The organism is Tenacibaculum amylolyticum (genome assembly GCF_964511145.1).
GTDB classification, from domain to species: Bacteria; Bacteroidota; Bacteroidia; order Flavobacteriales; family Flavobacteriaceae; genus Polaribacter; species Polaribacter amylolyticum.
In genome coordinates, this window is record NZ_CAZEFZ010000076.1 from 57,672 (window position 1) to 115,342 (window position 57,671).

Consider the following 57,671-nt stretch of genomic DNA (forward strand, 5'->3'; position numbering starts at 1 on the left):
AATTAAGTTATTAGCTAAAAGACAAGCAAATGGTGTTTGTATTGATTTTGAAGGCGTTTCTTCGAATGAGAAAACAGAATACACAAACTTCCTACTCGTCTTATCTAATAGACTAAAAAGTGCTAATAAAGATTACCAAATATACATTACCGTTCCAAATGTAAACTGGAGTGATGCTATTGATTTTAAAGCAATAGAACAAGCTATAGATCGGTTTGTGATTATGGGCTACGATTATTATGGTAAAGGAAGTAAAGTGGCTGGGCCAATAGCACCTATAGAAAGTGGAAAAACTTGGGAACCCTTTAACCTTTCTAGCTCTGTAAAATATTATACTAGTAATATTCCGAGTGACAAAATAATTCTTGCCTTACCAACATACGGTACCATTTGGGAAACTAAAGATTTAAACATAGCTTCTAAAGTGAAAAAATATATTGGTAGTAGAACCTTTAGTTATATTAAAACCAATATTGAAAACAACACATCTGTATACATAGACCCCGTAAGTAAAAGTGCATATAGCGCATACAAAATAAAAGGAAACGATGGAAAATATCGACAATGTTGGTATGAAAACGATTCTAGTTTTACCGTTAAAGTAAAGCTTGTAAAGAAAAACAAACTCAAAGGACTAGGTTTATGGGCCTTGGGTTACGACAAAGGATACAATGATTATTGGGATGTAATTAGTAAAGAAATGGCTCAACCATCTTCTTCCAATAGTACTACTGCTAATGGAGGAAATACAGCCACGGCAACCGACTCTACAAAAACTTCATCTCCTTCTTTAGTATCTCAAATTGTAAACGGTTTAGGACTTACAAATCCTAATAGTAAAATAAATAAAGTTGAAAAGAAACTAGTAACCATAACCAATTATAAAACCATCTTATTATACATTATGGCCTTTGTGCTATTTTTTGCATGCATAGGGTTTATCATTGCAATACTTGCTCCCAATACAAGAGGCATCTTTTTTAGCAATAGCACAACTAGAAAAGTATACTTCGCTGTTATGTTACTACTTGCTGTAGTAGTCTTTAGAATGTTGCATTGGATTAATGATGGAAGCGTTTTATTAATCATTGGTTTTTTACTAGGAGGATATAGTTTTTATATCATAAATAAACAAATGGAGGAAAAGCAGAAAGATTTACCGTAAAAGACAAAGATAGAAATGGATCAAAAAGAGGCTAAACAAGATTTCGGTAAAGTAGAGAAAATAGCGAAAACTATAAAAAAAGCAATTTCTAAAGAGTTTTTATGGGTTTTATTTTCCGTTATCGTAAGTATTCCATTAGCAATGATATGTTCTTATATAATAAGCTCAGATGCACATATTATAAACGAACAAGTATCTAAAGATATTGAAGAAGTTGCTGGCATTATTACAACAGAAGAACACCCTTTATTTAGGGTAATATTCGGTATTACAATGTTAGGAATTTACTTTTCAAGAATGGTAGCAACGGCCATAAAAACGTTGTTAGAGGATAAAAAGTAATAAGAAAGAAAAGAAATGTTAGATCAAGTATTGGTATTTATTAGCAATTTGCTTAATAAAGAGCTAAAAATGTCTTTTGGCCTTACAGAAGATATTGTTTTAATAAGTAGCCTTATTAATTTAGATGGTAGCATTACCAAAAATATTGAAAACAAAATTATCTTATCTGTTATCAACCTTGAGCAAGAAAGGAACATTAAAAACAGAGGAGAGTATCTTCAAACCAGTAAAGGTTCTTTTAATAAGGTAAATCCGCCAATATACCTTAACTTGTATTTATTGGTATCTGCAAATTACAATTCAGAAAATTATATCGAAGCTTTAAAAATGCTTTCAGAAGTTATTGGTGTCTTACAATCTTCAAAAGTATTCACACCGCAAAGTAATCCTGAATTAGACACTTCTATTGAGCGATTAATCTTTGAAACATACAACGTTCCTATACAAGAATTAAGTCATGTTTGGAGCGGAATTGGCGCAAAATACGTTCCTTCAATGGTATATAAAGTTCGTATGATTGGTATTCAAAAAGGATTGGTACGAGAAGAAATTACAGGTGTTGGCAGCTTAGGTACAAAAACTAAAAAAGGGTAACGAATGATGATGAAAAAACACGAACATTGGTTTACCTTAGAAATTAAACATCCTTATTTTTATAATAAGGAATGTCCAGTTTTCGATTTGTTACCTACCCCAGAAACACTTCGAATTATGAAGAATTATGATATTCGTTTTCAAAAACTCAACAATCAATATCATTTTTATGCAGAAGTAGCTCCATCAAAAAAGATATGGGAAGAACTAAACACTGCTGAAGATTTGTTTTTCCAACTTATCAATTCAGATACTAGTTTTGATACTTATACCGATATCGTTTTACCTAAAAAAGAAGACAGCATAACCTATATTACAAATACTAAAATTGTAAATCGTTTTAGTAATGAAATGACTATTACTCCTACGACAAATTTGTCCGTACGCCCATTAATTTTCAACCAGTCTGTTTCTAAAGACGAAGCGACTAACATTGCTCTCAAAAAAGACAGTCAAGAAGTTTTTTCAAGTCAATCTCAGGAAAAGCAATCTGTAATTCCTATAGACATTCGTGCTTTTGGAAGTGGTATATATGAACTATGGATAAATGGTAGTTTAACTACGAACTTTTTTGGTTCAGCCAGTTCTTTAACTACGAACTGCTACGGTATTCTACATATAAATATGAGAAATGTGTTAGAATCTTTAAAAGAAAACACACTTCCTGTATTAACCGCAAATTTTGATGTAAGAGACACCTATAAAGAATACTTGATAATTGTTCCTAGCAACAAAAAAATTAATATTAAAAGCATGCATATAGAATCCCCTGAAAACGAAGAATATGCAGCTCCAGAAAAAAGGATGGTTTTCGACAATAAAGAAGAAGCTACAGTATTTACCTCAATAAATCCGATAGCTCTTCAACAAAAAGTTACAAATCACCCAGTATTGAAAATTCAATACACCCATCAGTTTTCAGATGTATTATTAGAATTGGATATTAAAATGCCAACTCCAAAAGTTACATCCGTGATTACTAAAACGAAAAACAATGAGAATGCATACTATTCTCAAACTATAATTTATGTCTAACCTTTTAAAAAAAGAAGAATGTCAGTAACAGAAATGAAAACACCTGGAGTGTACATCCAAGAACTCGATGCTTTTGGAAATGCTGTTGTTCCTGTACCTACCGCAGTCCCAGCTTTTATTGGGTATACTGGAGAAATCAGTTATAACGGTAAACATCTGGTAAACAAAGCAGTTAAAATTACATCGCTAGCCGAGTTTTATGCAATTTTTGGAAGTACTCCTCCACAAATCCAATTTACGTTAGCAGCAGTACCAGCTGCACCTGCTCCAAAACCTGCTAATCCAGCAGACAATTCTAAAAAGAAAACTACAGACCCAGCAAACAATGCTGATGCTGCAGCAACTGTTGAGCCAGATTTTTATATTGGAGAAACAGGGTACACCTTAACAACAAGTACTGTAAACTATAGATTATTTAGTGCCGTAAAATTCTTCTATGAAAATGGAGGAGGTACTTGTTATGTTGTTTCTACTGGAAAATACGATCCAGCTGCTACAAGTTTATCAGCTACAAAACCTTTTGAAGATGCTTTAACGGTATTAGAAAAAGAAACGGAACCTACTATGATTGTAGTTCCAGATGCTATAGAGCTTAGAGACGATACAGCTACTGATTTTAAAGACAAGTATGCTCTATGTTATACCTTACAAGGAGAGTTAATTAATCACTGTGGACAATTAGCTACTCGTGTTGCTTTATTAGATATTCCTGGTGGATATACAGAGCCTAAAGTTGGTACTACTAGTGTAGAAGCATTTAGAAATGCAGTAGAGCCTACTTTGCCTAAATTTAATAGTTATGCTGCTGCATATTATCCATGGTTACATACTACGGTAAATCAATTAACAGATATTTCTTACGGTAACATAGCAGCTGCTAGTGTTAATGCTGTTAAAACTGTATTGAATGCTGAGTTTCCTGGAACTACAGATCCAAAAACAAAGAAGGCCGTACAAAACCCTATGACAAAATACATCAATGCACTGTTTGCAAAAACTCCTGCTGCTGATGGAATTACACAAGATAAAGCAGATTCTGTTCTTAAAAACTTAAGTGCTTCGTACAAGTTAATCTTGAAGCACATGTTGGAAAAACTAAACTTAATGACTCCTAGTGCTGCTATGGCTGGTATTTATACAGTAGTAGATAATAACGAAGGTGTTTGGGTTGCTCCAGCAAATGTAGGTGTACAAGGTGTAATTGCTCCTGCTATTAAAGTAGATCATAAAAAGCAAGAAGACTTAAACATGCCATTAGATGGTAAATCTGTATGTGCTATTAGATCATTCCCAGGAAAAGGAGTATTAGTTTGGGGAGCTAGAACATTAGATGGAAACTCAAACGATTGGAGATATATTAACGTACGTAGAACTTTAATCTACTTAGAGCAATCTGTAAAAGAAGCTGCTAGTGCTTATGTTTTTGCACCAAACGATGCAAAAACTTGGGTTTCTGTAAAAAGTATGATTAGCAATTTCTTATTAGGCGTTTGGAACCAAGGTGGATTAGTAGGACCTAAACCTGCAGATGCATTTTCTGTAAGCGTAGGATTAGGAAGTACTATGACTGGAGATGATATTTTAAACGGACGTATGATTGTAGCTGTTAAAGTTGCTGTTTCACATCCTGCTGAATTCATTGAAATTACCTTCCAACAAGAAATGCAAAAAGGATAAAAACAAGATTAAAAATATTAACCAATTTTAAAAATATATCATTATGGCAGATGATGGATCAAAACAAGGCTCAGTATGGCCATTAACTAAATTTTATTTTACCGTTAGTTTAGGCTCTCAAGATAATACCGCTTCTTTTCAAGAAGTATCTGGTTTAGATACAGAAACCCAAGTAGTAGAATACAGACATGGAGATAGTAAAACATTTAGTACTATTAAAATGCCTGGTTTAGCTAAATTTAGTAATGTAACTTTAAAGAAAGGAGTTTTTGTAAAAGACAATAACTTCTGGAAATGGTACGATGCTATAAAAATGAACACCATTAAAAGAGAAACTGTAGTTATCAAATTATTAGATGAGTCAGGTTCTCCAACAATGACATGGACATTAACCAATGCATGGCCTACTAAAATTACTGCTACCGATTTAAAATCTGATGCAAACGAAGTTGCAGTAGAAACTTTAGAATTAGCACATGAAGGTTTAACTATTGCAAATAGTTAACATATATGAGTGATTATCCATTACCGGGTTTTTATTTCAGACTCACATTTCCATTAGAACTAGGACTCGCCGATACCTCTTTTAAAGAAGTATCGGGGATGTCCATGGAAATGGGTATAGAAGAAATTGCAGAAGGTGGAGAAAACCGATTTAAACATCGGGTTCCTACTGGAGCAAAATATCAAAACCTTGTATTAAAACGCGGAGTTACTTCAAGTATCTCTGCATTATCTCTATGGTGTGAAGCAACTATTGGAGGAGGATTATCATCAACCATCATTACGCAAACTGTCATTTTAAGTCTTTTAGATGAAGATAGTTTTCCGATAAAGAATTGGAGTTTTGTGAATGCTTGGCCAGTAAAATGGGAGTTTTCACCTTTAAACTCTATGAATAATGAAATTTTGATAGAAACCTTAGAATTATCCTACGATTATTCGCTAGTAATTTAAAACATGCCCATAGAAATAAGAGAATTAGTTATTAAGGTAAAAGTAGAAGAATCAATGGCACCTTCATCACAATCTTTAGACATGAATATGCTTAAAGAAACGGTGGCCAACTTATGTAAGAAAGAAGTAAAAAAACAATTACAAAAACTAAAAGAGCGTTAGTTAAATGTCAAAAGATTTAATGACAATTACGGCTTATTCAGATAATGAATATTCTAGTGAAACAGGAGACAGTTGTACTGTACAAATAAATCCTGCTTCTTATACACACGAACATAGTATCGAATACAATAAATTTCAACCAGTAGGTTCACCAGGCACTTCTGTTTGGTATAAAGGAACTGCACCTGAAAAAGTTTCTTTCGATATTTTTTTCGATGCAACTGGTGCTATTAGTACAAGTAGTTTGAGTAGTTTATTATCTTCTTCTACTTCGGTTTCAGACCAAATAGATACCTTTAAAAGTACCTGTTTTACCTATAATGGAAGTATTCATGAACCGAATTATTTAATTCTTTCTTGGGGTACACTTGTTTTTAAATGTAAACTAGTTTCTCTCAATATTTCATATACGCTGTTTCAAAGTGATGGTACTCCATTACGTGCTAAATTAAGTGTGGCTTTTGAAAGTGCAATTTCTGCAGATGATATTGCTGCAGAGGCAGATAATCAGTCACCAGATCTTACGCACTTTATAGAAATAAAAGAAGGAGATACTTTACCGCTAATTTGTTATAAAATCTATGGAGATAGCAGTTATTATACAGAAGTAGCTAGTTATAATAACATTCTAAATTTTAGAGATATTGCTCCTGGTACAAAATTATATTTACCACCCTTAAAGTAAGTTGATATATGGCAAGTTCTCCAATTATAAGTGGCAATAATTTAGTATCCTTTACCATTACTTCTGAAGGAAGTGCAATTCCTGATTCGTATGGAGTAATGAGTGTAAACATTACACAAGCTATAGATACTATTGCACAAGCACAAATTACTATAAGAGATGGAAATCCGTCTACTCAAATGTTTGAAATTGCAGATGCAACTACATTTCAAACAGGGAATACGATTGAATTATCTTTAGGGTATGCCAATGATACTACAACCGTATTTTCTGGAGAAGTTACAAAGCAATCTGTAAAAATAGACGATTCTGGAACTACATTTCAAGTAACGTGTAAAGACACTTTGGTAAAATTAGTGACCAGTAAAAGTAAAACCGTATTATCTGATTCGTTAGACAGTGATGCTATTCAGCAAATTGTTGAAAATGCTGGTTTTTCGGCAGAAATTACAGACACAACTGTAACCAAAGAGAAAATCATTCAATACCAAGCAACAGACTGGGATTTTATTGTAAGTAGAGCACAACGAAATGGAATGGCCGTTGTAACAGACAATGGAACTTTAAATGTAAGTGCTATTTCTGTAGATAGTGATCCTGTACTCGAATTAGAATATGGTAGAGATATTATGGAAATGGACATTGAATTGGAAGCTGTAGAACAACTCAATTCAATCACATATAATTCTTGGTCGCTTTCAGATCAAGAAACAGTGAGTTCAGAAGCTAGTGAACCTACTACAAACGACCAAGGAGATGTTTCGGAATCTGATTTAGAAGAAGCAACAGATAATGATGATACCATTTTCACATCTGTTCCTTTTACTCAAGATGAAACACAAGAAGTTTCAGATGCAATGTTGTTACGACTGCGAATGTCTAAATTCCGTGGAAGCATTTCATTTCCAGGATCAGCAGACGTAAAACCTAACACCTTAATTTCTTTAACTGGATTAGGAACTCTTTTCGATGGAGATGCTTATGTATCTAGTGTACAGCATAGTATTTCTAGTGGAAAATGGACTACTGAAGTACAAATTGGAGTGCCACCAGAATTTCATGATCAAAAGGTAAAATCAGCACCTTCTGAACCAGAAATAAAAGAAACGTTAATCGATGTAAAAGGACTACAAGTTGGTATTGTTCAAGATGTATATGATGAAGATGGTGGTGAATTTAGAGTACAAGTAGAAATCCCAATGTTAAACGATACCACCGAATTTGTTTGGGCTCGTTTAGCTTCTTTTTACGCAAGCAGTTCTTTTGGTGCTTATTTCTATCCAGAAGTAAACGACGAGGTTATTTTAGGTTTTGTAGATGGAAATCCTGCTTATCCTGTAGTTTTAGGAAGTATGTATAGTAGTTCTTTAACTCCTGCAGATTCTGTAATTCCTTCCGATAGTGACAATAATCTCAAATCGTTAATTACTAGAAGTCAATTACAAATGCAATTTGATGATGAAAATATTGTAATGACGTTAGTTACTCCAAATGGTAATACAATTGTATTAAGCGATCAAGATGAAAGCATTACAGTTACCGATCAAAATAGCAATCAAATACAAATGAATAGCGATGGTATTACCATACAAAGTAGCGCTGCTATGACTTTAAAAGCTAGTGATGGTGTTACGATAGAAGGATCATCTGTAGAAATTAAATCGGATTCAGATGATATAACGATTACCAGTAGCGGATCTTTATCTGGTTCGGCTTCTCAATCGTTAAAACTAAGTGGAAGTAGTGATGCAACTGTGAGTAGTAGTGGTACAACAAGTGTAAGTGGTTCAACTGTTAATTTGAATTAACCTATGAAATTAAAAAAACAAGACTTTCAAAAACACAACCTCTTCTTAGGAACAGGATGGAGCTTCCCTCCTACATTTCATAAAGAAAGTTCTTTAGGAGTAGAAATGGTTTCTAATGAGCAAGATATACGACAGTCGTTACAAATATTATTCAACACAAAAGTTGGAGAACGTTTAATGAACCCAAGATATGGTTGCGATATTTATGCTTATTTATTTGAATCTATCTCAAACTCTAGGGTGCATTTAATTACTGAAACTATTAAAACAGCCATTTTAAGATACGAACCTAGAATTAAACTTATTAAAGTATATGTAGATGAATCGCAATATTTAGATGGCGTTATTAAAATTAATTTAGACTATCGAATTCCATTAACAAACACCCGATTTAACTTAGTATTCCCTTACTATAAAATTGAAGGAACTGATATTCCAGATTTATACAAAAGAGCTGCAAAACAGCCAACAAGTATTGCTGAATTAGTAGCAATGCACAAAAACAAGAATCAACAATAACAATACAACAGTTAAGCCGCCTTGTGGATGATGCAAAGAAGGAAAGGAACCATACAACGTAATAGAATAAATAACAAACTCTTAGATCCAGAGTTTCAAATAGACGAACGTACATTCGACGATTTATTGGCTTACATTGTATCGTATGTAGAGCATATTAACTATTATACTACTGAAAATGTAATTGATGGCAATTGGAGGAGTTTAGTAGAGCAAGATCCTGTTATTTATATTATAGGAATTATTAAAGAACCTATAGAGAGTTTACATCAGGACGATAAACTTCCCATAGAAATAATTCAAATCTTATTAGATTGGTATACCAAAATAGAAGCTTGGTATCATACTTTATTACATTTTAAAGAATTAGTACTTGCAGATAAAATAAGAAATGTACTCTTAGATGTACTGCACGAAAAAAAAGAAGTACTACAAAATATCGTTAGTTTTTACTCAAATGAAACTACGACTAACGATACCTCAAATGTGGTGAATTCTTATATAGATGCACATGAGAATGATGAAGAATTTGATTTAGCAGAAACAGCACATACATTTCGAAAAATGGTCTTGTATATACAGAATTTCACAAGACAACATTTAAGCACCAACCTTTTCAACAAGAAAAATCATATGCCTAATAATGCAATGTATATTGCATTTTCTATTCTATTTCAAAAAATACAGGCAGAAATAAATAATTTATCACAAAGACATTTAGACTTTTATTATAATGACGTTTTACAACAAACACTTTCCAAAGGAATACCTACAAAAACAGTAGTTTGTTTTGAGTTAACACAAAAATCGCAAGGAACTTTAATTCCTGAAAACACTCCATTAATTGCAGGTAAGTTATTCGAAAGTAAGAAGAACATTCTTTTCGAAACTAACAAACCATTATTAGCCGTTTCTCTTGAAATAGCAACCTTGCAAACCTTTTATTTAAATAGAAGTCCGTTTATAAAAGTAGGTACCAATACACCTACCATAGCCAATATCATTAAAAACACACTTATTTCCAATGCAAAAGCAAATGAAATAGGAAACAATTCGTTGTTTGGTGCCAATGAAAACACTATTATAGACTCTGAAATAGCTTCAGAAACAATTACAGATATTGGTTTTATGATTGGTTCTCAAGTATTATTTCTTGAGGAAGGAGAACGAGAAATAATCATTACGTTTAAACTCGACAAAGAATCTTCTGATAATACATTGTGGAAGCTACTTCATGAGATGAAAACCAATCAAAACCTTCCTTTAGATGTTATTTTTAATATGGTTTTTGAAGAAGCCTTTATTATATCTTATACAACAACTAAACAATGGGAAGAAGTTTCATCATATTATGTTCAATTTGATGAAATAGCAAATACACTTAAGATCTCTTTTAAAGTTCACAATACGCTGCCAGCTATAGCACCTTTAGCCACAGAAAAGAATTATACATGGCCAATGGTAAAAGTGCTATTATCTGAATACGCGCCAATTTATGCATATTCATTCTTTAAAGGGTTACAAATTGAATTAATTACAATTAATGTAAACGTTACTGGAATAAAAGATTTAGCAGCATACAACAATTTAGGAAAAGTAGCTTTAAACAAACCTTTCCATTTATTTGGCAATTCTCCAGAAGTAGGAAATTACTTATTAATTGGAAAAAGTGAATTATATAAAAAAGAACTCTCCGAAATTGATATACATATAGAATGGGATACAATTCCAACCAATAGCGGTGGATTTGACACCTATTACAAAGAATATTCAAAAGAATTTACCAATAGTTCTTTCCTTATAGAAACCTCAGCATTATCTAATGGATATTGGTTTCCTAGAAAACAAATAGAAAAAGAACAAACAACGCTTTTTAGCACAATTCCTTTTATTACACCAGAAGGTTATGATAGCGTACAGTTAGCTGAAGAAAGAACAATTACCTTAAAAAATTTAGATAAATATCAATTAGATAGAAATTTCTCATTGAAAGATCCTTTAACTTATACGGTAAATACAAATAGTGGTTTTTTAAAGCTTACGTTCTCTGCTCCAGAAGCTGGTTTTGGTAAAGAAATATATAGAAAAGATTACGCAACTATTGCTTCTGATAATGCAAAGAACAATACTTCTAATCCATTACCAAACAAACCTTTTGTACCTAAAGTAAAACAACTTTCGTTAAACTATAGCGCCAGAGATTATATCTATTTTAACAATGCATTCGATGCTACTTCCTATGATGTCCTTGGCGATTTTATTCACATTACACCTTTTGGGTTAGAACGTGTAGTAAGAGATAATAAAGTGTATAAAGACACCATAGTTTCTAATTTTGAAGGAGAAGGTTATTTATATATAAAACTTACTAAAATACAAGGAGATAGTACCATTTCCTTATTTTTCGATTTAAACAATACCAATCCAGAATATTGTGAGTATACCGACAATGTTGTTTTAGAATACAAAAAAATAGACCGTTGGATTCAACTACCCAAAAAGAATATCATTTCTGATGGTACAGACCAATTAAGTAAATCTGGAATTATAGAACTATTATTACCTAGTTACAGAACAGAAATTATAAATGAAACATTTGAATTACGTTTTGTTGCTAAAAACGAGGCTTATAAATACCCTACTATTAACGGAATTTATCCTAATGCAGTAGAAGCAAGTTGCACAAGTGATGATGTTACTGTTATTGGGAAAAAAGTCCCTGCAGGTAGTATTGTAAAAACCGCTAAAAAAATTCCTGAGCTTAAAAAAATAAATCAACCTCAAGATTCCTATAATGGGAAGCTTCCAACGCCAGAAACGTTATTTTATACAGAAGTAAGTGAACGTTTACGTCATAAAGACAGAGCTTTAACTATTTGGGATTATGAACATTTAGTATTGCAATATTTTCATGAAGTAGTTGCTGTAAAGTGTACCAACTTAGATCAGAATTTTAAACCCAAGGCAGGTAGAATTACTCTTGTTGTATTGTCTAATTTATGGAAACACGATAACCATCATTATTTCAATACAAATGAATTAAGTGCCATTCATCAATTTATAAAAAGTAAAGCCAACTCTTTTATTAAAATCAAAGTTCAAAACCCAACCATAGAATCACTTTTAGTAACTGCCATTGTTACTTTTGAAACAAACGATCAAGGTGGTTATTACATCAACGCTTTAAACGATGAATTTAATAAATACCTCTGCCCTATTTCTCATGAAAACTCAACCACTGTAGCTGGGATTGGAGGAACTGTTGTACCTAGAATGTTACGAAGTCATATCGAAAACCTACCATATATTCAATCTGTTCAAAAATTAGAAATTGAGCATATTGTTAAAAAAGGACTCGATAATTTTTCTTTAAATATTTATGAAGAAAATGCGGAAATAAAACCTACCAAACCATGGTCTATGTTAGTTCCGAAAACAAAGCATAATATTTATTCATCATTAATATTACAAGACGAAACTATTGAAGAAATAGAACGTCAAAATTTTAGAATTGGCGTAGATTACATTATTGCAGGAGACAATGATAATATTCAAGAAATTTCTGAAGCAGATTTAACAGCTTCAGAAGAAGAAAATACTGAGCTAAAAAGCTCAACTGAACATACATCACAGGTAGCAACTCCTGATGACGATAAACCAAAATCGAATACGATTTTGAATTTTAGAATAAAATAAAGACCACTCTAAATATAAAAACATTGAAAATAAAGTTATTAAACAGGCAAAGTCTTAAAGTATTATTTACCGCTGGAGCAAGACCCAAAGAAAGCAATTTCTTTAGTTTGATAGACTCTATGGTAAACAAAGTAGACGATGGTATTTCTAAAACTGAAGAAGATGGATTAATCCTTTCTCCAGAAGGAAAAGAATCTGATAAAGTAATTAGTGTTTACCAAAACGTAGAAGATGAATTAGCACAATGGAGTGTTTCTTTAAATCAAGAAGACGATAAATCACTTTCTGTAATTACTCCAATTACAAAAACAGAACATACCAATGTACTTACCTTTCAAAAATCTGGAAATGTTGGTATTGGAACTCAAAAACCTAAAACTACTTTAGAAGTAGCAGGTACTTTAGGAGTAGATACACGTATTGGTACTTATAAAATAGGAACAGTTCCTGCTGATGGACAATGGCATAATATTGTCACTGGTTTAGATGGTTGTGTTGCTTTTGAAATTATGGCACAAGTTGGTAAAAAGAAAAAAGGACGTTATGCTTTATTACATGCTCATGCCTTGAGTACTTTTGGAAGGTCGCGTCATAAAATTAGAAAAACACAAGCGTATTATGGTTGGTGTTGGAACAAAATAGCTATCCGATTTACAGGTTCTACTTATAATTATTCACTACAATTAAAAACTCGCTCTAATTATGGACCAGGGTTAAAAATCAAGTACCATATTTCCAAATTATGGGATACTAATATGGAAACTTTATTTAATGATTAATGACAGTTTATTTGTAGATGGAGAATAAAGGATATATTTCTAAAAAGAAAAAAGGAGATAGTTTATATGAAGAACTACATCAAGAGGTATTAGAACTACTTCAAAGATTAAGTGGCGATGTATGGACAGATTATAATGAGCACGATCCTGGAGTTACATTACTTGAAAATATATCGTATGCTATTACAGAATTAGCATATAAAACAAAATTGCCTGTAGCAGATATTTTACAATCTTCAAAGCAATCAACTTTAGATTCTGGAGATAACGGACTCTTTATTGCTTCAGATATTTTAACAACCAATCCTGTTACTTTTAAAGACTATAGAAAAATCTGGATAGACCAAATACAAAATATTAAGAACGTTTGGATTTATCCTGTAGATAATTATGAAAAAGAATTAAATAACATTAAAGGATTATTACATGTATATGTAGAAAAGTACCAATATCATGTTCATCCTGAGCTAGAGCAAAAAGAAAATGATGAAATTAAAACACAAATTAAACAGATATACGAACAACACAGAAATCTATGCGAAGGGCTATACGATATAGAAGTATACAAACCTTTAGCATTGGTTATTGAGTTACGAATTGTATTATCTGATACTGTAGATGGTGAAGAAGTACTTGCTAATATTTTACATCAAGTAAATGATTACTTAGCTCCAGAAGTAAGTTATTACTCTTTAAGTCAATTACAAGAAGAAGAAATTAGTGTTAACGATATTTTTAACGGTCCGTATTTAGCAAATGGTTTTATCCGTGAGGAAAACTTAAAAGATCCTCTGGAAATTATTGAGATTTCAGAAATCATTAAAATCATTTCAAAAATCTCAGGTGTTATTAACATTAATAGTTTCTCTTTAAGTTATATCAACCCAAAAACACAGCAGTCACATGTAATTAGAGATCGTTTCAGAATTCCTAAAAACATGACAGCCAGAGTACTTTTCCCCACTTCTAATGAAAAGTTGGTATTTCAAAACTCCGATGTTACTTTTTATCCAGATTTAGCACAAACCAAAAAACAACTCTCATTTATTCAAGCATTAGTTGCCAGTAAATTTAAAGCGGCCTCTAATTCTTCCAATACTATTTTAATTCCGAAAGGAGTTTTGCAAGACATTAATTACTACTTTCCTATTCGAAAACAATTACCAGAAATTTATGGTGTAGGAGATCGTGGAATTAGTGGAAACGCAGCACCATTAAGACAAGCACAGGTAAAGCAATTACAAGCGTATTTATTACCATTTGATCAGTTAATAATTAACTTTTTAGCACAACTTTCTAATATTTATACGCTATTTGATATTCATGGAAATCAACATGCAACTTATTTTACCAATAGCATTCCAGATGTAAAAGAATTATTACACTTAGTACAGCCACCTGATACGAATTTAAGTATTGAAGAAACAGAACGGTATTGGGAAATGGTGACGAATGATTTGAATACATTCTTTGACAATAATGCTTCAGAACGTTTGAACCAAGTAGCAGATCAATTATTAGCGCGATATGCAGAAGCTTTTCAAACGTATTCTTTAATAAAAATTAATAATACCAGTTATGGAAATCTGGTACCTGAAGAACGTTTTAAAAAACATTTATTAGCTTCAAAACAACAATTAATTCGAGATTATGGAGCCATTAGTTATCATCGATCTAAAGCTGCAGATTACGATAATTTTCCGTCAGAAAATGAAATTCTTTTAAAACAACCTCTAACAGGCGTCTTTAAAAAAATAGCTATTCTTACAGGAATTCAAGATCTACAAATTGGAACATTTACCAAAGCCATAGAAGCTTCAGGTATAACGATTCATTCACAAAATGAAGAAATTAATATTATTGTTCAAGAGATTGAGATAGACACTCCTGAAGAACACATAGAAATTGATGAAATAAATTATACAATTAAAAACGAAACTACTGAAGATCGTTTGTATGAAACCATGCATTATGCAGGAGATGAAGATAGCTTATTAAACGATGTATTAAAATACGGTATTCAAGAAAATCGTTATTCAATTGTAAAAGCAACAAATCCAAAAGAGGCTTATGAAAATCAAAATGAAGAACCACAGGAAGAAGGCGAAGAAACTTCAGAACACGAAATAGCTGCTGAGGATACAAAAAGTGATGTCACGGCTTTAAATGAAGACCAAACGCAAACTGATGAAAGTTCACAAAAAAGTGTAACAGACGAAATTTTAGAGGACGAGCAAGCTTTTGAAGAAATCCTTGAGGAATTAAAAGAAGAATTAGATGAAGATGATGTAGAAACAGAGAAAGACGTAATAGATGAAATTTTAGAAGACGAAGAAACTTTCGACGAAATTCTTGAGGAACTAAAAGAAGAATTACAAGAAGAAGATGATTCCATAGAACAATACTATGTACTTCATAAAAAAGGCACAAAAAAATCGAACATTGTACATATTGCAGATACTAGAGAAGATGCTCAAAAAGCGATAGATAAGTCTATAAATTATTTACTTACTATTAATCAACAAAGCGAAGGTTTTTTAGTTTTAGAACACGTTTTACTTTTACCTGATTATTTAGATAGTGCTTTTGGTTTTGAAATTGATTTTTCTTTATTAGATGATTCTTTATCTGTAGTACTTACGCATTATCATAAAATTCATTTTGCAAGGCGAGATGAAATTTTAGACACACTAGCCTTAGATTTAGCTACAGATGAATTACGCTACGATACGCTCACAGAAGCTACAGGTTTTCGTTTGGCAATACGTGCTGCAGATGGCGATGTTCTAGCTGTTTCAAAAGATACATACAAGACTGCGAACAAAGTTCAAGCTGTAATTACTTCTTTGCAACAAATTGCTTCACATACAACAAAGGAAGCAATTGAAGAAATTGCAAAATGTTATGTTTACTACGGAACGCATCCTGTAGATGAACAATTTTTCTCTTTTCAAATGAGTATTGTACTTCCATCTTGGCCAGTTCGTTTCCAAAATGAAAACTTTAAACGAGTTTTTGAGAATACCGTATACGAAGAAATCCCAGTTCATATTGTATCAAACTTACACTGGTTGCATTTTAGAGAAATGCAAAATTTCGAGTTACTTTACTTTAAATGGTTAGAGTTATTTCAATTAGAAACTCCTGATTATTCAGAGAAAGAACGACTTCATTTCTATGCTTACGAATTAGTTTTATTATTACAACGCTTACAACGTGAGTAAAGAACAAACACATATCATAAAAAGTCAACAATATGAAATTGAATTAGACGATTCAACAAAAAGTTATGCATATCAATCAAAAATAAGTCAACTACAAGAACATAGTATCCAAGGAATTTTACAAAAAGTAATGGACTCTTTCCATTCTCCTGAATATTTAGATACTTATGATGAAATTGTACTAGATTTAGGAACCATTGCACCTGGAAATTTCGACAGAGAATTAGGATATAAAATAGAAGAAGCTTTCACACAATTTTTTCAAAGTAATAAGTATAACGGAACTTTACTTAAAGGAAATAGGAAACTTATTCATAAAACACAAATAGATAAACTGCTGTTTTTCCTTAAAAATGGTTACTTACAATGGGATGTACCTTCTAGTGAAAATCCAGCTACTTTATTAATTGAAGCCTTACAACATGATAAAGAGCAAGTCATAAAAATCTTAAAACAAGAAGGACGAAAAGAAACTATTCGAAAACGACTTATAACACAATTACAAGATACATCTCTAGAACAAATTGTGATTGCTTTAAAAAGTGATGAAGCTCCATATATCAACCAATCTCGAAAAGATATTATTGTACATCAGAAACAGCATAAACTGGTAGCTACAACTCAAAGTTATTTTAGAGATGCTATTTGGGATATTATTCTAGCATATGTTTTCACGCAAGTTACGAGCTATACCAATCAAAAAAACTTTTTAAAATACATTATTCAAAAAGTAGCAGCTAAGTATAATGTAACCTATAAAAACTTATTAAAAAGAATTGCTGAGGGATCTAAAAAAACATCGCTGCAAAATGCACCCAATTTCAGTAAAATAGTAACGCAGTTAGAAGAAGAATTGAATGCTAAAACTAAGACAATAACACAACAAGAAACGAGTGATTTTGCAAGCATATTTCAATATTATCTGCAATATAATGCACTTCCATCTTCAAGTAAACTTTCTTCTATCTATCTTTTTTCTAGTCAGTTAAAAACATTTATAAAACGTGAGCCTGTCAAGTTTCATGCAATCTTACGAGAACACATTCGAAACAAAAACACGCACGATATTGTTTTTATAGATCGTTTACCATTATCTCTGTTAACATATATTGTAGAACAAACAAACGATCCTACTCTACAGATTTTTAGCAACTTTTTTTCAAAACTGAAAACAATTGCTGTTCAAAACTCTATTAATTCTAAAGTATTACAAATACTAGAAACCAAACTGGGGTATATTTCTTTAAAGACTTATATAGCACTTCAAAAAACAAAAGAAACACCTCTTAAGGCATTACTTTTTGAAATTATAGAATCGCAAGTTTTAGATCTTGAGTTTATTCAAATTCTAAATATTTACACACAAGAGATACAAGTACCTTCAAATTCGTTTCTTATTTCGTTTGTTGAAGAATTTTTAAAAGATGCAAAGGAAAACACTAACATTAGTACTGCACATTCTGATGAATTTAACGCATATTCTCAACAATTATATACTTATTACACAAAGCAAAAAATAGTTTCATTTAGTCAATATCAAGCAGATTTAGCAATCAAAAATTACAATACTAATTCGTATAAATTTGTAATTGCTTTGCTAGCTGTTGTTGCTAAGAATCATAATTATTCTCAAAAACATTTAATCGATTGGATTACACAACGATTCATCGAATTGCAAAAAAAAGAAGTGCAAATTGCTGCTATTTTTATTGAAGTAATTCAAATATTACAATCCTTAACTATTTCAAATGATATTGTAAAAGCAATTGCATTTGTAAGAGAATTATTAGAAAAAACAACTTTAGAAAAAAAGCCATCAGAAACCAACCGTAATCCTCAACAAATTATTTCTGATGCTGCATTACAGCAATTTTTAACTACGCTTAAAAGTTTATTTTTCAATCGTACGCAAACATCTTTAGTTACAGATATTACAACGTTGCTACATACATTTTCTGAACGACATGCTGTTCAACCTAAAGCAATCATCGAATATGTACAACAAACAGCTACTCATATACAAATTCCTCAATTTCTCATAGCGTTGTTACAACAAGCAGCTAGTTCAGAAACTACTATACAAACAATTACAGAAGAAAACGATCAATATGCTTTAGATGTGGTTGCTTACTTTTTTTCTAAAGGAAATTTACCTTGGTGGACTATAGAAACAACAAAGGTTTCCTTACGAAAAGCAATGCATATAGTATTACAACAGTATCCTGAACAATTTATAAAGTGGTTTAAAAAGTCATCTTTCCAAAAAACAGCTATAGATCGTATGGATAATGCATTGTATGAAACATTCATTACTCAAATTACAACTCCTTTAGAAAAACCTGTACTTGCAATTAAACATCTTTTTGAAGTATTCCTAACAAAAGATCTAGCCAGTGTACTACATATTGCCCCACAACAACAAAAAGAATTCAGATATACATTGCTTCAATCATTGCATAAAAACAACTCTTTTGATTCTGTTGTTATAACACAGTTTTTACTAAATGAACTAAGCAATAGTTTAAAGTTTAATAAAGCACAATTGCATGCTATTTTATTAGAAAGAATACAAGCAAATACTAATTCCGTAGCACATCTAAAAAAGGTAAAACAATGGTTAACCGATCAAGTAATAACACCTAAGTTTCAATTCGAAGAAACATTACAAAAAATTGATACTGGTGGTTCGTGGAAATCAATTGTAGCAATCAAAAATTCAGAAGATATCTTAAAACAGATTACTTCCATTTATAAAAACAAACCACAAGAAATTCGCTTTTATCTAAAACGTATTTCTTTTAGGCGAAATTTATTACAACAACTCAACTTACGAGATCAAAAAGCATTATTACAAGAGTTAATTTCTAGTGAAGAGCAAACACAGCTTCAAACTATTTTCGATATGTTTAAAAAATTCAGAAAACGAATTACAGCACAAACATACGAAGCTATATGGTTGTATTTTGTAGATCGATTCTTAGTGAAAATAGCCATTAACTCGACTCACAGTTGGTCTATTAACGAATGGAGTATTCTTATTTTAAATAGCATTAATACAATACAAAATACCAATACTATAAACTCTTTAATTGCTGAAGCTATACTTCCTAACAATACAATTTCGAAGGAAATTTCAGAAAATGTAGTGCAGCTTATTGAAGAAGAAAAAAAGCAAAAAGAACAAGATCTAGCAGAAGAAATTCCAATTGTAATTGAAAAAGAAACTATAGAAGGAACTGTATTTATTGAAAATGCAGGAATTGTGCTTTTAGGTCCTTACATACCAATGCTATTTGAACGTATGGGACTTACTGAAAACAAAATATTTAAAGACGATGCTGCAAAACAAAAAGCTCTATATGTTTTACAATATGCAGCAACAGGAAATACAGATCCTGAAGAGCATGTGTTATTACTTAACAAAATTATTTGCGATATAAATATCCACGAACCTTTAGGTCCTGTAGTTCCTTTAACTTCGGAAGAAATGTCTTTAATAGACAGTTTATTAGAAGCTATTATAAACCACTGGAGTGCTTTAGGAAATACTTCTGTAGAAGGTTTACGAGTTGCTTTTTTAACTCGACCTGCAAGTATTGTTGAAGAAGAAAAAAAGTTTGTAATGGTTGTAGAACAAAAATCATATGACATGCTGTTAGATCAAATTCCTTGGTCTATTGGACAATTGAGATTAAAATGGATGGAAAAATCAATAGAAGTATTATGGAGAACGTAAACCCGAAACTAGCAACACTTCAAAATGATATTGCTTGGCTAGAATCTATTATAGATGTTGGTCTTGCTTTGTACTTTAAAAATGAAACACAGTACACGAGTATTAAAGAACTAACTATGCCAGTTATTGTTGAAAATGATATTTCTGGTTACGCTCAAATATTACAAAAACACTCGTTTACTTTTGAAGAGCGATTAATTTTAATTACAGCTTTAGCCAGATATATTAAACCACAAATTTTAGATTTATTTCTATTAAAAAATAAAAGTATTGATGCCGAATTCTCAGAATTTGGAGGTGTTAAAAATGAAGGAAGTCGTGGTTTCATTCCTACCTTAGAAACAGTATGTTTTTTATTAGGAGGTGCAGATGACATTACTATACGAATGGACTTTATGCATTTACTGTACGAACATAATAAATTGTACAGTGAAGGTATTTTAACTGCACAAAAACACCCCGTAGAATTACGTGAACCTTTACAATTATCTGAAGAATTTTTAAGTCTTTTTATTACCAACAAAAAATTCGTTCCTAAATACAATTCAAAATTTCCTGCTACGGAAATTACTACAAAAATGGAATGGAAAGATTTAGTGTTAGAATCAAGTATTAAAAATCAGTTACTAGAAGTAAGAGAATGGCTAAAACATAGTTATTTAATTTTGAATGATTGGCAGTTAGATAAAACCTTAAAACCAGGATATCGAGTATTGTTTTATGGACCTCCCGGAACTGGAAAAACACTAGCAGCTACTTTATTAGGGAAATCTATTCAAACACCTGTATTTAGAGTAGATTTATCAGCCATTGTTTCAAAATATATTGGGGAAACCGAAAAAAATCTCGGACAATTATTTGATAAAGCAGCCTCTAAAGGATGGATTCTATTTTTTGATGAAGCAGATGCACTTTTTAGCAAACGAACAGATACCAATACTTCTAACGACAGACATGCCAATCAGGAAGTTGCTTATTTGCTACAACGTATAGAAAGCTTTGATGGTTTAGTAGTTTTAGCTACCAATTTACAAACAAATATTGATGAAGCTTTCTTAAGACGTTTTCAGAACACCATTAATTTCACCAAACCTAAATACAAAGAGCGTAAGGTTTTATTAGAGAATATGTTTGCCACTACTTTTGAAATTGAAGAAGGCGTTGCCGTACTAGATACGATTGCAGAAAAATACGAATTATCTGGTGGTGAAATGATTAACGTATTGCGTTATTGCGCTATTAAAGCTGCTAATAGTGGTGAAAAGAAAATTAACTATGCCAATATTATGACAGGCATTAAAAGAGAATATCAAAAATCAAATAAAATATTTAATTAAAACTATATACTATGGGAAACTTAGCATGTAACGGAGCCTCTTTATCTTGTTCTTTTGGATCTGCTTCTTCAACATTTACCGTATTACCTATAAACGAAGTAAATGCTGATAGTCAACCCGCAGCAACAATAGAAGATTATATTCCACTAGTAAATATCATGTCTTTTGGAGAATGTTCTTCTACTACCAATCCTACTGTATCTGCAGTTATTGCTGCAAGTAGCGGAGCAGAAACAACGGCACCTTGTATACCAAGTACAGTAACTCCTTGGACTCCTGGAATTTCAGATGTTTTTATTAATAATATGAATGTATTAGATGATGGAAGTACTTGTAAATGTTTATGGTTAGGTTCTATTTCTTTTTCAGATGCTGGAGAAGAAGATGTAACACCTTCTTAGTTTTTTAAGAGGCTATTAAGTCGTTACAAATAAAACATAGTGGAGTGAAGTAATCATTTTTAAAGAAGAGATTACTTCATTCCTCGTGATAACGTAAAGAAAAAGTGTTATTTATCAATACACTATCTATTTCACTCAAGATAATATTAAAATATCTTACATTTTTTCCCATTTCTTATCATCTACTTTTTTATAAGTTGCTCGTTTCTCATGACCTTCGTATATTTCTACAGTACTATCCGTCTTAACAATCCCTAGTTTTTCTTCAGCTGTTGTTTCATCTACCACATAAGCATCAGTCGCACTTTCAATACCATCTAGATATAAAGATGATGTTCGTTTCATCGTTTGATTTAAAAACGTCATGCTAACAATTTGACTAGAACTTGCTGTTTGTGGAAATGCAAAAGCTTCACTTGCTTTTTCTTTATGAAGTTTACCACCTGTTTTTACGTAATTCGCAAAAATTTCAGAGAACTCGGTGATACTTTCATAATTATTAAGCCCTGTTTTTCTAGCATAGTCTATAATATTAGCTGCTTCTGATTCTTTGGATATTTGTATAGATTTTATAAGATCATTATCTTTTTTACCCACAATACAATGTTTATAATATAGTCTCCAAATATGATTTGAGGCCAACTTTTGTATATGCTTAAAATCTTTATATATCTTATGCTCTTGCATGAAAAGTATAAATGGGGCGAATAATTCAACTTCTTCAGCAGGTACAGAATAAGAAGTAGCATATTCTTTATTACCACTTCCGAATACATCTAAAAATGATAGAAAATCACTAGCATAAGGTTCTCTCATATGATACATACCTATAGCGTCCCTACTACTAGAAATGACTTTAATATCTTTCTGTCTTCCCCATTCTAAAAGTGCTCGTTGCTTTTGCTTATCATTCAGATTTAATTGATTCATGTGTTTATTAAAAATAGGATCTTCTAAAATAGGGTAATCTTCAACTTTTACAGAATCATCCATACTACAAGTGGCATTATCGCTTTCAGAAGCACTAAGACCAAATCCCATATATGCCATTTCATTTTCTTTAGCTATTTGCCTAACTCTTTCATCTGGAGCAGATGGGCTAACCCTGTTCTGAATAGATGAAATTGTCATTTCTTTTTCTTTTGCTATCTGTAACAAATTGGTAAAATTATCATCAAAATCAACATCATCAATTTGCTTCACATTACTTAAACCTATTTTAGCTCCAAATATTTGACCCATACGTTTTAAATCTAAAAAACTTTCTTCTATCTCAGCCTTCTTATCAGGTATTTCATGCAACATAATAGTATGAATATAAACGCCTTTTATTTTTCTTAGAGCTATAATGTCCATGAAAGCTTGTCTATATTCATTAAACTTATATTTATAGTTTATCCTTACAATACCGTTATTAATTTTCAAATCTTTAAATAAATCGGCAGTTTTTCCTTTCTGATAATGAACAGCAGCATCAAAATCTCTAAAACCTTGTTGATATGCTAATTCAACATTTTCAGCTCCTTTAGCTCCATGAGCTTTATCCAAACCATAAATAGTACTTCTTAGAGGTAATTTTTTTTGAACATCTTCTGGTAAAATATTTTCTTTTTGCCTATCTAATAAGTTTAGAATATAAATACGTTCCTTCTCAGGAATAGCATCATCTAATTTAATTTGACTGTAAAGAGTATTAATTTGTTTAGGATTTTGAATAATCCATTGTATGATTTCTTGAGGTTTTTTAGAATCAAAAACTTCAGTCTTTAGCGCATCATCATTAGCTTCCTCTGATGATTCTTCCTTATGAATGAATTTAATCTCTACTCTTTGTACTGGTGTAGAATAAGTATTAACTTCTTTTAATTGAGAGGCTTCCATTACATTATCATTTACTTGCATAGCCTTAGCCCCCATAATATCTGCCTCTCTTTCAAGACCAGCATCATCGTTTACAGGCGTTTTTCCTTTTAACTGCTTGGTGGCTTTTACACGTCCTTGTTTTTGCTGTACTACGTGCCAAGCTTCGTGTGCTAAATGCTGTTCTTGTCCTGGAGCAATATGAATGTTATTACCTTGTGCAAAGGCATGTGCTTGTAATTGTGCTGGAGCAGAAGAGTTATAATGTACACGTGTATCACTCATATCCATACCAGATAAACTCTCAATACCCGATTTTAATTGATCTGGTAATCCGGTTTTATTTTCCATGCGTTGTACTGGAGCATTAGAAATAGCAGCTCCTTTTTCTTTTTGCTGTACAACTTTGGGACTATTATCCACAAATTGTTGTGTATTTGCTTGTTTTAATTGAGCAGTACGATTGTCTTTTAATTGAGCTGTTTGAATACTTCTTGTATTATCATCAGTATTCAAATGCATCTTAAATTCTGATTTCGGGGTGTAAGAATTCATTCGCAGATGATAAAAAAATTAACACATAAATATAATATAAAATGAAAAACCTTATGTAAAATTAAAAATTCACTTTATGGTACATTAGACCTATATTCTTTAAAAAGGTTTAATTGATCGCATCTCAAATATGATTATGTATTATATTTTAAATGAATTCCATCAAAAAGTGTAAACGTCCTAGGTAATGTTATCTAAATCACCAAAGTGATTCTCAAAATACATTTGCAATTCATCTACCTTATTTTTCAAATTTGTAATGCTTGTTTTTTTATCTCTTGCATATTTTTTTCTTAGTCCGTTAACATCACTAGCTATATGAGAATCACAGGCAGCTTTTAAAGCTGTTACATTTTCATCAAAATTTTTATTTGATTGATATGCATTACTTAAATAGTTTTTTGATCTTGCTATAGTAACTAGATAATTTTGATGCCTCCTTAAATTAGTATTCATTAACAACCCAAACTGTTGTTGGAAAGTTGTTAATACTGCATCTCTTCCAGAATTCAATATATCAAAAACTGCCATATAGCTTCGCTCTTTGAAATTTTCAAACCCATTGTCTTTAATTTTATGAAAATTCCCTGGAATATTTTCTATTGCTGCTCTAGCTGCAACAAATAATTCTCCTTTGATACTATTATAATGAGCTCTTTCATCTTGTTGCCTTGTAGATACTTTATACCCTCTAGCACCTCCGTCTAGTAGTGCTTTATTAAATGAACGAACAGTTTTATCTATATTATCCATTTCCAGTTCTTTGGTTGTTGTTACTTTAAAACCGTCGTTATCATCTCCTTTCATATCTGCCAATTCTCTTTTTGTATCTGGGAAAAAATCATATCTGCTTACAGTATAATTCTCAAAAGATGCTGTTTCAGTTTCCTCTCCTCCATGTAAAAAGAATTCCCATGCATTATCAAATGTTTGAAAACCTCCTGCAAAACCTTCAATACTTACAAAATCACTTCCATCTGCAAGTAATTTTGTTGAGTAATGGTGATGCTCTTTACTTTGATTTTTCAATTGAAATAACATAGAAAAAGAACCTTGAAGTTCACTTCCGTGTGTTTTTCCCATCGTAGTAGATGCAGCATAATCACAACCTCTAACCAACATCATTTCTTTATCTCTTACAGCTTTCATTTGTTCATTAAAATGGCCAATCATAAATTGTCTTTTCGAACCATCATTTGGTAAATCAGTAAGGAGAGCAGTGATTTCATCAATGTTATTCTTAACAATTTCCATAAGAACTTTATTTGAATCTCCTGGAATAAGCTCTCTAAACCTAACTAACTCTTCATTAATGTCACTTTTCTTAGTTTTAGTTTTAGAAGCCATTATTGCATTAATTGCTTCATTATATTCTCCAGATCCTCTTACACCATCTTCTCCATTTGTATGTAATTCATAACGTTGCATATAATCATTAACTGATTCTTCATTAACATACTCAACAATTCGAAAAAACAAAGGAATATAACCTGCTTTTAAATCGTCTATGTCATGATCTTGATAATCCATTTGTACAATACTCTTTCTTGTTGCTTCTGCTAACATTCTTAGTTTATACATTTTTTTAGCTGTACCTACATTAGTAGTGTATTTTGTAACGACTTCATCATCACTAGTTTCAGAATCTTCTGGAAGTCTTATATTATCTATATTTCCTTTCTTTATTCCTTTAAACAATCGATTTTCAGTTGTTTCAGCATCGTCTGGTGCGCTGTCTTCTACTTTTTTCTTATCATCTAAATTAAAACTCGGGCTAACTTTATAGTACCCTACATTGCTATCTGCAAATTTGAAATTCTTCGGTTCTTCAGATGCTACGAATTTTATAAAACCTTCTGAAACCCTCTCATTTAATCCATTTAAAACCTGAGGATTTTTAACATATAGTTCATGATTTGGATACCCTAAGCCTATAACAAATTTTTCTGTCCCTGAAACATTATATATACTCTCACTATTCTTGTCTTTCTTCGCTGTGTATCTTTGTACTGGTCCTTTCGTAGTTGTAGAAACCGGAGTCGATTTCAATGTTTTTTCTTCAGTAGCTGATTTTAACTGCATAGCTTTAGCTCCCATAATATCCGCTTCTCGCTCTAAACCAGCATCATCATTTAATGGAGTTTTTCCCTTTAACTGTTTGGTAGCTTTTACACGTCCTTGTTTTTGCTGTACTACGTGCCATGCTTCATGTGGTAAATGTTGTTCTTGTCCTGGAGCTATATGAATATTATTTCCTTGAGCAAAAGCATGAGCTTGTAATTGTGCAGGCGCCGATGAATTGTAATGCACACGTGTATCACTCATATCTAACCCAGATAAACTTTCTATTCCCGACTTCAATTGATCTGGCAATCCTGTTTTATTCTCCATACGTTGTATAGGAATATTAGAAATAGCAGTTGCTTTTTTCTTTTGTTGAGCTACCTTTTTACTACTATCTAATTTTTCTTGTATGTTTTCCTGTTTTAATGAAGTAGTACGGTTGTCTTTTAATTGTGCTGTTTGCGTTCCTTTTTGTTCAGAAGTAGTATTAACTTCTTTATTTGAAGTTTCTTGTTGGTATATACTCATAATGGGAGACTCATATTTCATTATAAAGGTAATAGAAAATCCTGTACAAACTTCTAAAATGGAAAATAACTAAAATAAAAACAAGGGTAAATGGACATGTGCCTGTACAATTAATAGACGGATTTATTATTGTCAAAGATTTTATAGCGTATGAGATATATAATTACCCTAATAACATTTTTCCTTTTTAGTGCTATATATGGGCAACAAGCTTATTTAGTCAAGGATATAAATACAGAATCTCGCAATGGTTCAGATGTAGAAAATTTAATTGAATTCAAAGGAAAACTCATTTTTAGTGCTGACAATGAAGAATATGGAGACGAACTATGGATTTCAGATGGAACACCAGAAGGCACAGAATTATTAGCTGATATAGAAGCAGGTAGACTTAGTTCTAGTCCACGTTATTTAACCATCTTAGGAGATAAGTTATACTTTAGAGCTGATGACAATGCAACTGGTCAAGAATTATGGTCCACAGATGGAACACCAGAAGGTACAGAACGTATTACTGATATTAATCCTGGTTCTAATAATTCTGGTATTAATAACATTACCGTTTTTAACGGAAAATTGTATTTTCAAGCAGATGATGGTATTCATGGGAGAGAACTATGGGTAAGTGATGGTACCAAAACTGGAACTCAAATGCTAAAAGATATTAATGTGGGTGATATGTATACCAGTTCTTCCCCTAATTACTTTACAGCATACAATGGAAAACTTTACTTTTCTGCTAGTCAAGGAACATTAGGTAGAGAATTATGGGTTACTGACGGTACTGAAGTTGGAACTCAATTAGTGAAAGATATTGAACCAACCATGTATTATTCTGGCGAACCAAGCCATTTAACTGTCTACAATGGAAAACTTTATTTTGCAGCTAATGGTGGAAGTTATAACTATGAATTATGGGAAAGTGATGGTACTGAAGCTGGAACAAAGTTAGCCGTTGAAATTAATCCAACAGGAAGCTCACAGGTATCAGGGCTAACTGTTTTTAACAACAAGCTTTACTTTCAGGCCGATAATGGACTTATAGGAAGAGAACTTTTTGAATCGGACGGAACTTCTGCTGGAACTAAACTAGTAAAAGATTTTAACCCCAATGGGAATTCTTTTTTCAATGAGTTTACCATTTATGAGGGTAAATTATATTTTTCTGCCTACACAAATACTGAAGGAGATGAGTTATGGGTAACCGATGGTACCGAAGCTGGAACTCAATTGATAAAGGACATTTATGTAGGAACAAATGGTTCTTCTCCTAGAAATATAACAGTATTTAATAATAAACTGTTCTTTGGAGCTTCGGATGAAAATACTGGAAGTCAATTATGGACTAGTGATGGTACTGAGGCAGGAACTCTACAATTCTTTAGATTTAGTGAAGGTAGTACAGCATCCAATGCCCGATACTTTACCGATTATAACAATGAAGTATATTTTCGAGCTAGAACAAGTGATCATGGTTTTGAACTATGGAAAAGTGATGGTACAGCAACTGGAACTAAAATGGTAAAAGATATTACCCCAGGTAAAAGCGGTGGTGTAGGTGAAATGCTAGGCATACTGAATGAAAAACTTTATTTTGAAGCAAGTGATGGAATTACAGGAAGAGAACTTTGGGTAACAGATGGTACTGAAGTGGGAACCAAACTAGTAAAAGATATAAGTTTGGGGACTACAAGTTCTTATCCAGATGACGGAGCAGTTTTAAATAACAAACTATATTTCAGAGCTTATGATTCTACTAATGGAGATGAACTTTGGGTGACAGATGGTACTGAAGCCGGGACACGATTACTGAAAGATATTAATCCTGGAACTAATAGTAGTAGCCCCTCAGAATTAATAACTTTTAATAATAAAATATATTTCAGAGCTAATGATGGTGTAAATGGTAGTGAATTATGGGAAAGTGATGGTACCGAAGCAGGGACAAGATTAATCAAGAACATTGCTTCTGGTAATGTTAATTCCAGTCCAAAATATTTTGCGATACATGATCATAAATTATACTTTCAGGCCTATGATGGAATCCATGGAGGTGAATTATGGGTAACAGATGGTACTGAAGTAGGTACTAAAATGGTAAAAGACATTAATCCTTCAACCTTTTGGTCATCTCCAAGATGGATGGTTAGTTATAATAACAAACTATATTTCCGTGCAGATGATGGAATTCATGGAGGTGAATTATGGGAAAGTGATGGTACTGAAGCAGGTACTAAAATAGCCATTGATATATATGAAGGAAATAATAGCTCTGGAACTAGAGAATTAACAGTTCTTCAAAACCGTATTTATTTTAGAGCTAGTGATGGTATTTGGGGAGATGAGTTATGGGTTACCGATGGTACGATAGAAGGAACAAGATTAGCAGCCGATATACGTCCTGGTTCAAGTGGTTCTTCTATAGATGACATGGTAGTTTCTAATGGTAAACTATTTTTTAATGCAGATGATGGTAAGTTTGGGGAAGAAATATGGGCCTATGAACCTTTTGATTGTAATGTAATTACTTCAAATATTCTTTATGTAAGCACTACAGGAGATGCAACAAATTATGGGAACTCTTGGAGTTCAGCTACTTCATTACAACATGCTTTGCAATTAGCTACTGAATGTTCTAGTATTGAAGAAATATGGGTGCAACAAGGAACTTACAAGGCAGGAAATAATAGAAATGATACTTTTTATATTCCAGATAATCTTAAAATTTATGGAGGTTTTACAGGAACAGAAACTACTCTTTCAGAAAGAGATTGGACAAATAACCAAACTATTTTAAGTGGTGATATTGGTATTCCTAATAATACACTGGGTAATTCCAACACATTGTTATACTTGTTAAATACTGATAATACAATTATCAACGGATTTATTATTGAAGATGGATATGCTGAATATAATTCAAATAATAACTTTTTAAACGATACAAACGGTGGAGGAATTTTTCTAAAAAACGCAAATAACAACCGTTTCATTAACTGTATCATTAGAAGCAATTTAGCTCAAAATGGAGGTGCTATATATCAAATATCAGGATCTAATAATGATTTCATTAATTGTTTATTCTATGGGAATGAAGGAAAAACAACCAATGTTATTTATTCCCTAGAAGGAACTATGAATTTTATAAATTGTACGATAGCAGATAATAGCGTTGTAGATGCTTCTTATGGTATTTTTGGTAATAATGCTGGAAATATAACCCTAGAAAACACAGTAGTTGCTGGACCTCATACTTTAAATCATACTACTAGTACAGGTACATTAACAGCTACCTATAGCTATTTGAAAGGAGAGCAACTTGCTGGAATAGGTAATATTGATGGAACAACAATTACTGATGTACTATTTAAAGATCCTTTAAATAGTAATTTTTCTTTACAAGGCAGTTCTCCTTTAATAGATGCGGGGAATAATGTTTCAAATGTTGAGACAAAAGCTTTAGGAGGTAAAAAACGTATTATTGATGGTAATAATGATACAACTGCTACTATAGATATTGGTGCTTTTGAATTTGGAAGAGCTGAGCAAACGATAACTTTTAATGCATTAACAGATGTTACCTACGGAGATGCTGATTTCAACTTAAATGCAATTGCAGATTCAGGACTAGAAATTACTTATACGAGTTCAGATACTTCTGTAGCAACTATTATTGGAAATATTGTAACTATAGTTGGTGCAGGAACTACAACTATTACGGCTAGTCAAGCAGGAAATACCGACTTTAAACCTGCTACAAATGTGCAACAAAATTTAACGGTAAATGGTAAAAAAATTACAATTACTGCAACTGCTGGGCAATCTAAAGTATTTGGAAACACGGAGCCCGTATTGGCATATACCATTACTTCAGGAAACTTAATAGCTATTGATGTACTTACTGGAAACCTAACACGTGAAACTGGTGAAGATGTTGGTTTATACGCTATTCTACAAGGTACACTAAACAACCCTAATTATGATATTACATTTGTTAGTAACAACTTTGAAATCACCAAAGCAAATCAAGTTATTACTTTCAATTCATTGAACAATGTTACTTATGGTGATCCTGATTTCAATATAAACGCTACTGCAGATTCTAGTTTAGCAGTTTCTTATACGAGTTCGGATACTTCTGTAGCAACGGTTTCTGGAAATACAATTTCTATTGTAGGAGTAGGAACAACAACGATTACTGCAAGTCAATCTGGAGATACTAATTATAACGCTGCTGCTAATGTTTTACAAACCTTAACGGTAACTCCTAGAGCTATTACAGTTACTGCCGATGCAGGTCTTACAAAAATGTTTGGTGATACCGAACCTATATTAACATATACAATTACCAGTGGTAATTTGGTTGGTAGTGATACGCTATCTGGTAGCTTAACTCGTGAAACTGGAGAAAACATAGGTTTTTATGCTATTCAACAAGGAACCTTAGCAAATACTAATTATGCTATTACATTTATCTCTAACGACTTTGAAATTACAAAAGCGAATCAGACTGTTACTTTTAATTCGTTGTCTAGCGTAACTTATGGCGATCCAGATTTTAGCTTAAATGGAACAAGTTCTTCAGGATTACCTGTAGCTTATACAAGTTCAAACAATTCTGTTGCTATTATTAATGGAAGTAATGTAACTATTGTAGGTGCTGGTACTACTGTAATTTCTGCGAGTCAAACAGGAAATACTAATTTTAATCCTGCAGCGGGTGTTTTACAAACACTTATAGTTACTCCAAAAGGAATTACAATTACTGCAGATCGAAATCAAAGAAAACCATTTGGAAGTTTAGATCCAACATTAACCTATGCTATTACAAATGGAAACCTAATCAATAATGATACTTTATCTGGTAACTTAACTAGAGCATCTGGAGAAACTATTGGCACCTATCCTATTCTTTTAGGTACTCTTGGAAATCCTAATTATGCTATTGATTTTATTACAGACAACTTTGAAATTACAAAAGCTAATCAAACAATTACATTTGATACACTTACAACTGTAAATTATGGTGATTCTGATTTTGAGTTAACAGCATTTGCTTCTTCAGGACTTAATGTAACATTCCAAAGTTCTGATATTAATGTAGCGACTATTTCAGGTAATACTGTTTCTATTGTAGGTACTGGTACGATTACAATTTTTGCATATCAAGATGGAAATAACACATTTTATGCAGCAGCTCCTGTTATGCAAACCTTAGTCGTTTTACCTAAAGAGTCGTTGACTCCAAATGAAGAAAAAGCAACGATAAAAGTTTTTCCAAATCCAACAATACAACACATTCAAATTTCTGATTTACCATTGGATGTTCGAGTACGTGTGTACAATTTGAATGGAACTTTACTTAAACAAGTAATAGATTATAAAAAAGATGACTTAATAGATGTCTCTCAATTACCTATTGGGATGTATCTCTTGGAAATTACATCTCCAAATCTTACTAGTAAAAGAGTATTTAAAAAATTTATAAAAAGTTAAACGTTAAGTTCTAGTTTTATAGAACTTCATTTAAGAGGGGAAAGAAAAACACCACTGCTACTGTGGTGTTTTCTGTTTTTAATAAAATAGTTTATGATTATCCCTAATACATAATAAGTAACAAACATCAACCTGAACTTGTTTCAGGTTCTCATTCCAAATCATTGTTTAATAATAGCATGATGAGATTCCGAAATAAATTCGGAATGACACTAAAAACGTAATTATGACTCGATACGGATATTCAAAAAATAGTTTTAATGGATAAAAAACTAGTATCCTAAAGTAAGTCTTTGCGAATTATTTCCATACCAACCTGCTTCGTGTTGTGTAAATCCTAATCTTGCTCTGTATACATACAATGCAGGAGGACCAACACAAAACTCATATACTTTGTTTATGGCATACGTGCGTCTATTAATATCATCTCTCATAGTATTTCCTCCTAATGGCACATTTGTAGACCAAAAATGAAATCTTTGATAGGCTACCGAAAATCTTAATCTATTACTGGTAATTACATTCACCCAACTGTTCCAGAACCAAACTCTTCTAAATTGTTCTGTTTTTGTTATTGCACCTATAGAGCTGTAAAAAAACCAATAGTCATCAAATTGTCTAGCTTTTACTCTTACACTAGTATCATTAAAAAATGAACCGTATTCTGTTCTTTGTTGTACATTATGTATAGATTCTCTAGAATTACCGTGCTTATACACTTGTAAGTCTTCGTTATACTCTAGTAATTTTCTGTCTTTGGTTTTTATTTTTCCTTCTTTAAATTCAGCTAAAAATTTTTGAAGTATTTCTCTATTGTTTCTTTTTAAAATGTAAACAAAATTCTCATCTATTTTGTAGGTAGTTTCATTCACTACAATTTCTCCTTCAGCATTCAAAAGGTATAATAAAACTTGATCATCTGAATTAACTTTGGCTATATTTTCTTTTTTTAAGCCATATTTCTGAGCTTCATCTGATTCAAAGTTATACGCCAACAATAAAGATATTCTTCCTGTTTCTTTTAAATTCATTATCGACTCCTCCATTAAATCTTTATCTTTTTCTATAAACTGGTGTATTGTATTTTCTAGCTCATCAAAGTTTCTAAAATTCAATACATTTCTATTTTCCAATTTAGATTCTCTTACTTCAACAGCTCCTTCATTTTCTGAATTGGCAATTACTTCCTCTTCTTTACATCCTATTAAACAAGTTAATAGCAATGCGATTAAAAATATTTTTTTCATTTCTATGCTTTTTAATTGTATACCTACTCATACGCTTTTCGGTTGTCGCGATCACAGTTGTGATATAGAATAAAAAAAGACTGATATAAATTTGTTACACCAGCCTTTTCACCTGTAATAATCCCTGTAAAAAATCCCTTAATTGTTATTAGTAAAAATTAGTTGTTCTGAAATACGAAGATTGTACATAATCAAAAGTAGTGTATTCAAAACCTCCAGTTCCTCCCAATGAAACTGTATGAACTACAGCATCGGCAATCGCTAACTCAGCCAGTCTATTAAAAAACTTATAATCAAAAATTTGTTTTCTTGAACTATTGTTATTTAATCTAGACGACCAAAAATTGAAAGAGTGTTTTACAACAGATAAAAAGTTATAATATGCTTGTTGCTGTGCTTTCGTTAATTTTGATACGTTCTCTAAACGTGTTTTTAAAAATGTATTCAAAGAATAATCGTATTTCTCGATAGCTTTAAAATCTTCTATATCTTTTTTAACGATTGTGTATACCTGCTTTTCTGTCCAGTTTTTATAGAATAACTCATCTAACATTTCCGAAGCATTTTGATACTTAGAAAAAATGTACATATCTCCTACATCTCTTCTGTTATATTTTTCTTGTAAGAACTCAGCGGTATGTTTCCTAATATTATCTGGATTCACATTTTTAGGAAAGCTATTTAATAAGTTTTCTAAGTTTTTATTGTGTAAAATTCCTGTTTTATTAAACCATTCTGAGTGTAATACATCGTCTTCATATCCTCTATCTGAAACTGTTTTTTCAAATGATTCTCCTTTTTCAAAATCTACTATTTCTCCATCATTTTGCGAGCAAGAGAAACAACATATTAAAATTAGTATTAATACTATATTCTTTATTTTCATCATGATATATATTGTTTACAATAACAGTGTCGTTTTATAACAACACTGTTATGAATCTGTTTAGTTATAAATTGAATTCCAATATTGGAAACCGTATCTGGCAGTTGCCATTACTCCTAAAATTTGCTTTTTCTCTACTTCGTTCATTCTACTATAAGAAATTGTTTTTTCTACTTCTAATGAATATGAAACAAATCTTTTAATATCATAAGTATTCTCTACTACTTTAAAATATGAGCTTAGAACTTTATAAACATTTTCCTTAACTCTACCTTGTCTGTTTTGGAATTCTAAACTTCCTAAAAGCCCGTATTTGTTAAACAATTCTTTATCATATGCTAATCTTTCATTAGCGTCTTCTAAAGAAAAAGTTTCAAAATCTCTCTCAGACGCTACCCTATTTTCTATTAAAAATTGCGTAGTTGCTCTATAATATTTTGAATTATCAAAAGCTCCATCTGTAGCATAGTTAGTACCTTCTTTTATTACATTTTCAATGGTTCTATAGTGCCATTCTCCGTAATTATCATATGCATTTACTTCATTAGAGTTTATATCATTTATATTACCTCCATCATTACTCGTGCTTGCCATAATTGGATTTAATTCAAGATGTTTTTCAGCTGATGCTGCTGAAGCTGCACCTATAACTTCTCCAAACTTATCTCCATTAGATATTGCTGTAAAAAATGCTCCTATATCTGCCGCAGCAACTTGTAACCATTTTGGTGGTTTGGCTTGTAAATTTTGGTTTTCGTTTATATAGTTTGAAGACAATTCCGCTACTTTAGAAATAGCATCTATATCTGGTGCTGTAGTAGTATTTATGTTTTCTTCATTCTTAGAGCAAGAAGCTGCCAAAATCATTGCAAAAATTGCGAATCCTTTTATTAATTTACTTTTCATTTTTAAGTTTTTAATGGTTGTACCTACTCATACGCTTTTCGGTTATCGCGATCACATTTTGTGATAGTTTCAAGGATGATCAATCCTATTGCAATTGCCTATTTGACCTTATGATACTACTGATATAAAAAGGTTACCCTTATTTTTTAATAATTTTAAAAATGATGTAAATGTGTTCTTCTTATAAAAAGTAAACCCAAAGACATTTCATCTTTGGGTTTATACTTTATTTAATACTATTTTTAGTTGTAAACACTAGTAGTTTAAGGTTAATGAAACAGTATTTACAGGAGTTGTATACCAGTGTGCCCAGTGTTTCGTTTCTCCTTCCATTGGTTCATATTTTTCTGAAGCTGGGAATCCAACATTCCAAGAATATACTGCTCGTGCTTGTAAAGAATATGGGTACTTAAAACCATTAGCTTTTCTTATTGCTGGAGGAAGTCCTTGTGTATTGAAATTTACACGATACGTAGCATTATACTCTAAGCGATTATGCGCGTAAACAGCCCCCCAAGTTGTCCACCAAAGAAATCTACTTCTTTTTTGTACTTTAGTACTAGCTCCTATTGAACTATACACATACCAATACTCATCAAATTGTCTAGCTTTCATTCTATAGTCTCCACTGAAAAACCTAAAACTTGTAACACCTCTAGAATCACTTTCAACTGTTTCTGTTTTGTTGTTATGCATGTAAACAGTTAGGTTTTTACTAAAATCGATTGTTTTTCCTCTAGATATTCTAATATTTCCACTTTTATATTTCTCTAGAAAAGAATCTATATCTTTAGCAGATCCATCTACATAGGTAAATACAAAATCTCCATCTACTCTAACAATTTTATCTCCTACACCCATTTCTCCATCTTGATTTAATAATAATAAAAACATATCATCATCTGAAGCAACGCTAGGAACCTCACGTTCATCAATTCCTAAACTTTTCATCTCTTTTTCTTTAAGATTATACACTAACAAAAGTGGGTTATACACTCTTCTCTCAGAAAAACTTCTAGCTTCTTTTAAATGATCGAAATCTGGTTTAGAACGTTCTTTAATAAAAGACTGTAAGCCTTCTATACTTCTAAAGTTTAGCATGCCTTTTCTTTCTAACGTGCTTCGTTCTTCTAGAGTTGATTGATTTTCTACATCTTGAATTAATTCTTCGTTCTTATTACATCCTATAACCATGGTTGCAATCATGATTAGAAAAAGTATTTTTTTCATAATTATTCTATTTAATTGTTTTTTAGATTTACTTCCTACTCGTACGCTTTTCGGTTATCGCGATCACAGTTTGTGATAGTTGTTTAAGGGTGATCAATCCTTAAGCAATTGCTTATTTAACCTAGAGAGTAAGTACACTAAAAAAGGTTACCATAAAAAATGAAAAAAATTATCTGGTGCGTTTAAAAAAGAATAGTAACACCATAAAAACTAAGAATATAAAAAATCCTATTATGTATATATTTTTTAGAGAACTTGTATATAAATCTACTGAACTAACATCGCCTATTACGATATAACTTCCCCAATAAAAAGGAGAAGCCTCTATACCTTGGTGGTTTTTTAAATAGTTTAATTTGGCATTTCTCAATGCTTTACTTTTAGAAACACCATTTTTAAGCTCTTTATAAAAATCGATTATAATTACTTCGTTTGCTTTATCATTTGACGCCCATAAACTAGAAACTACACTTTTAGCTCCTCCATAAAAGAACCCTCTTGCTAAACTCATAACTCCTTCTCCTAATTGTAATGCCCCTAAAGAAGTTTTACAAGCGCTCAATGTTACAATTTCATGTGCATTTTTATACCCGTAAATTTCTTGTAAAGACAATTTAGCATCGTTAAAGGCAATCCAAGACTGTTCTGTATTAGCTACCTCTGCATGTGTAGCCAAATGCAATCCTTTAAATTCTTTTCCAGTATTTAAGAAGTTCTTTTTAGTTGCTTTTTCTTTTACTAAAATTGCTCCATTAAAAATATTGTTCGTAGCATTTGCTTCAGATAAGGTATACGCTAAAGAAGGTAGTTTTAAATTTTTAAAATCGATAGGGGCAATGCTTAGCATTCCTTTTTCTGATGTTCTTTTAATTTGATTGTTATTTTTCAAATACGAAAGTGAATAGGCATAACTTAAAATAACATCTTTTAACAAATAACTATCTACTTCTTTTGAAGTAACGAGTGTTTCAAAAGAGATTGTTTGTAGTCTATAATCTGGAATAATAATAAGCTCCTTATTTTTTATTTCGTTATAAACTTCAGCAGGAATTAACATATTAAACAACTCATTTGCGACTTGTTGAAATTCCGCCTGTTGATTATTCGTTGTTATTTTTTGAGTAACTAATTTTTCAAACTTACTGAGCTGTTCTGGTAATTCATTTGCTTTTTCAATTTCAAAAAACATTGGTTTAGAACTACCAATTAATATTCCATATCCTTTGGTATCTGTTGTAATGTATTGTAAAAATAATTTGTTCTGAATTTTACTTATCTCTTTTGCTTCCTTGTATGAAATTATAGGTAGTTCTTTTTTATACTTTCTATAGTCTGGATACGCAACCATTAATGAATCTATAAAAGATGCATAAGTTCTTTTTGATAGGTAAAGAGCTCTTTTTATTTCTTCTACTTTCTCTAGTTCTTTTTTAGAAATCCCTTGTAACTTATTTTCTATAGTATTGATATTATTTTTTAACTGAAATTCTTTGTTGGCTAGATATACTGGAAGTTTACTATTTTCTATTGCTTGATTATTTGTAATATCTTCTAGCAACAAGATCGCCTTATTTTTTTCCATAAAATAGAAAGCTTCCTCTGGTTTATTTAACAGATAACATGCCTCTACTGCTCCTACATATAAATCTGCTCCTTTTTCACGCCAAAATAGTTTAGATTGTACTTCGGTACTTTCAAAACGGATAATATCTATTAACCTATCTGCTGTTTTAAAAGCTATTAGCGCATTCTCTATATGTGTTATTTTTTTATCTATTTGATAATACGCTAGTAATCCTTTAGCTTTTCGAATAATATGACTCAACAAAAAATATTTATCTCTTACCTCTTCAAGTTTTTTTTGAGGAATAGCTTCATATAGTTCTAAGTTTTCTTGTACTAATAAATTAATCGCTTTTTGATATTCTTGTAATCCTAATTCAAATTGCTTTTTTGCTATAAAAATATCTCCTCTATTTTCATAAGGAATAGAATATAATAGATTATATAAAAGTGATTTATCAAAGTACAAAAAAGCTTTTTTATAATCTTTTAACTTAGAATAACTTTGCCCTAAACTGTTATATCCTCTGGCTAAATTTATAGAGTCATATTTTGGTATTTTTTCTAATACTTTTTCAAAATAAGGAATAGCTTCTTTATAATATCCATTTTCTAATAATCTATTTCCTTCCAATTGATTCAAACTACTATAATACTTAGCTTTTTTCTTTGGTAAAAGGCTTAAAATAGAATCTGCTTTATGAACATCGTTTCTAATTTCTTCTGAAAATTTTCTACGATCCATATATGAATATACGATAGCTCTTTGCTGATACGCTTGCATCGTCTTTTTTCTTAATGAAGTTTCTTTAGAAGACCAACTAATTAAACTGTTTACATTTGTCAATGCCTTATAAAAATCTCCTATTTCCAAATAAATTTTTGAAAGCATCCTTAAAGCACTCAATGTATTTGAGTCTACTTCAGCAACTTCTTTTATTCGTTCATAACATTCTATTGCTTTAAAGTAATTTCTATTTTTATAATAAAAAGAACCAAGGTTATATAAAGTAGCTTTTAATGAACTTAATGATACATTATTATCTTGTTTTATACTTAATGCCTTTTCTGTATAAAAGATAGCTCTCTTTAAATTTTTTCTGTTATTACTTTTTTTGCCTTCTAAATAGAACCATTTTCCAAATTCTTGGTAGCAATTAGCTAAATCATCAGGGATCATTTTTTTTTGATGCTCAACTATAAACTTTCCTCCTTCTGTTTCTTTTATTCTTTTTGAAACCTTAGAACTAAGAATATTTTTTAGGCTATCTAAATACTGAGCATTACTCGGGGGTGAGATTAATAATAAGCTAGTTATTATTACTATAAAAACTCTAAACTTCATTTTTTAAAAATATGAAATTTAGAGTTTCTTTAATAAGTAAAAAATATTATTGTGTTGGCGTAGGAGGATGGTATACTGCCTCGAAAAAATACCCTTTAACTAAAATCTTACTATTCTTAATTTTATTACGTAAACTCACATTTTTATGACATGTTCCTAATACTGAATTCTTTAATAAAAATGGTAATACTGGATTTTTAGCATATACTCGTGCAGCTCTAGCTGTTACTATTGGACAAGCAAAAGAAGTTCCCTTAACTTTTGCTTCTATTCTATGTAATGTATCTCCTCTTTTGACCGCTTCTAAAGTCATTTTATGTTTAAACAATGATACTACATCAATGCTATTCGCACCAAAATTAGATTCAGGAGCTACATCGAAACCACTTACATACTGTGATCCCATTTGAGGCGAAAAATAAAAATCTCCCGTATATCCTCCAACAGTTAATATGTTTTCTGCAGTATAACTTGAAGGAAAGTGCTCATTCCCTTCAGCATCAGTATCTACGCCTTCATTTCCTGCAGAAGCCATTACTAATAACTTATCTGAATTATCTTTGATGATATTTTCAATGATATTTTGGTTTTTTAAATTATAAAATCCAAAGCTACAGTTTACTAAAAACGGCTTTTGTTTAGAAGCAATGTATTTAAAAGCACATGTCAATTTAAAATAATCGCTTCTTCCATTTCTATCAAATGCTTTTACAGGTAATATTTGATGGTTTACATTTTTATCTGCTAATATTTCTCTAATTATTTCATAGACTAATGTTCCATGTGCATGATCATCTCGTGGATCGTTATCATTATTTACAAAATCCCAACCAGCAATTTCATTTGGGCGACAATTTGGGTTATCGCCAGAACTATTATACAAAAATGGAGTTGAAAAATAATCATAATCAATTCCCGTATCTATAATTGCAATGTTTACTCTGTCTCCAGCATTCTTAGGTAATACTCTATCTGTTATTTCTGTGATGTCTCTATCAAATACATTTTCGTCTACATTCTGAATCGTAATAGAAAATTGATAGTCTCCATTCAAATCATCATCATCATCATCATCGGTTGATAATTCCGATACTAAATCTTCTATTCCTATAAAATACTTATCAGAAATATCCATCGTCCATAATTCAATACGATCATCATCACAATCACATTTTTCTATTTTTTTAATTCTAAAGAAATATTTATTCTGTACATCTCCTCTAATTTTCTCTTTTTGATATTCTTTTAATCCTTGTTTTTTAAATTGAATTACAATTTGATCTCGAACAATCTCTGGAGCTAATGGATGTTTTCTTGATTTTTTATTCATTATCATCCCCTTTTCTTCTATTTCCTCATTGTATATCATTTCATCTTGAGTGCAAGACACGAAAAATGTGATTATAAAAGCGATTAAAAACACGATATCTTTTTTCATTTTTTAAATTTTTTGGTTACATCATTTTTTACACACTTAAGAACATCTATTCATAAAAGGTTACCCTTATTATTTTATTTTTTTCTCAATCTTTTAGTTAATTTTGAATGCTAATCTCATTTAAATAACAATTATCCCATTAATAATTATGACTGATGATTTTTTTTTACAAAGCCTTGTTAATGGTAACAACAAAGGAATTAGTAAAATATACGAGCTGATATATCCTAAGATAAAGAACTACATTCTAAAGAGAGATGGAAGCGAAGATGATGCCAAAGACATTATGCAAAAGGCACTTATTCAATTATCTGTAAGAGCACAAGACAAAAGCTTTAAAATTTCTTCCAGTTTTGAAGGTTATTTTATGACTATTTGTAAAAATTTATGGATACGTGAAGTAAAAAAATCTAAATTAAAGGTAACCAATGCTAAGGTTATTGATCTAGTAAGTGACGATATGGATATAGCAATGAGCATTCACGAACAAAAAAAATGGGAACTTTTTAAAGAGAAACTCTCTAAGGTATCTGATAATTGTAGGGAATTATTAATGTTGGTTTTTAAGAAAACTTCGTACAAAAAGATCGCTGATCTGAAAAATTACGCTTCAGAAAACACGGTTAAACAACGTATTTTTAAATGTAAAGCGAAGTTAAAAGAAGCAATTCAAGCTGATCGTCGTTATATGGATTTAAAATATTTTTAATTAAAAACTGAAGTAATGGATTACAATACAATAGAACGATTTATCAATAATGAGATGAATGCAAAAGAGCGTCAGTTTTTTTTAGAAGAAATGAATGCAAACGAAGAACTAAAAAACACTGTTGAAATCTATCAAGAAATGCATCATATTTATGATGATAATGACTGGGAGCTTACCGATATACAAGCAAAACATCCAGATATTCTAAAAAATTTTGAATTTCTTCAAAGTGAAAAAGGGCAACAAATTAAGAATGCTATTTATGAAGAAAGCAACACGTATTTCGCAAAAAACACTAAAACCAACTCTTTAAGAAAACTTATTATTTTTTCTAGTTCTATAGCAGCTATTCTTATCGTTAGTTTTTCGCTTTTTTTTAATAATGTAAGTAATAATCCTTCCGATTTATACGCTGAATTTAATAATAACTGGCAAGAGTTACCTTCTTTAACTTTAAGAGGAAATGAATCGAAACTAAGTGATTTAGAGCATTTATTTAAACAAAAAAAATACAGCGATGCTTTGCAAGTTTTGGAATTGGCTCGTAAAGATGAAAAGTTAGTTTCCGATCCACAAATACTGCTGTATATGGGAGTTTTAAATCTTGAATTACATAAAACTCAGGAGGCTATTAAAATATTTAAAGAACTACAAAATAGCAATACATTAGATGCTTTTAAAGCACATTGGTATTTAGCTCTCTCCTATCTTAAGGAAGGGAATAAGAAACTTTCTGTAGAGCAATTACAAAAATTGCTAAACGATCAAATGAATTTTAAAGATAAGGAAGCCAAGAGTTTATTAGAGAAACTTGAGAGTAATTAATTCGGGAAATTACTTTATTAAAATAACAGGTTGCTTCGTTTTCCCTTCGAGTTTCCATTCGACAGAGCTCAGGAACCTCTCGAGGAGCACTCGCAATAGCGCATAGAATATCTCATTTAAAGCGAAATACAATATCTTCTTAATAGAAAATAGATAAATTCTTCGATTATCTTAGGATTGCACTTTTGCTATTCTATATTTTATTTCTGTTTCTAAAAATTAATATGAACTGTTTTTCCTTCTTTTGTGTATTCTCTTTTTACTCCTTCTAATAAATATTGTCGTTGTATTTCTTCTTTCTTATTTGCAATAGTTTTTAAACATGCATACTGAATTACATTCACAATATTAGCTCCTGTAATGTTGAATTTTTTAGCTAATTCTTCTACCGAAATTGAGCTTTCTAATCCTACATTTTTAGGTAAATTATTTTTCCATAACTCTATTCGTTCTTCAAAAGTTGGTGCTTCAAATTCAATGATGTTATGAAAACGACGTGTAAAAGCAGCATCGATATTATTTTTAAAGTTCGATGCTAAAATAATGAGCCCAGGATGTGCTTCTATTCGTTGTAATAAATACGATACTTCTTGATTGGCATATTTATCGTGTGCATCGCGTACATTGGTTCGTTTTCCAAAAATAGAATCTGCTTCATCGAAAAACAAAATCCAATCCTGATTGATTGATTTATCAAATAACTTAGAAAGATTCTTTTCTGTTTCTCCAATATATTTAGAAACAACCATAGATAAATCTACTCGGTAAACGTCTTTATTCGTATACTTTCCTAGTAAACTAGCCGTTAAAGTTTTTCCTGTACCTGGAGCACCACAAAACAATACGCGATATCCTGGCTTAATTTTAGATTGCATTCCCCAATCTTTTAACAGCACTTCTTTATAAGCTAACCAATTTTCTATTTCTTTTACTTCTGTTAATGTCTTAGGATTTAGCACTAAATCATCCCAACACAAACCCGTTGTAATTAAACTTGCTGGGAAGTCTTGACTTAATTCAGGTTTGAGCTCCTTACCAGTTAAAAAGAGATGTACATATTCTTCAGCTAAAATCAATTTTCCACTTAAAAAAGGTTCTCCATAAGGCACTTTTTCTAGTTCTATAATTTTCTTTTGAAACAATATACTTTCATGTAAAATATAACGAATCATATGAGTACGTGCTTCAATATCATTTCCTGCTAAAATGTATATGGCTGTTTCTCCTGTAGGTAAAATACCTCTATGATTTTTCCCTTTTACACTTCCTAGTTCTGGAAAGTCTCCTCCTTCTGGAAAAAAATCAGTAATTATATCGTTTAAAAAATTAGGTAACACATGAGGTATGTATACTAATAATAATAAAATAACATCTTCTGTAACTAATTTTTCTTGATTCATAAATGATATCAAAGCTGAAGGATTTCCGTCATAACTTAATTCTTTGCTTGGTGGGTTTCCACCATGAAACTCATATACTAATCGTTTTTTAATAAAGTCTTCTAAGACTTTAAAAATCCCTATTTCGTTTTTTCTATCTGCTTCTATAGTTACTTCCATCTTACTTTTACAAATTATGATAGTTTCTTTTTCTCAGTTCCGTCATTAGCAAACTTTGCTTTATAATTTTTTAATGACTGATCGTATCCTTGGTCTTTACCAATAGATAACTCGGTACCTTCTGTGTTTTTAGTAAAGTCATTCGCTAATGCTTTATACTTTTCTTTTTCATATCGTTTATCTTTTTCCATTTCAATTCCAATGGTTTGTAAATTATCTCCTTCAACAGCTTTATCTTCTTTATTTGCAATTCCTTTCGATTTATAAGTAGTACTTAAAAACTGTCCTGGCAAATTTTCAATATCCATCGTCATTGCTTTTTGAAGCTCTTTCGTTAATGTACTTTTTGCTTTTGTTACAATCTTTTTATCTGCTTGTTTTTCCTTTCCTTTATTATCTTTTGGAAACTCTCTATCTAAAATGCCTTTTAACTGATTTTTGACATTGGCATCATCTTTAATCTTCGCTGTTACATTCATATTAAAATTTGTTCCTCGTGTTTTAAAAAAGGAAGCTAATTTATTTTCTACATGTAACATTTCTTTCTGATTATAATTCGGAGAAGATGGATAAATATTCATTGCTGCATTAATTCCAGATCCTCCAAACTGATCTCCAATAATGTGCGCATTGTCAAACCCAGGTGTTTTATCTTTTCCTGCTGCTCCTCCATCCCATTTTCCTCTTCCTACACCATCTGGCTTACTTGATAAATTGAATCCTTTAACGCTTCTTGTTTCTGTTTTATCTGAAATTCCTTCTACAGCTTCTTCAAAACTTATATTGATTTCAAAAGTTGGACTATCAGCACCCGCTTTCGCATCTTTTGCATCTCCAGCTCTTTTCGTTTTATATTTTGCTGTATATATTCCATCTTTTTCTGTTAATTCTATCTCATCAGGAATAAAGTTTTTATGTGCCGGTTTATACGATTTTGATTTTCCTTTCTTCAATTTTCCTTCATCCGCACCTTCACTTTCTATATAAATTTGATCAAAACTTCCAAAACCTTTACCTGTTCTAAACTTATAACTACCGTTTCTTTTATCTAGAATATAAACTTGTTTTCCATCGATCTTGTTTTTATCCTTATCTTTTAAATCTGCTAGAAACGATGCTAATGGAACTCCATCTGCATCTACAACCTTGTTATTTAAATATGTATTTAATAAAGGCACCTTATTTCCTTCCTCACTTCCTTTAGCTTGTGTTCCTCCTTTTGAAGTATTTGGTGCTATTTTTATTTTTATATCTACATCATTATCTTTTTTATCTTTCTCTAAAGAATTAAAACTAATATCTAAATTGATTCCTTTTTTAAGTTGTGGTTGATATTTATCTTCTAATGACTTTGCTTCTTTCTTTTTTCTTGCATAAAACTTATCGAAGGGTTCTCCTTTCTTAGCTTTTTCTCCTAATTGTTTTTCTATTTTAGTTATAATCTTTTTATGCTTAGCCTTGTCTTTAGCTGTTATTTTATCTGGCTTTTGTTTTTTGTTGTCTTTCTTAATTTTTTTAGCATCTCCTTTTTTAGGTTTCTTTTTTCCTAAAATCTTACGGAATGTTTTGCTTGCTTTTCGTATAATTTTATCAATTGCTTTGTCTATTTTTTTACGAACCTTCTTAACAATCTTTTGGATTTTCCCTGTTAATCCAGTAACTCCAACTAATGCCGCTAAAAAGCCAATTAATACTGGAATCGCTTTTGCTAAAGCCATTTCTATTCCTTTTGCAACTGCTTTTACATTTCCTGCTGCTAATGCTTTAATACTTTTGATAAATGCATTTACTAATTCGAAAATTTGTGCTGCACGTTCTACAAAGAATTTTACAATATCGATAATCATCATAGCAGCTTTTACAAAAGCTCCGGCTGGACTTAACAGTCCCATAACCCATTTGATTCCTGCTTCTATTACTTTGGTAATAATCATATCTCGAATGGCATCCATTACCATTTCTTTCAGATTATTAAACTGTTCTTTAATATATTTCCAAAGTCCTTTTATTCCTTCTTTTCTAACAATCTGAAATACCTCAACAGCTTTTTCCATTCCTGCAACTACAGGTTCTCCAACAATTTTTACAGCTTTACTTCTAAAGTATTCCCAAGTAAGCCCGAGCATTTGGGTAACTAAACTGAAAATTCCAGAAAGACTGAATAGATTTTTGGGTAGTGTAATTCCAACATTTCCTAAAGAACCTGTAAGCCATTCTATGACTCCTTTAATCATGTGTTTTTTAATGTTGGTTCCAAAATCGACAAATCCTTGTTTTACACCTTGAATTAAATTACTTAAGAAACCTATTGGATCTGAAATAATAGCACCAATAGCACTTACTGCCGCTGACAGTAAATTGACTAACATATCTTTTATCTTAAGAATTGTTTTAATAACTCCAGCTAAAGCATTGAATGCAGCACCAATCCAACCTGCACTTACTTTATCTTTTATTTCGTTGAATTTTTCATCTAAAGCGGCTACATTTTCTTGATATGATTTGGCTAAGTCTTTTGCTAATTCATCTTGCTTTTCATAAACTGTATCTTCTAATTCTGCATATTGATCATTAAACTCTTTATAAGCATCATCTGCTAATTTTTTCTCTGATTCGCTAAGACTATCGAATTTCTTTTTTGATTTTTTCTTTCCTGCTTCTATAGCATCTAATGCTCCGTTTAATCCTTTGGCTATGATTTCGGAAATATCGTCTAAAACACCATCCATTGTAGATGTAAACTTGTTCTTTTCAACTCTAAACAATTTGTCTATAGCATCTGTATCCTCACCAAAAATCCAATCATCAATAACGGTCCATCCATAAATTTCTCCTAACCCATCTTCTACATTTTTCTCAAATGTTTTTTGTGCTTTTTCTGCTTCATTTTTAAATTTATTATCTACATCTGTCGATAGTTTTTCTAATTTCTCTGTAACAGTTTTCTTCGTTTCTTCATAAATCGTCTTGAACTCTGCATAGATTTTCTCTTTCTCTGTTTTATCGTTTGTTTTATTCGTTGTTTGTCCTGTTAATACATTCTTTTCAGAAAGTAATTTAGCCGCTTGCATTTGATCTAAGCCTTGCTTACTGTTTGTAGCTGCAACTTTTTGAGCTCCTTTTAATTGCGCATTCTCTTTTTTTCGGTAGTTAACAGGTGCTAATTTTGCCTCAGTTTGTGCCTTGTTTTTTTCTGCTAAAGCTCCTGTAAATTTTGGTTCATTCGATTTTGCTAATTGCTCATCTGTTACCTTATTCTCTGCCATATAATCATCTAATGACTGACTTTCTTTTTCCATAGAAATCTCCTGAGAAGTTTTTTGCTTTGGAATAGCTGCTTTGGCATTTAATGGTTTTGGAGCTTTTCCTGCATCTGCTGGTGGTAAAGGTTTTGCTTCAGTAGTAGGTTGTCCGCTTGATGGTGCTGGTTTATTCGCCTCTGTTTTTAAAGGTCCTGCTAATTTATCGCTTTCAGAAGTTACTTGTCCCGATATGTTTTTTTGCATTTTTTTAATCGGTTTGTTCTTCTTAAATCGCTTTGCACCGTCTGAATCTCTAGGCAGATTTTTTTCTAATTCTTTTAAATTACTTTTAAGTTTTTCTTTAAATGTTTCTGGTTTAAATGGTTCTCTCTTTTTCTCCTTTTCTGAAGTAGCTGCCATAGCTTCTGCATGTGCTAACTGATCATTTTTAGCAGTTTGAACAGCTACAGAAGGATGTCCTGCTTCTTTTTGCTCACCAACTTTTGTATCTGGTTCTGGATGCTTAGATTTTTCTTCTTTTATATTTTCTGTTTGCTTTATTTGCTTCTGAAAAGCAGGATCGTCTTCTGGTTTCTTTGGTGCTCTTGGTATTTTTGCTTCTGTTACTTCTTTTTTTGCTTCTTCTTTAGTGTCTTTTTCCTTCCCTTTGTCTTCTCCTTTTTGATTTTTTTCAATGGTTCCAACTTTTTTTACTGCTTTTGCACCCGAAGCTTGCGCTGCTTTAGGTGTTTTTACATTAGGTAATGTTATGTCTCCAGTGCCCCCTTTGGCAGGAACTTTTGCTTCTTTTACTTTAGACGCAACTTCTGTTAGTTTGTCTGTTTTAGTTTCTTCTTTGTTTTCTTTATCTGACTCTTTTTTTCCTTTCGACTTTTTATTTTCAGCTTTATTTATAGGATTTGATTTTTTAGCTGGGAAAAATGCTTTCGCTTTTTCTGTTTTTTTAGGAGTTGCTTCTTGAGTAGCCTCTTTTGCTTTAGTTGCTACTTCTTCTGTTTTTTCTTTTACAGGTTTTATCACCTTCATTTCTGGTTGAATAAAAGGTGTTTTATTTCGGTTTTTTAATGCCGAATTCGCTGATGCTATTTTATTTTTTTTGGCTGAAAACATATATTATTGTTCTTTTTGGAGGTTTAAAACTGCTTTCATATTTGCATTTAAGTCATGTATATTACCTTGTATTTCATGATTTTCTTCTACTAGTTTCCCTGTAAATTCCCCATTGGTTCCTACGTAAGTTGTATAAGGGATTTCTATTCTCCCATTTTTTATTGTTCCTGTGCCGTTAGCTGTTACTATCCATTCTCCAAATACAAATGAGTATTCTGTGAAACTGATTCTCCCTGAGGTATTGTGATCTATATAATATTTACCATTCGCATTGTTTACATCTAACCAATATCCTGTTAAATTGTATTCTTTTTTCACTTCTTTTTCTACAACTTTTTTAGGTTTAAAATCGTCTATTATTTTAGTTTTTTCTTCAGGTTTATCTACAATAGTTTTAGTAGGTTTTGCTTTTTCTTTATCGACTACTATTACTTTTTCTTCGGTTTTTTTTTGTTCCGGCTTTTGTTCTTTGTTTGGCCCTAAAAAACCTACATTGTACAATATGGTAATAACACCTCCAATGGCGCTAATAAGTCCTGTAATGGCAATTACTGCCGTTGAGAATTTTGTTTTAGTTGCGTCTGACATTGGTTTGGTTTTAGTGCTATTTCATGTATTTTCTTTAAAATTGAAAGGTTCCTTCTTTACCTCTCATATCGTTGGTTACTTTTATACATTATTAGAAGTATAAAAGTGATTATTAACTCCTCTTTCTTTTCCTTGATGAAAAGAAAAAAAAATCAAGACTGCGAATAAAAATTTAAGAAAAAACTACGGAACCTTCCGCTGATAAAAAGAACTCGCTAACGCTCAAACAGCTTTTTATCTTTCAGCCACAGCTGCTTCCTTGATTTTCAAAATTTTGATTCGTTGGTCATTTTTATTCAATATTCAATTATTTTAATTACTTCTAAAACAATCTACGCTAGATAAAAGCTCACCTATCTCTAAATACCATCTTGTTATTTTATTTTTGGTATAGGTGGCATTAAGCTTTTGTCTATTAATGATGGATCTTTTTCCATCTCTCTTAATGTATCTGGATCTAACAATACACCTTTTTCATGTGCTGCATAATTTCGTAATCCTTCTTGCATTGTTGTTCCGTAAAACATGTATATTTCTGCTACTGCTTCGTTTCCTTCATCGTATTCTGAAGTGAAATTCCCTTCTAGTCCTTCTCCTAGATCTGGATTGTTAATTACATTTCCTTGATTATCTTTTATTGCGTCTATACCATCTAAAGCGTCTCCATAATGTGTAAACTCATTAATTAACACTTGATTTAAACTGATACTTATCGCATTTTTTTGCTGAATAGTAGCGTCTGGATTAGATAGTACTTCTTCATATTTTTCTATGAGCTTATAATTTAACTTGATCGTATTTCCTTGGTAGAAATACTCTCCATTTTGATTTGGGTTTGAGAATTCTACCAGTTCTATTTTTGGACCGTTTCCTTTTTCAAAATCTGTTACTTCTTTAATTTTTTCTGGAGTAAAAGCTCCCACTGTATTTTTTAATAGGGCTTTTTTTATTTTATCGCTTCCTGTTAAATAATCTCCAAAATGATCGTTCATGTATTTATAGAAATAAGGAAAAGCTGTTTTATATTTTGCTAATGGATTTTTATCCTCCTTTCCTGCTGGTACTGCAGAGTCTACTTTTCTTTGTATTTTTTTCTGCACCATTCCTTTTTGTTGAATGGTATGTGTTAATTCGTGTGCGAGTAAATGTTTTCCTTCTCTAGAGTTTGGATTGTATTTTCCTTTGTTAAAATAAATATCGTTTCCATGAGTAAAGGCCTGTGCTCCAATGCTACTGCTCATTTTTGCAGCTTCTGAATCGTTGTGAATTTTAATATGTTTAAAATCTGCTCCAAATCCTGTTTCCATTTCTGAGCGAATTCCAGTTTCCATCTGTTGCCCTCCATTACCTCTTCTTAGTTTTGGTTCTAAAGACAATCCTTGATTTTTCGTACTGCTATTATGTGTTTTTGTTTGTACTTCCTCTTCTTCTTTTTCTTGTACTGTTTCTTCTTCCATTTTTTGCACTAGTTCATCTTCTGTTTTTTGCTGTACAGATTCTTCATCTCCACCTTCCATACGTTGTACAAATGGTGTTACTTCAGATGCTAATGGTTTTTGTTGTACTTCTTCTTCACCTTCCTTTTTTTGCACTGTATTATTTTCTCCTTTTTTATGGATAACTTTATCAGCCATTTTATCTGCTTCTACTTCGTATTTATCTCCAGCCTTTCCCATTTTAAGCTTTGTTTGTACCGGTTTAAAAAACGGTGTTTCTGTAGCCAGCATTTTGGGTTGTATTCTTCTAAATTTTCGTCTCATGATTTCCGTTTTTTATTACCAATCCGTAAAAATTAAATGCTCTATCCATGGTAATCTGCATAAACTGATATTCCATGGTAGTTTGTCTAATAAAATATCTTGTGTTTTTCGCTCTACTGTTAATTTCGGATTGTCTTCAGTAAGGTCTAATTTTCCACTTCTTTGGATAAATTCATTTCGAATTAAATCTGGTGATGAATCTTTTAACACTTCCCAGTTACGGGTTACTGCTGCAACTAATTCTTCTGCTTTTGCTTTTATTTCATCTGTTAATTCAATATCTCTTTCTATAGGATGATCTATTGGAATATTACATAAGAATTTTTCAAAGACTAGATTACTTTCTATTTGCTGTTCTTTTTTAGTAGCGATATAGTGTAATACGTGTGCTGCAAGTTCTGGATCTATAATTGTATCGTCTTCATCTAAAAAATCACAAGCTTTAAAGAATTGCTTTAAGTAAGGATGAATTAAAATTAATCCTGCGTTACGAATAAAAAATGCTTTAGATGGTTGTTTTATCACTTTTTTAAACGGTTGTTGTGTTACTTCTTGAGTTCTATTTTTAAGAACTTCTTTCAACTCATTTTTAGATATAGTTTCGTTTTGTTGTTTTTTGTTTTTAGTGCTTTCTCTTTCTAATGTTCGTTTATTTTGAGTTGCTTTTTTTTCTATATCTTCAGTACTGTTTTCTTCTGTTTTTCGAACTTTTCTTTCGTGTTTATTAAGATTTTTAATTAATTCTGCTGAAGTTTCTTTGCTCTGCTCTATAAATGATTCTGCTGTATTCTCATTATTTGAACCTTGGTTATTCAGTGTTAACTTATCTTCTTGCTTTACTTGATTATTTTCTGAGTTTTCTTGAGGTTCTTTTTCTTTAGAGTTTTGAATTACAGTTTCTTCATTTGAAAGTGCTTTTTTATCTATTTCTTTCTTTGTTCCATTAGGAAGATCTCCTTGATTTCTTTTCGCATCTCCTTTTTTAGCTTTGGTTTTATCTGTAATAACTGATGATTCAATGCTTTCTTGATATTCAGTTTGCTTCTCTAATGAATCTTTATTTTCATCTTTTTTAGATATTAACTTTTCTTTTTGTGAAGCTATTTCTTCTTTGTTTTGTTCTACAACTTCAGCTGTAGTTTTATTTTTATCTAAAGACTCATTGTTAGAAATGACCTCTGCTAATTCTGCTGTTGTTTGTTCAGTAGTATCACTTTTTAAAGAAGTATTAGTAACTTCAGATTCAGTTGATTTTGTTCCATCTCGTTTTACAATCCCTTCTTTTAAAGTATTCGATTTAGTATGGTCTTCTTGATTTATCTTCTTAGTTGCTGGACTACTAATTTCTTCATTAAGTTCACTTGCTTCACTCGATAAATTAGAAGCTTTTTTATCTTCCAAAGTGCTAGTTACATCCTTCGTTTTTAAAGTTTCTGTATTATTCTCTACAACATTTGGTTCATTACTTTTTGCTATGAATTCCCCATCTGTTAACTCTATATTCTTTTGTCCGTTAGAATTAATTTCGATTTCTTGAGTTATTCTTTTATTCTTTGTAAGCGTATTAATTTCTAGTAATTTAGTTTCGAGACCAGCAATTTCTTTAGCTGTTAAATCTTCATCCTCTTTTATTACTAAAAGTGTTTTAGTTATTACTTCTGGCAATGTTGAAAATTGCTTTTGTAATACTTCTTCAATAAATACTGTCCATACCTTCTTCCTTATAGCTTTGGATAGGTTGTTCTTTTTTGCTAATACAGATAAGACTTCCTTATAATATTTTGGCTTCTGATAGATTCCTAAGAACAACAGTTGTAATTCATCATTAAAGAATTGATTCAACAATCGTTCTCTGGTTCTTTTTTCCTGTAAGCTTTTTATAAATCGATTTTCAAAAGTTGTAGTTTCTGTAATTTCAAATAAAAGTTCTTTAGAAAACTCTACTAAATGTTCGTTATCTGCCCACCATGGTAATTCTCCGTGTTCTAAAAAGTAAAAAAAGGTATCTGTTTTACTTTTTATTACCGATTTTGTTTCGACAGTTACATCATGATTTTCTGGTTTTTCGAGTTTTTCACGAAGTTGTGTAACTAATTTTTCTTTAATTTCTTCTTTACTAGTATGAAAGTTAAAGCATTGCGTGTCTAGATCAATATCTAAGGTCATATTAGAAATTTGTAGCATTTCTTCTGATCCGTACTTCTCTGAATCTAAATAATTTTCGATTTCAGGAAATACTTCTTCTTGCAAGAAGAGTTCAATAGTATTCTTTAGCTCGTGAGCTGTTTGCTTGCTATTGGTTTGTATTTCTACAAATACTTTTTGAATGATATGTTCTTGAGAATTGATCATTATTTGTTCTTACTTATATAGTTTTCGTTTTTTCGTGTATTTAATTAAAATCGTACTTTATCAATTTATAACTGTCGTTCAATCTACAGATCACTTCGCTTTCCCTTCGAGTCTCCTCAGGTAACGCTCGTGATGACGTTTATTTTTTATAAAGTGTTTATAAGATTTTATTGGTTAGTATAAACCCTCTACATAATCACTCGAACTGATAGAAAACCTTATCTAGTAGGATTTACTTTAATTAATTCGTTCGTAATAAAATCCTGAATGTATTTTGCTTGTATGGCTTTTACGCATTTTTCTAAAAATGTTCGTAAATCGCCATTGTCTGTATCTATTTTAATATCTCTTTCGTTAAATTCTGCTACATCTGTTTTAAGATCGTCTAGCATTTTTTCAATGATCTTACGACTTCTATCTGATTCTAAAATTGATGGATCTTGACAATGAAGAATACTGAAGAATAATTTTACTTGTGCTCTGTAGTATTTGATTAACACTTTATTTCCTGGATCTTTTTTAATCGCTTCAGCAGTATTTTCTATCAATTGTTTTAGCGATAGAAGATCGTCGCTTGGACTGCTAACCAGCTCATTATTCTTAGTTCCTTTTGTAAAACTTGCTAGGTTTTTTATTACGTAGGTATACCATTTTTTAGTAATATCTACTACTTCTAAACCTAACGAAGATTCTTCATCTTTAAATAATTCTTGCTCATTATTAAGTACTGTACTTATTTGCTCTTCACACGTTTTTTCGTCTGTAGAAATTTCAATAATCTCCGTTTTTGAATCTGCTCCACAAGGACTATTTACTGTTAAAGAAACTTTTATTTCATTTCCATCAAAGTCTGAAAAGTCTTGTGTAAACGATACTTTACGCACATGTACAGTTTCTTTCCCTTGTACATTCCAGATATATTCTTGACCAGTTTCTGAGGTATTTGTTAACGTTAATACTCTCTTTACAGGATCAAAAGAATATGTGAAATCGGCTTTTGATCTTCTATTTATTTTTACGGTTTTACTAACAAAAGTCCCTACAATACTAAATGTTACATTTCCTGCATCTACAAGTCCAGATGTACTTGGTGTAAACTCCCAAACATTTTCATTTGCATTAAATTTCACATTTCCTCCTGTTATTTGAACACCTTCATAGTCTGGTTTTACCGTAACTTTTGAAGGTTTTGTTTCTTCTAAACAAAATTCATCTTCCACAACTATTGTGAAGTCTGGGAATGCTATTTCTTTTGTGAATTCAGCACTAGCAGTACAACCGTTTATATCTTTAATTGTAAGTTGTATGGTGAACGAATTGTCTGCTCCTTCTTTAATTAAAAATGTAGGATTGAATAGTTCGGCTGTTCCTTTTTGATCATTTATTGACCAATTGTAACTTAATCCTACAGGTTTTGCTCCATCAGGTAATACAGCTTCAAATGCTCCTTCGTACACTAATTGTCCATCTTTCCATACAAATCGAGATGCTGTTCTTTCTGCAATTGAGATTTGTTTTACCTCATGAATCGTAATTCTAGCATTGGTCGTTTGTCCGTTTTCTAAGAATTCTATTACTTTTTCAAAATCGTTAAATGCTGTTGCATCAATTACCAATTCATCTCCTTCTATTGTTACACCATTTATTGCTGTAACCAATGTAATTACGCCACTAACATTCTTAAATGGAATTCTTATTATTTTATCTACTCTGATATCTAAACAATACGAAGGTTGAATTTCTAAAGTTGATGGTAATACTCTATCAAATACAATAGGTTCTATTGTTACTACTCTTGCACAAGGACCTAATGAAATTTCAAGTTTTGGTGCTACGGTATTATCGGTTTCATTGATTGGTAAATCATAATATCTAATCAGTTTATTATTAGTTGGTATTTTCTCTATGAAAGTACCATCTCCGTCAAAATCCCATCTATATTGAATGCTATTGAAGAAACTTGCATCTACTAAGCTTGTATCTTCCCAGTTTAAAACAAACGTAACTCTTGCTCTTGTTTTATCTTCATTATACTCGATAGGCTGCTCTATGGTTACTACTAATGCTAATTCTGGATACACTGTAAGTTCACAATCCGTAGGTTCATTATTAACAGTAAAACCTATTTTCTTCCCTAGCAAACTTTTATCTATTTTTCTAACATCTATTTTGGTCTTATTATCAACTGGATCTATAAATATTCCCGTTTCAACACCTTCTGGAACATTCGCTTTAATTTCTCCATCTATAGGTCTTACAGTAAAGATCATAGGAGTTATATCTATATCTTTTTGTAAACAGATTGTTTTTTCTGGTAAGCTTAAGAAAGGTGGTTCTTTTGGTATAATGAAATTAACTGGCGTACAATCTGAACAACACATATACGGTAATGAAAAATCGGCAATTACTGTGTTTGTTACTGTAGTATCTCCAGGTTTTACAACGCTTCCTTCAAAAAACAAAGGTTTATTTGTATCTAAAACTTTTGGATTAAAGATTTGTAAGAAGTATTCGTCTTTAGGAACAAACCTATTTTTAATGGTAATTCGCATCCCTACAGAACCATCTCTATAAAATAAAGTTTCTTCTGCTTTTATAATTTTTGATTGTCCTGCTCGTTCCCAAGTTCTATTTAAAAATGCCGTGAAATTACTTACCGTTTCTCCTAAATTTTTACCAACCAGTACAATGTCTTCTTTTAAAAAATCTGCTTTTCTAAAATCGGAAAACTCTCTGCTTATAAATACAAACTGTGTACTTACTCTTTCATCCCATAATTTAAGAACTCCTCTATTACTCTCAAAGTCGTCTTTTATATTCCCAATAATCGTTTCCGTTTCACTTCTTCTTCTGAAAAAATCATCTCTTACGATATCTCCTATACTATCACCTTTCTGTGGAATAGGTTGTTCTCTGAAAATAATATCTAAGGCAACATCGTTAAACGTATCTTCATCTGTAACATCTTCGGTTGCATATACCATTACAAAAGTTCCCCCCGGAATAACTCCCGCTTTATGTTCTAACCCCGGATGCGTTTTTACAAATTCTGAAAACAGTGTTTTCTTAAGAATGTTTTGCTTTCTTGTTTTAATCTCGTCTAATAATGTTTCTAGCTTTTTACCAGAACAGCAAATAATTGACAATTGATTTATGAGTAATCCTAATAACTGTTTAGTCGTAGATTTTAAACTCGTACTATTATATTTTGCTTGTAATCGCTTTACTCTTTCACATAATTGTGCTATGGTTATTCTATAATTATCTAATAAACCGTCGTTAATATCTCTAATTGTATTTGGTATTTTGTCATCCAAATCGTAGGTATACACCAATGTTTCAGAGATATCTGTTAAGATAAATTCTGATAATGCTTCTTCCTTTTTCCAAGTATCGCTTTCGCGTACCTCTCTTAATTGTTTGTTTAATCGTGCAATAATATCATTAGCTGTTGCTGTTGTATCTTCTTCAAAAACACCTCCAATGACATAGCCTAATGTATCTTCTTCTTTTGCTAGATTCTCTTTTACAATATTTGGTTTTGCATATGAATATGCTTCATACGGAATACCATAATTTTTACTTCCTTTTACAAAAGATTCATAGGTTTCAACTTCTTCATATTTTTTAGCTACTTCTTTTTTAACTTCTAGTTCTTTTTCAATTTCAGCAACGTCTTTTACTTTAATTACTGCATCGACTATTGTATTTGCTTTAGGATCGTTTAATTTAAACGCAGATAATGTTTTACTCACTTCTGCTAGAATACAATTTTGTTCGGCACGCCATGCTTTTAAAAGTGTTGACAAGTCTTCAAATTCGCATGCATATTTATTGATATTAATGTCTTTTAATCTTGAATTGATAGACAGTGCTTTTATATCGAAACTTAAACCGTATTTTCTTCTATCGTCTTGAATTTTCTTTAACGCTTTATCATATGTTTTTCCTTGATGTCCTTCAATTCTGTAAAAATCATTCGCACATATGGTATATGCTAATGGATCTTGAATAGGTAAGGCTTTTGATAAATTGTCTTTATGATAACTTAGGTTTTGGTCTTCTCTACAATTAATGGTTTTATCGAAATTCCAGTTTTTTACTAATGCTGAAGTTACATCGTAATAAAAAGGAATTGCTTTCTTACTTAAATTGGTATGTGCTTGCGATGGTGTAATTACAATGGCATCACTTTTTTTAAGATTTATGTAATTATCTACTAGAAAATTTGCTCTCGTAATTAAGCTTTGTAATTCTTGTACTTTTTTAC

Annotated in this window: 34 protein-coding genes (2 of these 34 cut by a window edge); 20 read left to right on the top strand and 14 right to left on the bottom strand. The window is 31.3% G+C overall.

Annotated elements, in window-relative coordinates; genetic code table 11:
* The 17 genes in view from ACKTTC_RS18230 to ACKTTC_RS18310 are tightly spaced (at most 43 nt apart) and all read left to right on the top strand, a layout consistent with a single transcriptional unit that may run on beyond the window.
* Window positions 1-1,165 carry the 3' portion of a glycosyl hydrolase family 18 protein gene (locus tag ACKTTC_RS18230; protein WP_408041295.1) on the top strand. 575 nt of this gene lie to the left of the window's left edge, so the window shows 1,165 of its 1,740 coding nt (coding positions 576-1,740); the start codon falls outside the window, past its left edge; its stop codon occupies window positions 1,163-1,165.
* Between the two features lie 15 nt (window positions 1,166-1,180).
* A complete protein-coding gene (locus ACKTTC_RS18235; RefSeq protein ID WP_408041296.1) occupies window positions 1,181-1,507 on the top strand; it encodes a hypothetical protein in 327 nt (108 codons plus the stop codon).
* Window positions 1,508-1,522: 15 nt separating this feature from the next.
* Window positions 1,523-2,101, top strand: a complete 579-nt coding sequence (locus ACKTTC_RS18240; RefSeq protein WP_408041297.1) for a DUF4255 domain-containing protein — start codon at window positions 1,523-1,525, stop codon at window positions 2,099-2,101.
* A gap of 3 nt (window positions 2,102-2,104) precedes the next feature.
* Window positions 2,105-3,136: a hypothetical protein gene (locus ACKTTC_RS18245; protein ID WP_408041298.1), complete on the top strand. Its 1,032-nt coding sequence runs from the start codon at window positions 2,105-2,107 to the stop codon at window positions 3,134-3,136.
* An 18-nt stretch (window positions 3,137-3,154) separates the two neighbouring features.
* On the top strand, window positions 3,155-4,813 hold the full coding sequence (locus ACKTTC_RS18250) for a phage tail sheath family protein (protein ID WP_408041299.1): 1,659 nt from the start codon (window positions 3,155-3,157) through the stop codon (window positions 4,811-4,813).
* Between the two features lie 43 nt (window positions 4,814-4,856).
* Window positions 4,857-5,318 carry a phage tail protein gene (locus tag ACKTTC_RS18255; protein ID WP_408041300.1) on the top strand — a complete coding sequence of 154 codons (462 nt, stop codon included), beginning with the start codon at window positions 4,857-4,859 and terminating at the stop codon, window positions 5,316-5,318.
* Window positions 5,319-5,323: 5 nt separating this feature from the next.
* Window positions 5,324-5,770 carry a phage tail protein gene (locus ACKTTC_RS18260; RefSeq protein WP_408041301.1) on the top strand — a complete coding sequence of 149 codons (447 nt, stop codon included), beginning with the start codon at window positions 5,324-5,326 and terminating at the stop codon, window positions 5,768-5,770.
* Between the two features lie 3 nt (window positions 5,771-5,773).
* Window positions 5,774-5,932 (top strand): DUF5908 family protein, encoded by a 159-nt coding sequence (locus tag ACKTTC_RS18265; protein WP_408041302.1) that lies wholly within the window; start codon window positions 5,774-5,776, stop codon window positions 5,930-5,932.
* Window positions 5,933-5,936: 4 nt separating this feature from the next.
* Entirely contained in the window at window positions 5,937-6,617 is a 681-nt protein-coding gene (locus ACKTTC_RS18270) for a CIS tube protein (protein ID WP_408041303.1), read from the top strand.
* A gap of 8 nt (window positions 6,618-6,625) precedes the next feature.
* Window positions 6,626-8,425, top strand: coding sequence for a type VI secretion system tip protein VgrG (gene vgrG / locus ACKTTC_RS18275; protein ID WP_408041304.1), 1,800 nt, complete (start codon window positions 6,626-6,628; stop codon window positions 8,423-8,425).
* 3 nt (window positions 8,426-8,428) lie between these two features.
* Window positions 8,429-8,944 carry a GPW/gp25 family protein gene (locus ACKTTC_RS18280; protein WP_408041305.1) on the top strand — a complete coding sequence of 172 codons (516 nt, stop codon included), beginning with the start codon at window positions 8,429-8,431 and terminating at the stop codon, window positions 8,942-8,944.
* 27 nt (window positions 8,945-8,971) lie between these two features.
* The gene (locus ACKTTC_RS18285) at window positions 8,972-12,640 is read left to right on the top strand and encodes a hypothetical protein (RefSeq protein ID WP_408041306.1); all 3,669 of its coding nucleotides are present in this window, start codon (window positions 8,972-8,974) and stop codon (window positions 12,638-12,640) included.
* Window positions 12,641-12,663: 23 nt separating this feature from the next.
* A complete protein-coding gene (locus ACKTTC_RS18290; protein WP_408041307.1) occupies window positions 12,664-13,419 on the top strand; it encodes a hypothetical protein in 756 nt (251 codons plus the stop codon).
* A gap of 17 nt (window positions 13,420-13,436) precedes the next feature.
* Window positions 13,437-16,643, top strand: coding sequence for a hypothetical protein (locus ACKTTC_RS18295; RefSeq protein WP_408041308.1), 3,207 nt, complete (start codon window positions 13,437-13,439; stop codon window positions 16,641-16,643).
* Complete coding sequence (locus tag ACKTTC_RS18300; RefSeq protein WP_408041309.1) at window positions 16,636-20,379, top strand: contractile injection system tape measure protein; 3,744 nt, start codon at window positions 16,636-16,638, stop codon at window positions 20,377-20,379. The genes ACKTTC_RS18295 and ACKTTC_RS18300 overlap by 8 nt, the downstream gene beginning before the upstream one ends.
* On the top strand, window positions 20,340-21,716 hold the full coding sequence (locus tag ACKTTC_RS18305; protein ID WP_408041310.1) for an ATP-binding protein: 1,377 nt from the start codon (window positions 20,340-20,342) through the stop codon (window positions 21,714-21,716). The genes ACKTTC_RS18300 and ACKTTC_RS18305 overlap by 40 nt, the downstream gene beginning before the upstream one ends.
* 11 nt (window positions 21,717-21,727) lie before the next feature.
* A complete protein-coding gene (locus ACKTTC_RS18310) occupies window positions 21,728-22,117 on the top strand; it encodes a DUF4280 domain-containing protein (protein WP_408041311.1) in 390 nt (129 codons plus the stop codon).
* Window positions 22,118-22,273: 156 nt separating this feature from the next.
* Here the strand turns inward: ACKTTC_RS18310 and ACKTTC_RS18315 are convergent, their stop codons facing one another.
* Both ACKTTC_RS18315 and ACKTTC_RS18320 read right to left on the bottom strand, forming a co-directional pair.
* Window positions 22,274-24,499 (bottom strand): eCIS core domain-containing protein, encoded by a 2,226-nt coding sequence (locus ACKTTC_RS18315; RefSeq protein ID WP_408041312.1) that lies wholly within the window; start codon window positions 24,497-24,499, stop codon window positions 22,274-22,276.
* Window positions 24,500-24,712: 213 nt separating this feature from the next.
* Complete coding sequence (locus tag ACKTTC_RS18320; protein ID WP_408041313.1) at window positions 24,713-27,124, bottom strand: eCIS core domain-containing protein; 2,412 nt, start codon at window positions 27,122-27,124, stop codon at window positions 24,713-24,715.
* A 150-nt stretch (window positions 27,125-27,274) separates the two neighbouring features.
* On the opposite strand from ACKTTC_RS18320, the gene ACKTTC_RS18325 reads away from it, so the two are divergent.
* The gene (locus ACKTTC_RS18325; protein ID WP_408041314.1) at window positions 27,275-32,620 is read left to right on the top strand and encodes an ELWxxDGT repeat protein; all 5,346 of its coding nucleotides are present in this window, start codon (window positions 27,275-27,277) and stop codon (window positions 32,618-32,620) included.
* Window positions 32,621-32,892: 272 nt separating this feature from the next.
* Here ACKTTC_RS18325 and ACKTTC_RS18330 read toward each other — a convergent pair whose 3' ends face one another.
* The 6 genes from ACKTTC_RS18330 to ACKTTC_RS18355 all read right to left on the bottom strand — a co-directional run bounded on the left by ACKTTC_RS18330 (window position 32,893) and on the right by ACKTTC_RS18355 (window position 41,235).
* The gene (locus tag ACKTTC_RS18330) at window positions 32,893-33,867 is read right to left on the bottom strand and encodes a hypothetical protein (protein ID WP_408041315.1); all 975 of its coding nucleotides are present in this window, start codon (window positions 33,865-33,867) and stop codon (window positions 32,893-32,895) included.
* Window positions 33,868-34,015: 148 nt separating this feature from the next.
* A complete protein-coding gene (locus tag ACKTTC_RS18335) occupies window positions 34,016-34,756 on the bottom strand; it encodes a hypothetical protein (protein WP_408041316.1) in 741 nt (246 codons plus the stop codon).
* Between the two features lie 57 nt (window positions 34,757-34,813).
* A complete protein-coding gene (locus tag ACKTTC_RS18340) occupies window positions 34,814-35,659 on the bottom strand; it encodes a hypothetical protein (protein WP_408041317.1) in 846 nt (281 codons plus the stop codon).
* 255 nt (window positions 35,660-35,914) lie between these two features.
* Window positions 35,915-36,889 (bottom strand): hypothetical protein, encoded by a 975-nt coding sequence (locus tag ACKTTC_RS18345; protein ID WP_408041318.1) that lies wholly within the window; start codon window positions 36,887-36,889, stop codon window positions 35,915-35,917.
* Window positions 36,890-37,058: 169 nt separating this feature from the next.
* Window positions 37,059-39,797 (bottom strand): CHAT domain-containing protein, encoded by a 2,739-nt coding sequence (locus ACKTTC_RS18350; RefSeq protein ID WP_408041319.1) that lies wholly within the window; start codon window positions 39,795-39,797, stop codon window positions 37,059-37,061.
* Window positions 39,798-39,843: 46 nt separating this feature from the next.
* Entirely contained in the window at window positions 39,844-41,235 is a 1,392-nt protein-coding gene (locus ACKTTC_RS18355) for a S8 family serine peptidase (protein ID WP_408041320.1), read from the bottom strand.
* Window positions 41,236-41,383: 148 nt separating this feature from the next.
* Between ACKTTC_RS18355 and ACKTTC_RS18360 the strand changes: the two genes are divergently transcribed.
* Together ACKTTC_RS18360 and ACKTTC_RS18365 are read left to right on the top strand one after the other, a co-directional pair.
* The gene (locus ACKTTC_RS18360) at window positions 41,384-41,944 is read left to right on the top strand and encodes an RNA polymerase sigma factor (protein WP_408041321.1); all 561 of its coding nucleotides are present in this window, start codon (window positions 41,384-41,386) and stop codon (window positions 41,942-41,944) included.
* Between the two features lie 15 nt (window positions 41,945-41,959).
* The gene (locus ACKTTC_RS18365; RefSeq protein WP_408041322.1) at window positions 41,960-42,769 is read left to right on the top strand and encodes a tetratricopeptide repeat protein; all 810 of its coding nucleotides are present in this window, start codon (window positions 41,960-41,962) and stop codon (window positions 42,767-42,769) included.
* 212 nt (window positions 42,770-42,981) lie between these two features.
* On the opposite strand, the gene ACKTTC_RS18370 is transcribed toward ACKTTC_RS18365, so the two are convergent.
* The 6 genes from ACKTTC_RS18370 to ACKTTC_RS18395 form a co-directional block, all read right to left on the bottom strand.
* On the bottom strand, window positions 42,982-44,328 hold the full coding sequence (locus tag ACKTTC_RS18370; RefSeq protein ID WP_408041323.1) for an ATP-binding protein: 1,347 nt from the start codon (window positions 44,326-44,328) through the stop codon (window positions 42,982-42,984).
* Window positions 44,329-44,342: 14 nt separating this feature from the next.
* On the bottom strand, window positions 44,343-48,701 hold the full coding sequence (locus ACKTTC_RS18375; RefSeq protein ID WP_408041324.1) for a DNA/RNA non-specific endonuclease: 4,359 nt from the start codon (window positions 48,699-48,701) through the stop codon (window positions 44,343-44,345).
* A gap of 3 nt (window positions 48,702-48,704) precedes the next feature.
* Complete coding sequence (locus ACKTTC_RS18380; RefSeq protein ID WP_408041325.1) at window positions 48,705-49,289, bottom strand: hypothetical protein; 585 nt, start codon at window positions 49,287-49,289, stop codon at window positions 48,705-48,707.
* A 374-nt stretch (window positions 49,290-49,663) separates the two neighbouring features.
* Window positions 49,664-51,049 (bottom strand): eCIS core domain-containing protein, encoded by a 1,386-nt coding sequence (locus ACKTTC_RS18385; RefSeq protein WP_408041326.1) that lies wholly within the window; start codon window positions 51,047-51,049, stop codon window positions 49,664-49,666.
* A gap of 15 nt (window positions 51,050-51,064) precedes the next feature.
* Entirely contained in the window at window positions 51,065-53,401 is a 2,337-nt protein-coding gene (locus ACKTTC_RS18390) for a contractile injection system tape measure protein (RefSeq protein WP_408041327.1), read from the bottom strand.
* 218 nt (window positions 53,402-53,619) lie between these two features.
* Window positions 53,620-57,671, bottom strand: the 3' portion of a protein-coding gene (locus tag ACKTTC_RS18395; RefSeq protein WP_408041328.1) for a hypothetical protein. It continues 1,051 nt past the right edge of the window; the window shows 4,052 of its 5,103 coding nt (coding positions 1,052-5,103); its start codon lies beyond the right edge, outside the window; its stop codon occupies window positions 53,620-53,622.

Excerpts from the sequence above, each read along its gene's own strand:
- ACKTTC_RS18355 (WP_408041320.1), bottom strand. The coding sequence starts at position 41,235 with ATGAAAAAAGATATCGTGTTTTTAATCGCTTTTATAATCACATTTTTC.
- ACKTTC_RS18345 (WP_408041318.1), bottom strand. The coding sequence starts at position 36,889 with ATGAAAAAAATACTTTTTCTAATCATGATTGCAACCATGGTTATAGGA.
- ACKTTC_RS18250 (WP_408041299.1), top strand. The coding sequence starts at position 3,155 with ATGTCAGTAACAGAAATGAAAACACCTGGAGTGTACATCCAAGAACTC.
- ACKTTC_RS18255 (WP_408041300.1), top strand. The coding sequence starts at position 4,857 with ATGGCAGATGATGGATCAAAACAAGGCTCAGTATGGCCATTAACTAAA.
- vgrG (WP_408041304.1), top strand. The coding sequence starts at position 6,626 with ATGGCAAGTTCTCCAATTATAAGTGGCAATAATTTAGTATCCTTTACC.
- ACKTTC_RS18375 (WP_408041324.1), bottom strand. The coding sequence starts at position 48,701 with ATGTTTTCAGCCAAAAAAAATAAAATAGCATCAGCGAATTCGGCATTA.
- ACKTTC_RS18315 (WP_408041312.1), bottom strand. The coding sequence starts at position 24,499 with ATGCATTTGAATACTGATGATAATACAAGAAGTATTCAAACAGCTCAA.
- ACKTTC_RS18305 (WP_408041310.1), top strand. The coding sequence starts at position 20,340 with ATGGATGGAAAAATCAATAGAAGTATTATGGAGAACGTAAACCCGAAA.
- ACKTTC_RS18280 (WP_408041305.1), top strand. The coding sequence starts at position 8,429 with ATGAAATTAAAAAAACAAGACTTTCAAAAACACAACCTCTTCTTAGGA.
- ACKTTC_RS18235 (WP_408041296.1), top strand. The coding sequence starts at position 1,181 with ATGGATCAAAAAGAGGCTAAACAAGATTTCGGTAAAGTAGAGAAAATA.
- ACKTTC_RS18385 (WP_408041326.1), bottom strand. The coding sequence starts at position 51,049 with ATGAGACGAAAATTTAGAAGAATACAACCCAAAATGCTGGCTACAGAA.
- ACKTTC_RS18270 (WP_408041303.1), top strand. The coding sequence starts at position 5,937 with ATGTCAAAAGATTTAATGACAATTACGGCTTATTCAGATAATGAATAT.
- ACKTTC_RS18325 (WP_408041314.1), top strand. The coding sequence starts at position 27,275 with ATGAGATATATAATTACCCTAATAACATTTTTCCTTTTTAGTGCTATA.
- ACKTTC_RS18240 (WP_408041297.1), top strand. The coding sequence starts at position 1,523 with ATGTTAGATCAAGTATTGGTATTTATTAGCAATTTGCTTAATAAAGAG.
- ACKTTC_RS18350 (WP_408041319.1), bottom strand. The coding sequence starts at position 39,797 with ATGAAGTTTAGAGTTTTTATAGTAATAATAACTAGCTTATTATTAATC.
- ACKTTC_RS18335 (WP_408041316.1), bottom strand. The coding sequence starts at position 34,756 with ATGATGAAAATAAAGAATATAGTATTAATACTAATTTTAATATGTTGT.
- ACKTTC_RS18330 (WP_408041315.1), bottom strand. The coding sequence starts at position 33,867 with ATGAAAAAAATATTTTTAATCGCATTGCTATTAACTTGTTTAATAGGA.
- ACKTTC_RS18265 (WP_408041302.1), top strand. The coding sequence starts at position 5,774 with ATGCCCATAGAAATAAGAGAATTAGTTATTAAGGTAAAAGTAGAAGAA.
- ACKTTC_RS18285 (WP_408041306.1), top strand. The coding sequence starts at position 8,972 with ATGATGCAAAGAAGGAAAGGAACCATACAACGTAATAGAATAAATAAC.
- ACKTTC_RS18320 (WP_408041313.1), bottom strand. The coding sequence starts at position 27,124 with ATGAGTATATACCAACAAGAAACTTCAAATAAAGAAGTTAATACTACT.
- ACKTTC_RS18260 (WP_408041301.1), top strand. The coding sequence starts at position 5,324 with ATGAGTGATTATCCATTACCGGGTTTTTATTTCAGACTCACATTTCCA.
- ACKTTC_RS18310 (WP_408041311.1), top strand. The coding sequence starts at position 21,728 with ATGGGAAACTTAGCATGTAACGGAGCCTCTTTATCTTGTTCTTTTGGA.
- ACKTTC_RS18295 (WP_408041308.1), top strand. The coding sequence starts at position 13,437 with ATGGAGAATAAAGGATATATTTCTAAAAAGAAAAAAGGAGATAGTTTA.
- ACKTTC_RS18245 (WP_408041298.1), top strand. The coding sequence starts at position 2,105 with ATGATGATGAAAAAACACGAACATTGGTTTACCTTAGAAATTAAACAT.
- ACKTTC_RS18370 (WP_408041323.1), bottom strand. The coding sequence starts at position 44,328 with ATGGAAGTAACTATAGAAGCAGATAGAAAAAACGAAATAGGGATTTTT.
- ACKTTC_RS18340 (WP_408041317.1), bottom strand. The coding sequence starts at position 35,659 with ATGAAAAGTAAATTAATAAAAGGATTCGCAATTTTTGCAATGATTTTG.
- ACKTTC_RS18360 (WP_408041321.1), top strand. The coding sequence starts at position 41,384 with ATGACTGATGATTTTTTTTTACAAAGCCTTGTTAATGGTAACAACAAA.
- ACKTTC_RS18380 (WP_408041325.1), bottom strand. The coding sequence starts at position 49,289 with ATGTCAGACGCAACTAAAACAAAATTCTCAACGGCAGTAATTGCCATT.
- ACKTTC_RS18365 (WP_408041322.1), top strand. The coding sequence starts at position 41,960 with ATGGATTACAATACAATAGAACGATTTATCAATAATGAGATGAATGCA.
- ACKTTC_RS18390 (WP_408041327.1), bottom strand. The coding sequence starts at position 53,401 with ATGATCAATTCTCAAGAACATATCATTCAAAAAGTATTTGTAGAAATA.